Source organism: Aliidongia dinghuensis, assembly GCF_014643535.1.
Lineage (GTDB): Bacteria > Pseudomonadota > Alphaproteobacteria > ATCC43930 > CGMCC-115725 > Aliidongia > Aliidongia dinghuensis.
This window is the reverse complement of record NZ_BMJQ01000026.1, coordinates 1-57,671: the sequence shown is the minus strand read 5'-3', so window position 1 is coordinate 57,671 and position 57,671 is coordinate 1. Positions and strand designations below refer to the sequence as shown.

Sequence of the window (57,671 nt, the reverse complement as noted above, 5' to 3'; positions counted from 1 at the left end):
GCGCGCGATCGAGCTGCTGCCCGCGCTCGCCAAGACCAGCATCACGGCCGCTTGGGCCGGCTATATCGACAGCACGCCGGACGGCGTTCCCGGCATCGGGCCGATCGCGAAGATCCCGGGCCTCGTGCTGGCCGCCGGCTTTTCCGGTCATGGCTTCGGCATCGGCCCGGGCGCCGGCCACCTCGTCGCCGACCTGGTCTCCGGCGCCGAACCGCTTTTGGATCCGAAGCCCTATCGGCTGGAGCGCTTCGACGCCTCCGCCTGGGGCAAGGTCGCGGATTTCTGAGGTTTAACGCCGCGGTTTCTGGCTGAAGGACTCGAGGCGCAGACCGTGCCAGATGATGGCCGGCAGACGGAACCGACGGGGCGCATAGAGCGCGTCGATGAAGCGCTCGAACCGCTGCAGCTTGGTCTCTGTGTAAGGATACCAGTTCGCCTCGATCTTCTTGCCCGCCTGGTCGATCAGCACCGCCTTGCTGCGCGTGAAGCCCAGCAGCCCCTCGGGCCCGCGCAACTTGCCGAACCCGCTTTTCTTGGCGCCGCCGAATGGCAGCCCCGGATTGCCTTCGCTCATGTTGACGTTGTTGACCGACACGCCGCCGACCTCGAGCACGGCCGTGACGCGGAGTGCCCGTGACTTGTCGGCGGTGAACACGCTGGCGCACAGGCCGTAGCCCGTGTCGTTGGCCAGATGCACCGCCTCGGCCTCGTCGGCGAAGCGCATTACCGGCAGGACGGGCCCGAACGTCTCCTCGCGCCAGACCAGCATGTCGGGCGCGACCCGATCGAGGATGATGGGCCCGACGGTGAGCGAGCCCTTGTCCGGCACGCGACCGAAGCGCAGGCGGGCGCCAAGGCGCAGCGCTTCCTCGACATGCTCGATCACCTTGTCGCGTTGGAACGCGACCGTCATGCGGCCCACATCGACGTCGCCCACATCGGCGTCACCCGCATCGGCGTCACCCGCATCATCGGGCCGCACGACGATCCGGCCGGCCGCCGCCACCAGGTCGTCCAGGAACCGCTCATAGACCGGGGCTTCGACCAGCAGCCGCTCGACGCCGCTGCAGGACTGTCCCGCATTGGTGAAGGCACCCCAGAGCGCGCCGGCGATGGCACGGGGCGTCGCCGCGTCGGCAAAGACGATCATCGGATCCTTGCCGCCAAGCTCCAGCTCGACCGGGATCAGCTGGCGGGCCGCCTCAGCCATGATCTTGGCGCCGGTCGTGCCGCTGCCGGTGAAGAAGATCTTCGCCGGGCCGGCCGCGATCAACGCCTGGCCCACCACCCCGTCGCCGTACACGATATGGACGAGATCCTGCAGCACGGGAGAGCAGGCGAGCATCTCCTCGACCAGCCCTTCGCAAGCCGCATGTTCGGACGGCTTGTAGACGACGGCATTGCCGGTCACCACCGCCGCCGCGATCGCGGTGATGGCGTTGTGGAACGGGTAGTTCCACGGGCAGATGACCAGGACGACGCCCAGCGCCTCGTGCAGCAGCAGGGATTTCTTGCCGAGCAGCGTGATCGGCGTCTTGACCCGCTCCGGCGCCAGCAGCCGCGCGGCATGGCGTTCGAGCCAATTGATCCAGTCGACGGTGCCGATGATCTCGGCGATCAGCGCATCGGTCCGGCATTTGCCGACCTCGTGCATGACCCGGTCGACGATGGCGCCGCGGCGCGCCAGGATCACCGCCTTCAGCTTCGCCAATTCGGCGAGCCGCGCCTCGACGCTGAGACCCCGGTGCTTGGCGAAGCCATGCCGGGCCGCGGCGAAGGCATCCGCCACGGCATTCGTCGGCTGGCAAGAGGCGGGAGCAGTCATCGCGCGTCCGTGCTTGTCGGGCCGAGCAGCAGCCGGGTCGCGAGCGCGGTCAGCCGGCCGTAGGGTGCGGCGATCCGGTCCGACAGGTTGAGACGGCTGAGCGTCAAGACGGCACGTGCATGGGACAAGCGTACGAACCCCTCCCGGCCATGGTAGGCGCCGGTGCCGCTGTCGCCGACGCCGCCGAACGGCAGGTCCTCCTGGGCGACATGGAGCAGCGTGCCATTGACCGTGACGCCGCCGGACCGCGTTCGGTCGAGCACGCCTTCGATCGTCGCCGCGTCATAGGAAAAGCAATAGAGCGCCAGCGGCTTCGGCCGGTCGTTGATCCAGGCGATCGCTTGGCCCAAGTCACGATAGGGCACGATCGGCAGGATCGGCCCGAAGATCTCCTCGCGCATCGCCGCGCTGTCGTCCGGCGCGCCGATGAGCAGGGTCGGCGCCAGCTTGCGCTCGGCCGCGGCGGCTCCGTCGCCGTGCTGGATCACGCGGGCGCCGCCGGCGCGGGCTTCCTCGATCATCGCCGCCAGGCGCTGGTAGTGGCGGTCGCTGACGATCGCGCTGTAGTCGGGATTGCCGGCCAGCGTCGGATAAAGCGCCTCGGCCGCCGCAACGAAGGCGTCGGCGAAGCGCTCCACCAGATCGTCTGGAACCAGGACATAGTCGGGTGCCACGCAGGTCTGGCCGGCATTGAACAGCTTGCCGATCGCAATGGCCTTGGCCGCCTTGGCCATCGGATAGTCCCGGCACAGCACGACCGGCGATTTCCCGCCCAGTTCGAGCGTGACCGGCGTCAGGTTCGACGCGGCCGCGGCCATCACCTGGCGGCCGATGCGCGTCGATCCGGTGAACAGCACATGGTCGAAACCGAGGTCGCAGAACGCGGCGGCAACATCCGGCCCGCCGGTCACGACCGCGACCCGGTCTTCGGGAAAGATCTCGGCCAGCAGGCTCTGCAGCAGCGCCGCGGTGCGCGGCGTCAGCTCCGACGGCTTCAGCATGACCCGGTTGCCGGCCGCCAGCGCATCGACGAGTGGCCCGAGCGTCAGCAGCAGCGGATAGTTCCAGGGCGCCAGGATGCCGACCACGCCCAGCGGCTGATAGACCACCCGCGCCCCTGCCGGCTGAAACGCCACGCCGACGCGGCGGCGCTGCGGCCGCATCCAGCGCGCCAGATGGCGCCGCGCATGCTTGATGGCATTGGCGAGCGGCATCAGTTCGCCGAGCTCGGTCTCGGCCGCGGCGCGATTGCCGAAATCAGCCGAGACGGTCTCGACCAGGCGACGCCGATGGCGGGTGATCATCGCGAGGAGCGCCGAAAGCGCCTCGATCCGTTCCTGGTACGGCGGCGCGCCGTGGCGGCCGACCGCCGCGCGCTGCCGGGCAAAGATCCGTTCGGCCTCGCTCGAGGCGACAGCAACGGGAGCCTCAGACATGATCTCCTCTCCGCTCAGAGGCCGAACAAGCGGCGCAGATAGGGTGTGAGGAAGCGCCCTCGCGGGTCCATCCGCTCCCGCAGCGCCAGGAAATCATCCCAGCGCGGATAGAGCCGGGCCAGGTCGCGGCCCACGAGCGAATGGCACTTGCCCCAATGGGGCCGGCCGCCATGGTTGAGGCAGATCGCCTGGACGCCATCGAAATAGCGCTCGAACGGCATGCGCTCGAATTGGTGAACCGAGATATGGACGCTGTCTCGGCCATAGTTGGGGCTGAGCCACAGGTCGTCGCCGCGCACCCAGCGATATTCAAGCGGGAACATCAGCGGGAATTCGCGCCGCGCGATGAAGGCGCGGATCTCGCGGAGCGCGTCGGCGCCGCGCTCGGCCGGCATCGACCATTCCATCTCGTTGAACCGCACCTGGCGCACGGTCGAGAGCATGGAATAGCTCTCGTCGATCTGGCTGCCGCCCGAGATCAGCGCGGCGCAGAACCGGCTGATCGACGGGCAGAGCGCGGGAGCGGCACGCCCCAGACGGCAGAGCGCGCCGAACACGGCGTTCTCGAGCAGGGTCTCGGTCACGTAGCGCTGCCAGCCGACCTTGTCGGCCGGCTCGTCGGTGATCGACCAGCCCTTGGTCAGCACCGCGTCGGCATGGGGCAGCCAATAGAACTCGAACGAGCGGTGGGAACGGATGAGTTCATCGCTCCGGGCGAGACAGTCCTCGAGCGCCATCTTGCCGCGCACGAGCTTCAAGCGGAACGCGGGGACCAGATGCAGGCTGAGCTCGGTCAGGACGCCGAGCGCGCCCAAGCCGATGCGTCCGCCGGCGAAGAGTTCCGGATTCTCGTCGGGCGACGCCGTCACCTCTTCACCCTCGGCGGTCAGGAACTTGAGCGCCGCGATCTGGGTCGCGAGATTGCCGAGCGTGATGCCGGTGCCGTGGGTGCCGGTGCTGGTGGCGCCGGCGATCGACTGGACGTTGATGTCGCCCAGATTCTCCATGGCGAAGCCGGCCGCCGCGAGCGGCCCGCCGATCGCCCAGAGCCGTGTGCCGGCATGGACCCGGGCGATGCGCTTGTCGCGGTCGATGTCGATCACGCCCTGCAGCCGGTCGAGCGACAGGATAACGCCGTCGGTCGCGACCAGCGGGCTGAAGGAATGGCCGCCGCCCACGACACGGACCGAGCGGTTCTCGCGCGCGGCGTCCTTGAGGGTGCCGGCGAGCTCGGCCGCACTGCCGGGGGTCGCGACGCGCGTATCAGGGCACTCGACATATCCCGACCAGTTGCGCCACATCGCCAAGCCCCCCGGAAAGCTTCGGAATGTCAAAGTTTCGGAACGTGAGGTTTCAGAACGTCAGGTCAAAAGAAGCACTTGCCGTCGCCGCGATATGTTGCGACCCGGTCGACGACCCGGCCGTCCGCGATCAGCAGCAGCGTGTTGAACCGCTCGCACAGCTCGCCGGCTTTGGCATGGCGGAAGAACAGCGGATCGCCGATACCGAGCGAGGCGCCCGGCGGCAGCTTGACCGGCGTCTGCACCTCGCCGGCGCCCTCGTTGGCAATGAGCCGGCCGCCCTCGGGCAGCCATGGCCGGGGCAGCCGGTCGGCCCCCGCCGGTCCCGAAGCCGGGTAGCCGCCGCCCGAGCAGGTGACCATGCCGGCCCGGGGCAGGCGCGTGACCGGCAGCGCGAAGCCGGCGGCCGGCCGGCCGCGAAACGCGGCGTAATGGTCGAACAGCGTCGGCAGATAGAGGCCGGAACCGGCGGCGAGCTCGGTGACGCTCGGATCGGCGCGCGTGCTCTCGAAGCTGCCGGTGCCGCCGCCGTTGACGAAGCGCAGGCGGTGTCCGGCCGCCGCGAGGGCGGCGACCGTCGCCCGCCGGCGCTCGTTCACCTCGGCGATCGAGCGGCGCTTCAGGAACTTGATGAGGCGATTCTTCGGTCCCTGCCCTGGCACTTCGTCCATCAGGCCGGCGATCTGGCCTTCATAACCCATGAGCCCGTCGAGCCGGAGCGCCGGCCGGCGGGCGATCGCGGCCGCGAGCGCCAGCGCCGGTGCGGCGCTGTCGACCGGCGAGCGATAGACGCCGAAGCGGATGCCCGGGAAATCGGATGACATGTCGAGATCGATCGCGACCGGCATCACCACGCCGTGCGCCGCTGCGACCGTCGCGATCCGATCGAGCTGATCCTCGTGATCGACCATCAGGGTGATGTGCCGGCCAGTGGTGAGCTGCCCCGCGACGGCCGCGAGATCGGTCGGCTCGACCGAGGGATAGGCCACGACCAGATCGTCGAAGCCGAGCGAGGCGAGCCAGGCCGCCTCGGCCGGGGAATAGCACAACAGCCCCTTGAGGAACGGCCCGGCCGCGAGCAGCAGGCGGATGACCGCGACCGAGCGCACCGACTTGGTGACGAGCCTGACCGGCAGGCTGCCGGCGCGGACCCGCAAGATCTCGAGATTGGCGTGGAGCGCGTCCAGATCGACGAAGGCCGCGGGCAGCCGCTCACCCTCGAGCGCCTGGCGGTAGTAGTCATATTGAGCGGTCACGCGGCGGCTCCGCCCGGCCGATGCGCCTCCATGGTCGCGACCAGCATGAGCTTCAGCTTGGCGACGATCTGCTCGCGGAGCGGCGGCGCCACCGCGAGCGCCAGGCGTGCGGCACTGCCGGCGACCTCGGCGAACAGCAAAGCCAAGGCGAAGGCCTCGCCCGCATCGTGGAGCGGCAGCGTCATCATCATGGTCGGCGTGAGGAACTCGGCGGTGCGCCGCGTATCGGCCACATCGAGCTCGCGCAGCGTCGGCGCCGCTTGCGCACCGGCCCAGACCGCGGTCGCCGCCGGATGGTCGCGGTAATAGCTGTAATAGGCGTCGATCAGCCGATCGACCGCCTGCCTCGGCGTCGGCCGGCCGCCGGTTTCGGCCAGAAGGGCGGCGAGCTCGTCCTGCATCATCTGGCTGACCCGCTCCAGATTGCGCTTGGCGAGCTCGCGGATGATCGCGGTCTTGGACGGGAAATATTGATAGACCGAGCCGATCGGCACGTCCGCCCGCCGCGCCACTTCGCGCATCGCCAGATCCTCGGCCCCGGACTCGATGATCATCTCGAGCGCCACATCCAGGATCGTCTCGACCCGGCTCTTGCTGCGCTCCTGCCGGGGCCGGCGCCGGACTTCGGCGTCGCTCATTCTCTCGCTCCTGCTGAACCGCGTCGCTGGCGCGGGAGCCTATGAGAAGTCGGCCCCGCTCGCCACTGAAGATGAGCAATGATCTGATTCCAAACTCGCCAGATGCAAGCCCTTTGTCGTCCTCTTGCAAAAAATTAGCGATTTTTCGCAGATTTGCGCCACATTTTCCTTGCATCTCCCAATTGACATATGAGCGTTGATCATTTCACAATCTGATCAACAGTCACATTTTGGCGGAGGTGATGGTGTCGAGCCCGCATCCACATCCCGTGCCGTGCTGATGCGCCCCGCTCGCATGAGGCGGGCCGCGATACGCGACAGGACGATCCTCGTCCCGGCCGCCGGCGCGCAGCTCATCGCCACGACCGGCATGTATATCGTGCCGGTGCTGCTCGACGCGCTGCACGGCGCCGCGGGCCTGGCGGACAGTGCAGCAAGCCTGCTGGTGACGATCGAGCTCGCCGCCTCGGCGCTCACCACCCTCACCGTCTCGGCCTGGGCCCCCAGCCATTCGCTGCGGCGTGGCGCGCTGCTGGGCGGTCTCACCGCCATCGCCGGTGCAGCGCTCACGCTCGTCGCCCCCGCCCTGCCGCTACTCGCAGCGGCGCGGCTCCTCACCGGCATCGGCGGCGGCATCGTCATCGCCGAATCGGCGGCGGTGCTGGCGCGCGGCCTCGACAAGGAACGGCTGATCGCGGCGCTCACCATCATCTCGATCCTGAACGCGGCGCTGTGGCTCGCCGTGCTGCCTTACGCGATCGACCTCTTCGGCTATCGCGGCCCGTACGGCGCGCTGCTGCTGCTGGGCCTCGTCGGCACGGCGCTGCTCCGCCGTCTGCCGGCGCCGCCCGTCCGTCACAAGGCGGTGCGACGCCAGACCCGGGATGCCGACGTCGTCGCTCGGCATTGGCGCTGGCCGCTCGTCCTCGTCGCTGCGGCCATCTTCGTGACCCAGCTGGGCCAGGGCGCATTCTGGAGCTTCGAGGAGACGTTCGGCGCGCGCGCCGGCCTCGAAGACCATGCGATCGGCCTGCTGCTGTCACTCGTCACCCTGTTCCTGCTGGTCGGCGCCTTGGGCGCCGCCTGGGCGGGCGCCCGGTTCGGCCGGCTGTTGCCGATCCTGGCGCTGACCGGCGTCAACGCCGCGGCGATCCTGGTCGTGGCGACCGCCACCGCCCCGGCGCTGTTCATCGCCGCCAACCTGGTGCAGTCGGTCACCAACCTGTCGTCGGTGATCTATCAGCTGGGCCTGGCCGCGACGCTCGACCGGTCGGGCCGGCTCGTCGCCGCGTCGACCGGCCTCGTCACGCTCGGCAACGGCATCGGCCCGAGCCTCGCCGCAGCCCTCGCCGGCACGTTCGGCCCCGCCAGCATCGGCCTCAGCGTCCTCATCCTGACCGGCCTCGCCTGGGCCGGCTTCAGCCTGGCCGGCGCCGGCCGGCCGGCGACACCAACACCGGCCGCCGCCGGACCGGCATGACGACAAACCATCAAGAACAAGACCGGAGGCTTCCATGCGGGCTACGCCCCTCGACCTGATCCTCGCCCCCAGGCCCGCGGGCCGGCCCTTGCGCGCAAGTCTCGCCGCCTCAACCGCGCTTGCGGCGCTCTCCGCAGCCGCCCCGTCGCTCGCGGATCAGCAGGGCAACCAGATCGAAGAGATCACGGTGACGGCGCAGAAGCGGACGGAGAACGTCCAGGACGTGCCGATCTCGGTCAGCGCGCTCGACGGCTCGACCTTGAAAGAGCTGGGCGTGCGCTCGAGCGACGAGATCGCCCAGTTCATGTCGAACCTGCAGATCGCCATGCCGTCCGGCAAGGGCAACCAGCCGATCATCGCGATCCGCGGCATCGGCCTTAACGACTTCAATACCAACAATGCCGGGCCGAACGGCGTCTATGTCGACGAAGTCTACATGAGCTCGCCGTCGGCCCAGACGTTCCAGACGTTCGATCTCGACCGGGTCGAAGTGCTGAAAGGCCCGCAGGGCACGCTCTATGGCCGCAACACGACGGGCGGCGCCATCAACTATATCTCGGCCAAGCCGACCGACGATCCCTATGCCATGGTCCACGCGAGCTACGGCTCGTTCAACACCTGGGAGACCGACGGCGTCGTGAGCGGCCCGCTCACCGACCGGATCAAGGGCCGGCTCGCGTTCCAGCATGACCAGTCCGACGGCTACATGGAGAACCTGCTGAACGGCAAGACCGAGAACGGCGCCAACGACTATGCCGCGCGCGGCATCATCGACACCCGCCTGTCGGATGCCCTCTCGCTCGAATGGAACCTGCACATGGGCCGGGTCGACACGCGGCCGACCGAATATCGCCAGGTCGGCACGCTCGCGGCTCCGTTCACCCCATGCGCCAATGCCGCGATCCTGGCCGGGCAATGCACCGATCTCTACGGCTACAAGGCGCCGTCCGGCTTCTATCAGGGCAACTACAACCGCGACCAGAATCTGAGGGTCGACGATTACGGCTCGTCGCTGCGCGCCGACTATGCGCTCGCCAGCGTGACGCTGACCTCGATCACCGCCTTCGAATACACCAACAAGTACCATCCGGAGGATTCGGACGCCGAGCCCCTCGACCTGCTCGAGATCGACTATGGCGTGAAGTCCAAGACCTTCACCCAGGAATTCCGCGCGGCGGGCGGCGGCGAGACCTATCACTGGCTGGGCGGCGTCTATTACCTGAACGAGGACCTGAGCCAGAACCAGACGAGCCGCGCGCTCATCGACCTGGACCAGGTCTATTTCCCCGGCATCGGCAACGGCAACGCGCTGATCGGCACCGGCCTCAGCACCCAGCGCACCGCGGCCTATGCCGCCTACGGCCAGACCGACTTCCAGGTCATCGACCGCCTGAAGCTGACGCTCGGCGGGCGCTATACCTACGAGCACAAGTCATTCGACACGATCGGCCTGCTGTCGACCGAGACGAACGGCGCCTTCCCGCCGCAGACGCCGCTCTACAACGCGCATGAGAATCTGAGCAACAGCGACGCCAACTGGCGCGCTGCGCTCGACTACAAGCTCACCGACCAGGCCATGGTCTATGCCAGCGTCGCGACCGGCTTCAAGAGCGGCGGCTTCAACGGCGGCTTCCTCGACACGAACCCGGCTAACGACCTGCGCCAGCTGCAGCCGATCAAGCCCGAGACGGTTACGGCCTATGAGGTGGGATTCAAGACCGACCTGTTCGGGAAAAGGCTGCGCCTCAACGCCGCCGCCTTCTATGACGACTATTCCAACATGCAGGTGTTCAACTTGGTGCCGGCGCAGGCGGCGGGCGCGCTGCCGGTCCAGGTGCTGGACAATGCGCCGTCGGCCACGATCGAGGGCATCGAGCTCTCTGCCGAGGCGAAGCCGCTCAGCCATCTGACCACCAGCCTCAACCTCGGCTGGCTCCAGACCCAGATGGGCCATTTCATCTCAGGCCTCGGCACGAGCGATGTCGAGGATTTCACCGGCCATCGCCTGCCCTTGGCGCCCAAGTTCACGGCCGAGGGGCTCGCCGCCTATACGGTCGACATGCCGAACGACGATCTGGTCAAGGCGGAGACCACGGTCTCCTACCGCACCAAGCAGTTCTTCGACGTGCGCAACGACCCGCTCTTGACCCAGGCGGGCTATTGGCTGTTGAACGCGCGGGTTTCCTACATGACCAGCGACGGCCACTGGGAATTCGCCGCCTTCGGCAAGAACCTGACGGGCACGAAGTACCTGAACTACGCCGTCAACCTGTCGAGCCCGTTCGGCCTCCTGGAAGAGGTCGTGGGTCCGCCGCGCATGGGCGGCTTCGAGATCACTTATCGGTATTGACGCAACACCGATCCGAACGGCGGTCGCCATGGATTTCAACGGCAAGGTCGTGCTGATCGTTGGCGCCTCGTCCGGCATGGGGCGGGCCGTCGCATTGAAGCTCGCAGAGGCGGGCGCATTGCTCGTCGTTACGGCGCGACGACAGGAAAGGCTCGATGCGCTCGCAGAGGAAATCGCCAGTCAGGGCGGCTCCTGCCTGGCGCTCGCGGCCGACGCCGAAGACGCGAATGCGGCCGAAGCGGTTGTCACGCGGGCCGTCGAGCGGCATGGCCGGATCGATCTCGCCCTGCTCAACGCCGGTGGCGCGCCCGCTCTCCACATGCGCCGGATGGCCGCGCACGAGGTCACCGCCTACATGCGCTCGAACTACGACGTCACGGTGCACTACCTGTTCCCGGTCGTGCAGCAGATGATGCGGCAGGGCGGCGGGCTGGTCGCGCACACCAATTCGCTCGCGGGCTTTCTCGGCACCCCGCTGCAGGGACCCTATTCGGCCGCCAAGGGTGCGGCCCGTCTGCTGATCGATACCTGCCGGATCGAATTCGCCGGCGACGGCATCAAATTCTTGTCCCTCTATCCCGGCTTCGTCGCGACGGAGCACACGGCCGACGATGGGATGCCGGCGCCGCTCGAGATATCCGAAGCGCGCGCGGTCGAGCATATTCTCTACGCGCTACGCCGGGAACGGTCGGACTACATGTTTCCCTGGACGATGCGTTGGCTGGTCCGGCTCGGCCTCGTCCTGCCAAAGGGGCTGACGACCTGGCTATTGCGCCGGGAAATGCTCCGCACGGCAACTCCCTGAAGGTTCGGGCTGGCTTATCCGGAATTGCCGAAGCGGCGTCGAGCTATTTCAATATAAGACTTGTCGGATCCTTGCCCCGCTGATCGTCCTTTGGTCGATGTGGAACGAGAGGAAGCTGCCATGTCCTATGTCGATGGTTTCGTGGTTCCGGTGCCCAAGCAGAATATCGAGGCCTACAAGGCGATGTCGCGGAGAGCCAGCGAGGTCTGGATGGAGCACGGGGCGCTCGCCTTCGTTGAGTGCATCGGCGATGATGTCCCTTATGGCCAACTCACCTCCTTCCCGCGGGCGGTCCAGGCAACGGAGGACGAGGTCGTGGTCTTCTCCTGGATCACCTACCGGTCCCGCGCCGAGCGCGACGCGATCAACGCCAAGGTCATGGCCGATCCGCGCCTCAAGGACATGCAGACCGACATGCCGTTCGACGGCAAGCGGATGATCTACGGCGGTTTCGAGACTTTCCTCGAGCGGTAGGCGATCAGTAAGCCCAATCAGTACGCCCAATCAGTAGGCGGGGGGCGCGGTGAAGGCGTAGAGCTTGTCGTTGCCGGTACCGAGGAGGCGGCGATAGCCGGAGCCCCAGTAGACCATGCCGCCGGCGATCGACGGGCCGCAGATCACCGAGCCGCCGCTCGCGAACTTCCAGAGGATGTTGCCGCCGGCGGCGCCGATCGCCACCATGTCGCCCGACATGGAGCCGGCATAGACGACGCCGTTCGCGACGCTGAGCGCGCCCAGCGCGCCGGCATCGAGCGCGGGATTGAACGGATTCTTGCCGGTCGCCGGGATCTGCCAGAGGATCCGCCCGGTGGCCGCGTCGAGTGCCGCCCAGGATCCGGCACGCCATTCGACCGTGCCGGCCGGCAACAGGGCATAGGGTGTCGCGTTGCTGTCGTTGATCGCCGCATAGACCCTGGCACCGTCGCTCGCGGTGCCCCACATGATGCCGCCGGCGCCGCCGCCCGGCCCGACCTGGGTCGCCCAGAGCGTCTTGCCGGTATCGGGATCGAGCGCCCAATAGATGCCGCTCTTCTGCCCCGCACCGACGAGGTCGACCAGTTGCCCGCCGATCGTCGTCGTGAAGAGATTGGCGCCCGCGCCGAAATCGAAATCGGGCCCACGCGGGTTCGGGCAGGGAATGCCCCTGGGCGGGCTCGCGATGCAGGAATTGACGTAGGTGTCGGCGCCGATCATGCGCCGGCTCCATTTGACCTGGCCGGTGAAGAGGTCGAGCGCCACGATCGAATCGATATAGTCGTCGGGGGCCAGGCATGCGCTCTGCTGCTCGGGCGTCTTGGCCGCCTGCAGGCACGTCGTGACCGGCGCCGGCACCGTGTAGTTGTTGCCGGTCGTGGCATAGAGCGCGCCGCGCTTGACGTCGATCGCGAAGGTGCTGCTCCAGACCGCACCGCCGGTATAGCCCTCAGGGACGGTGCGGAAGCTCCAGACCACGCGCCCGGTCGCCACGTCGAGTGCGGCGATCGTGCCGCGGAAGGAGGGGACATAGCCCGTCCGCTGCTGGGCCAGCCCCTCCTCCTGCGAGGAAATGCCGACGTAGACTAGGTTGCCGAGCACGGTCGGCGAAGCGGTGACGAGCGCCGCCCGCAATGGCTCGACCAGGGTCCGCCAGACGAGCTGGCCGGTCGCCTTGTCGATCGCCAATATCGTGCCGGACGCCTCGTCGCCGACGATGATCGTGCGCTGGGCGATGGCAGGGCTGCTGCGGCTCAGCGAGTGCGTGTTGCCGGTATAGTCCGACAGCTTCCGTTCCCAGACGACGGTGCCCGTCGTGGCGTCGAGCCTGTAGAGCATGCCGCCCCAGTCGGGCACGTAGAGTGCCGCACCCTCGACGGTCGGCGTTGCGGAGACATCGCCCGCCGTCGTGAATACCCATTTCGGGGCGAGGCTTCCCGCGTTGCTTGGCCCGATCTGCCAGACCGTGGCGGAGCCGTGGGTATCCGCGAGATTGCCCCCGGCAGCGCGCCATTCGCCGTCGCCGGCGAGCCACGCCTGTGCCATCCCTGCAACTGGCGCCGCGACGGCGACCAAAGCCAGAAGTGCCACGATCGGACGATACAGGGCCATCTTCCGCTCCATCTAGAGCTGCGGCGCAACACTACCTCAGCGCGCGCAGTACAGCTTAGAGCATAAATGGGACAGCCCCGTGTCATCATGCGGCGGACCCGCGGCCCGTTCGGCGCACGCCGCGCCTCAAACCTCCTCGAAGACCGGTTCCGACCGCAATGCCGCCGCGGGCATGCCGATGTGGGCGCCCTGGGTGAAATCGATGCCCAGTTGCCGCACCTTCTCCTGGATCGCCGGGGAATGCACGAACTCGGCGACCGTCTGCATGTTTAGATCCCGGGCGAATTGCACGATGCCGCGCGTCACGATCCAGGCGTTCGCATCATTGTCTAGGTTGCGGATGAGGCTGCCGTCGATCTTGATCAGATCGGCGTTCAGCCGAAGGATATGTTCGAAATTCGAGTATCCGGCCCCGAAATCGTCGATGGCGATGGTGCAACCGAGCTGCTTCACGTCGTCGATGAACGCGCGGATCGCCGCGTAGTTCTGCACGCCCTCCGATTCCAGGATCTCGAACGTCACGCGATGGGCCAGGCTCGACCGCTTGAGCCGGCTCTTGATGAACTCGACCGTCTCCGCATCCGTCAGGTCTTCATAGGACACGTTCAGCGACAGGCCGTAGTCCTGCCCTTCGAACCGGGCGATGCTCTTGTCCACCATGATCCGCGTGAGCTCGCGATAGAGCCTGAGCTTCTTGGCGATCTGCAGGAATTCACCCGGCGGCACCGCCTGGCCGTTTTCGTCGAGCATGCGCACCAGGCACTCGAACTTCTCGATCCGGCCCGTGCGATTGTTCAGGATCGGCTGAAAGAACGGCACGATCCGATCTTCCTGCAGTGCCACCTTGAGGCGCTTCGCCCAAGTCAGGTTCAGCATGTAGCGTTCCCGGATCTTCATCTCGGAATCGTACTGCAGGTAATTTCTCTTGTGCGTGCGGGCCTGCTTGAGCGCGATGTTCGCCGAGGACAGCAGATTTTCGGCCGTGATGGCGGCCGGGTGCGCCTCGGGATCGATCACGGCTGCGCCCTGGGTCACGTTCAAGGTGACGGGCTGCCCTTCCCAGAGAATTTCCCGGGCAGCGATGAAGGCGCCGAGATCGCCCATCAGGCTGCGCACCGCCTGCGGCTCCAGCTCTTCCGGGATCAGCAGCGCGAACTCGTCGCCCGGCAATCGGTAGAGACCGGCCTCGACCTTGCCTCTCGTCATGTCGAGATCCGCGAAATCCCGCAGATAGCCGGCAACCGCCCGCAGGATCTCGTCGCCACAGGCGTGACCGTAGAAGTCGTTGATTTCCTTGAACGCGTCGACATTGACCACGATCAGGCTCGCTTGCCGCCGTCCTTCGAGGTCGCGCAGCAGCCGGGCTCGGCTGCCGAGGCCCGTCAACGGATCGAGGTACAGCGTCTCGAGCAGACCCATGATCTTGTTGACGCAATAGAGAATGATGCCGGACAGGATGACCAGCACCAGGGTGGTGCCGATTTCGATCTCGAGATTGCTTTGGCGCATCGGCTCCAGGACCGAATCGATTTCGTCCTGCGGCACGCCGATGCCGAAGATCATCCCGGCCCGGTTCTTCGAAAAGAAGACGGTATAGTCGCGCCCATCCGCCTGCATCTTCCTGGTCTCGAACGCCGGACGCAGTTCCCCGCCGGCGTGCTCGCTCAACGACAGGGCGGGGCTCGCGAAGCCGTCGAACGACAATTGGGCCAGCACAGCCTGGGTCGTGGGCGAATCGGCCGTGCGTGACAGGTTGGTGAGCTTGTGACTGCGGCCGTCGATCAGGAAGGCGAAGCTGCCCGGCGTCACGTCGACGTTGCTGACCAGCTCGATCAGGTCCTTGGCCTTGAGGTCCGAGGTCGCGAGCCCGACGATCTGCCCCGCCCCGTTGCGGATATAAGTGACCACACTCACCACGGCGGCCGGCGACAGCGCGTGGTTATAGACCGGCGTCCAATAGAAATCCTCCGGCCGCGGCTTGCCTCTGTCCCAGCCGGCGGGCAGCGCCGCCAGGTACCATTCCTGATGGGTGTAGTCGTAAGTCTTGTCGGCCCCGACATCCTTTACGGCAACGGACGACTTGTTCTGCCAATAGGCGTAGCTGCTCGGGGCTTCGGCATCGGAGCGGCCATCTGCCGGCCGACCATCCATTGGTCGATCGAACCAGATCCCGCCGCCGAGCGCCTCCGGGAAATCCCGTGCCTCCTTCCCGACCGCGGCCCGGATTTCAGCCCCGGCCTCAGGGCGCACGTCCTTGCCGACCGCAGCACCCAGCCGCGCCAGCGCGGCCGCGTTCTTCTCCATCAGCTTGAAGCGGGCGTCGATCCGGTCGAGGTTGGCATAGAACGTGTCCTTGATCTGGCGCAGGCGCAGTGCCGACATGGCGGACTGGGAATAGCGCAGGTCGAGGCTGGACATCACGCCGGTGCCGACGATGAACAGCCCGACCAGCACCAGCAGGATCAGCATGATGAGCGTCTTTTCGGAGCGCATCACCGGCCGTCGCCCCGCCACTGCGGCACCGGCCCTCACGATGCCCAACCGGCGCCGGAACGTCAGCAGCGCTCGCATCATCGCTTGTCTTCCATCGTTCGCCGGATCTGGTGCTGGGCCTGGTCGATCTGCTCGGATGTCAGCCGGGCTGCGGCCACATCGCGCGGCGCCGCCGCCGCCGCGTCGCCATTGAGGGCCGCCAGGCTGAACCACACATAGGCCTGGTAATCATCGGCCGGGATGCCCCGACCGCCCATGTAGAGTTCGCCCAGTTCCCGCTGGGCTTGGGCGAGGCCCTGGCCGGCGGCCTTGGTCAACCAGATCCGGGCCTGCTCCGCATCCGGCGCCACACCCGTGCCGGTCGCATAGATCTCGCCCAACGACAATTCCGCGCGGGCGAAGCCCTGGTCGGCCGCGAGCGCGTACCAGGCTCGCGCTTGGGCGTCGTCGCGCGCCGTCCCCTCGCCACGGGCAACCATCGAACCCGCGGCATATTGCGCTTCCGCAACGCCCTCTTGACCGGCCTTCTGGAAATAGCGCAGCGCCTCGGCATCGTCCCTGGCCGTGCCGGCGCCGCGATGCAGCAGATCGCCCAGTTGGTATTCGCCGTCGGGCAGGTTCTGAGCCGCGGCCCGCCGCGCCCAGACGAGCGCATCCGGATATTTCCGCAAGGCGCGGAAGCTCACGGCCATGCCGTCCTCAGCCTTGGCGTCGCCGAGTTCCGCCGGCTTGGCGCAGGCGTCGAGCGCCTCCTGATAATTCTCGATTCTGACAAGCAGATAGCAATTGTCGAGCAGTTGCCCGGCGATGGCGCCAGACGGCGCAATCGCAGCGGCGGGGCCCGGCGCATCCGCCGGAGGGGGTGCGGATTCCGGCGCCGGTGCGGCGGCGGCCGGCGTGTTGCGGACGGCCTTCGCGACCTGGCGCTGGAAAACCTCGACGACCGCGGGACAGGAGTGCCGATAGGCCGTCCTGAGGCGCGCCGCGTTCGCCGGCGTCTTCTCGCGGCCATCATAGAGCTTCGCGACGGCGGCGCAGCGCTTGTCCCGCTCCGTACGGACTTCAGCCACGGCGGAGGCTCGGCCGGCATCGTCGGCATATTGGTCGAGATAGGCGGTCAGCGGGTCGATGTTGTCTTGCGCGAGCAGTCCCTTGACCTCGCCGCTGTGATCTTCTTGAGCGGGCGCGACCGGTTGGGACGGAGTAGCACAGGCACCAAGCAGACTAACGAACGCAAAACAAACGGCCAATCGACGCATACAGGTCTCCAAGGTACGGACACACCAGAAACAGCCCGCGTACTCAAAAAAATCGCGATGCCCTCGCCCTTGTCGGCGTGGAATAGCCAAACGCCCGCGGCCGATCTTCACTGTTCGGCTGCGTGCGCGATTCAAGCGGACCCGCGGATTTTGCGCGCGGAAAGTGGCTTGTCGCTCTCGGAGAGTCAATTGTCTGCGGATTGGCGAATCGAATCTGGGGGGTGGAAAATCGCGAGCGCGCCCTTCGGCGCATGAGGTTGCCGCCCCCGGGCACCAAGGATCGCGGCCAGGCGAGCGACCACGGTCGATCGGCGCAGCCGCGCCATCGCCAGCTTTCCGCCTCGCTTGATTTTGCGCCGCTGTTGGCCGAGATCCATAAACGGGAACGGCGGCAATGGCCATGCAGCATTGCATGATTTCGAAAGCAGAACCGGCCGGGGCAAAGCCCCCCGCAGCAATGCATGGGACCAGCCGAACAAGTTCGTTTGCGGCACGAGGCGCCTGGAGCGACCATGCCGGGTCGATCGAGACACCGAAACGAACTGGGAGATCGCTCATGCCGAAAGCCGCTGAACTGCTGGTTGCCGCCCTCGAGAATGAAGGGGTCGATCGGATCTTCGGCATCCCGGGCGAGGAGAACCTCGATGTGGTCGAGGCCCTCCGCACATCTTCAATCGAGCTCGTTCTGACGCGGCACGAGCAGGCGGCCGCGTTCATGGCGGCCACCCATGGCCGGCTCACGGGCAAGCCCGGCGTGTGCCTGACCACGCTCGGGCCCGGCGCGCTCAACCTCACCACCGCCGCAGCCTACGCCCTGCTCGGCGCCATGCCGATGGTCATGATCACCGGCCAGAAGGGCATCCTGTCCTCACGGCAGGCACAGTTCCAGATCGTGGACGTCGTGGGCGTGATGAAGCCCCTGACCAAGCTGTCGCGCCAGATCGTCTCGCCGGCCATGGTCCCGACCCTCGTGCGCGAGGCGTTCCGCGTCGCCGAGGAGGAGCGGCCCGGGCCGGTTCTCCTCGAGCTGCCAGAGGATATCGCGGCAGCCGAGGCCGTCGACCCAGGGATGATCCCGCCCCATCCGGTCGAAATCCCGCTGGCGAGCGGCGCCGCCCTCGATCGCGCGGCCGAGCTCATCATGAAGGCCGAGCGCCCCTTGGTCATGCTCGGCGCCGCGGCGTCACGGCCGCGCTCCAGTTCCGACCTCGCTCAGTTCGTCGTGCGGTCGCGCATCCCGTATTTCACGACCCAGATGGGCAAGGGCACCGTGCCGGGCGGCACCGAGCTCTACATGGGCACGGCGGCGCTCTCCGAGCGCGACTATGTCCATGAGGCGATCGAGCGGGCCGACCTCATCATCACCATCGGCCACGATACGGTCGAGAAGCCGCCGTTCATCATGGGGGCAAAGGGCCCGCAGGTCATTCATATCGGCTACCAGCCGGCGAGCGTCGAGCAGGTCTATTTCCCGCAGACGGAGGTCATCGGCGACCTTGGGCCCTCGCTCCGGCTCCTCGCCGACCGGGTTGCCGGCAAGATTCCGAATGCCCAGGCGCTCCTGCCGCTCCGGGAAGGGATCCTGAGCCGGGTCGCCGCCCGCGCCACGGAGGCGCGCCTCACCCCGCAGCGGCTGGTCCATGACATCCGCCAGGTCATGCCGCCGGACGGCATCCTCGCCCTCGACAACGGCATGTACAAAATCTGGTTCGCGCGAAACTATCGCACCCAGGTCGCGAACACGCTCTTGCTCGACAATGCGCTCGCCACCATGGGCGCCGGCCTGCCGTCGGCGATCATGTCGGCGCTGCTCTATCCCGGCCGCCGCGTCATGGCGGTGTGCGGCGACGGCGGCTTCATGATGAACAGCCAGGAGCTGGAGACGGCCGTCAGGCTGAAGCTCAATCTGGTCGTCCTCATCATCGAGGACCAGGCGTACGGCATGATCCGCTGGAAGCAGGCGGTCGACCATTTCCCCGACTACGGCATGACTTTCAACAACCCCGATTTCGTGAAATACGCCGAGGCCTATGGCGCAAAGGGGACGAGAGTAAGCGCGGTCGAGGAACTGAGGCCGGCGCTCGAGGCGGCGTTTGCCGGCGGCGGCGTCCACCTCGTCGTCGTGCCGATCGACTACTCGGAAAACAAGCGGGTTCTCGTCGACGAGCTGCATCAGCGGCTGCCGGTGACCTAGGCCGTGACCTAGGAGAGCTCACATAGGAGATTGGCCATGTCAGAGATGATCGAGGTCGTGCAGGCCTACGACCGGGCGCTCATCAAGGCGATCCCGGCGGACGACGCCCAGGCGCTCGAAACCAAGCTCGCAACCGCCGCCCGCACGCTCAGCGCACGCGACGCGTGGCTGAAGCCGCATCAGCGCGGCGCCATTCTGCAGCGCGCAGCAAGCCTGCTCGAAGGGCGGGTCGAGGCGTTCGCCAAGCTCATCGCGCAGGAAGGCGGCAAGCCTTTGACCGACGCGCTCGTCGAGGCCCGACGCGCTGTCGATGGATTGCGCAACGCCGCAGATGAGCTGAGAAACTTCGCCGGCCGCGAGATTCCGATGGGCCTGACGCCGGCCAGCGACGGGCGCTGGGCCTTCACGACGAAAGAACCCATCGGCGTCGTCGCGGCGATATCGGCGTTCAACCATCCGCTCAACCTGATCATTCACCAGGTCGCACCGGCGATCGCCGTCGGCTGCCCGGTGATCGTCAAGCCGGCGGCGCCGACGCCGCTCTCATGTCTCGAGCTTGTGGCCCTGCTGCATGAAGCGGGCCTGCCCGAGGCGTGGTGCCAGACGCTCATCACTGAGGACAATGCACTCGCGGAACGGCTTGCGACGGATCCGCGGGTGGCGTTCCTGAGCTTCATCGGCTCCGCCCGCGTGGGCTGGCACCTGCGCAGCAAACTGGCACCGGGCACGCGCTGCGCGCTGGAGCACGGCGGGGCCGCCCCCGTGATCGTTGATCGGAGCGCCAACCTCGATGCGATCATCGAGCCGATCGTGAAGGGCGGCTACTACCACGCGGGACAGGTTTGCGTCTCGGTCCAGCGCATCTTCGTCCATGCGGCGATCAAGGTCGAGTTCGTCGAGCGTCTGTCGGCGCGGGTCGCGGCCTTGCGCGTCGGCGATCCCTTGCTGCCGGAGACGGAGGTCGGGCCGCTGATCCTGCCGCGCGAGACGGATCGCGTGGCGTCCTGGATCGAGGAAGCCGTGGGCCGTGGCACGCAATTGATCGGCGGAGGCCGCCTGTCCCGGACCACGCTCAAGCCGGCGATCCTGCTCGACCCGCCGGCGGACGCGAAGGTCTCCGAATTCGAGGTGTTCGGCCCGCTGACCTGCGTCTATGGGTTCGAGGAACTCGACCAGGCGATCGACATCGCCAACGCCCTGCCGGTCGCTTTCCAGGCGAGCGTCTTCTCGCGCGACATCGGCCCCGCGCTCCGCGCGGCCCAGCGGCTCGACGCGTCCGCGGTGATGATCAACGACCACACCGCGTTCCGCACCGACTGGATGCCGTTCGCCGGGCGCCGGCAATCCGGCTATGGCGTCGGCGGCATTCCGTGGACCATGAAAGAGATGGCCCACGAGAAGATGCTGGTCCTGAAGCACGACGGGTAAGCCGCCGCCTCAGGTCCTCGTAGCCCGAAACCAGGAGCCCACGCAGGAAGGAGCGGCGTCGGAACCTCAGCGACGCTTGAAGCAGGTCACACCGGTCGAGATCGTCTCTGCCCGGGCAGCACGGTCCTGCAGCGGGCTCAGCTGCGGCCGGTCATCCTGCTCGAAGGCGATGTGATTGGCGGCCAGCAGCGCCTTCGCGGCATCGGCGTCCGTCGCGATGACATGCTGGCCGTCGAGCCTGGTGGTGACGATGCCGATGACGAGACCGTTCGCGTTCAACACCGGCGCCCCGCTTGCCCCGTGGGTCGCGTCCGACACGAGCTCGATCTCGCCGTCCGGCTCGCCGCCGCCCCGCACCACCGCGTTGAACAGGCTGCCGCCGCGGGCGAGCACGGCCGGCAGCGTCTGGTAGCCGGCCGTGAAGACCAGGGTATCGCTCGTCGGATGCCCGGAACGCGCGAAGACCGCCGGCAGACCTTGTGTCGTCCCGATCTTCAGGATCGCAATGTCGTGGGCCGGCGACTGCGCCACGATCTCAGCCGCGAACGTCCGCCCTTCCTTGACGACGTAGAGCGCCGAGCACCCGTCCGCGGCATGGTTGGCGGTGAGCAGATGGCCGTGCGCGTCGACGAAGAAGCCTGTCCCGTTCAACTCAACGTCAGGTTCAGAGACGTGCGCTGCCGCGGCCAGAGGCTCGCCGTTCGGGCTTGGCGGCGAGCCTCTGGCACAGGCGGCGAGCGCTGCCGCGATGCCGGCGGTCATGATGACGCGTCGGCCCCGGCGCGGACCGCAAGCCTGCCGCCTCAGCAGTCTCTCCAATACGGTCAAAGTCATGCTGCTGGTCCGTCGCCGCGCTTCCTGAGCATTCCTACTGCAGAGTTCGGCGCGTCGGGCGCGCCCGGCGGGTTCCGTCGTCTCCTCGAGACCCCATCTGCTCGGGTCATAAGCCTATCGCGGCGCTCCTCACCAAACGGTTGACGACGGGTCCGCGACACGCCCGAGGGCGCCGTCCGGTTACCCCCGCGCCCCGACCTCCCCATCGCCGAGCACCCGGCCCAGCAGCCGTCGGATCGTCATGGCGAGGGGCTTCAGCGCGCGGATGGGGGCCGTGAGCTTCCAGGACGTGCTCTCGTAGATCGCGACGATGCGTCGCTCAGAATGGAAGATCTCGTTCCGGAGCTCGTACGCCTGCCTCTTGAGCTCCTGGGCCCGCGTCTCGGCCTCGGCGAGCTCGGCAGCGCAGGCTTCCAGGCGGCGTGCCGACTTGTGAAGCTCACTCCGCAGCTCTTGTGCCTGCGCCTCGGTCCCGGCGAGACGGCCTTCCAGGTCGCGGCGCGTTGCCTCCAGGCCGTGGCCCAACTCGACGGTCGCCGCCGTCAGGTAGCCGTCGAATATGTTCGGCGGCGCAGCAAAGCTCGCTTTCAGCTCGGATCGCTCGGCGGCGACGTAGTACCGGTTCAGCCCATCGAAATGGACCAGAGCATAGCCGGCCGCCAGCAGCAGGTCTTCCCACTGGTCAGCCGTGCTCACGGGGCTGTTCGGTTTCGTGGCCTCTACCAGCACGATCCAGGGGCGGAAGCGATCGAACGCGGCGCCCAGCAAGACCTGCCGCTCGAACCCCTCGACATCGACCTTGAGGAAGTGAATGTCGCCATCGACGAGCTCTTCGCAGATGCTCGCAAGCGTTCTCACTTCGATGTTTCGCCGGATCGCGGCGTGGCCGTCCTGCGTATGTTTGAGCGCAATGGTCTCGACCATGGTCGAGAGCCCCGTGTCGGGAACTTCGTAGAAAGTGGCGAAGCCGGGCTCCGCGCCGAGTGCCAGTTGCAGCGTGATATCGTACGGCCGGTCCCGGCATAGTTTTTCATAATGATCGGAGACCGGCTCGATGTTGATGCCGCGCCACCCGCGCTCGTAGAAGGCGCGCGTGACCGAGTCCTTGCAGGGATCCTGAGCGCCGACATCAATGTAGAAGCCGCTCGGCAGACGGTGCAACGCGCGCCAAAGCAGGACGTCCTCGCCATTCTGCGCGTAAGAAACGAAGCCGCCTGCCGGATAGACGGGCCCTGCGTCGTCCGCCGCGTGGACGGGCTCAGGCACCTGCCCCGGCTTCAGCTCAGGTTCTCTCATGATCCCTCTTTCCCGATAGGCTGGCGCCGCAGGAGGGCTCCCGCGGCGCCAGCCCGCGCCGACCGGCGGCAACGTTCGGATGATCGGGCTTACGCCGCGGGCGCGACCTGCTCGTCTTTCTGGGACGCCGTGCCGACCGACGCCTCCGGCGCGGCATTCTTGGCGGCCAACTCGCGCAGGTAGGCGAGCAGGTCATGGATCAGCCGATCCCAGAGCTCGAGCTTCGCCCGGAGATGCGCCGGCGAGACGCCGCCGAGCACGCTGACGTCCATATCGAGAATGAGATGGCCCTGCAGCAGGCGAAGGCGGGCGAAGCGCCGGGCATTGTTCCAGTCGTTGATCACGCCGAGCGCGAGCTCGCCCTGGACCTGTAGGCCAGCCATCAACGTCATGTCGGCATAGGCCGCCATGTCGCCGGCAAGGCGATTGTTGAGCCGCACGTCGAACGGCATGCCGCCGGTCGCCGAGCGCAGGACGGGCAGGTTCGGCTGATCGGCGACGACTTCGGCACGATAGCCGGCCTGATGCAGGAATTCGCGAAGTGCGTCGACGGTCAGGGAAGAGATGAGCGTGTCGGTCATGATCGATTCCAAATTGCGCATTCTGTCTGCTGGCAGACCCGGCCGTTAGGGCCGGGTCCATGAACGAGTTCGCCGGGATCGGCGGTAAACGGGCAGCGCCCGGGTATCAACGGATCGCAGGCTCCTTGGCGAGACTGGGCAGGAGCTTTGAAAGTGCCAGTTCGTTGATCGCCGGCTGGTCCTGCTCCACGAGCTTCGCCATGTAGGCCCGGCGATTCTCGAGCGCCCGCTGGGCCCGCATCTGCTGCGCAAGCTGGTCGTGGACCTCGCTCAACGTGCGGGTATGCGCGGGCTTGGTGTCGAGCAGCTTGACGAGATGCCAGCCATCGTCGAGCCGGACCGGTTCGGAGACGGCATCCTTGGCAAGCCCGGCAGCCGCTTTGCGGATTTCGGGCCTGAGCTGGGTCTCCAGCAGCCAGGCCAGTTCGCCGTGGTTCTTTGCCGTCTCCGCATCGTCGGAGTCGGACTGGGCCACGGCGCCGAAATCGGCGCCCTTCTGCTTGAGCTTCGCCTGGATCGCGTCGAGCTTCTTGCGTGCCTTGTCCTGGGCCGCCTTGTCGGCATCTTCGCTCACCGCGACGAAGATCTGCGCCACGTGGAACTGGCGCGGCACCAGGAATGCCGTCTTGTTGGCCTCGTAGGCGGCCGAGATTTCGGTTTCGCTCGGATAGCCTTCCGGCGGTTTCGAGACCGACTGCAAGTAGGTCTCGACGATCGCGCCCTCCCGGACCCGCTGAAGCTGAGCCGCCACGGCCGGCTCCTGATCCCATTTCTTGGCGAGCGCCTCGTTCAGGAGCGCGCGCTGGGCAAGAAGGAGGCGCACCGACTGGCTGAGCGTCGCCGGGTTGCGGGCGATCACCGCCTGCTCCCGGGGGTCGAGCGCTTCGAGATAGGCGCGGATATCGGCGGCCTTCACTTCGATATCACCGGCACGAGCGATGACATCGTTGTCGTCGGCTCGCGCGCCGGTAATGCTCGCCAGAGCCAGCAGCGAGGCCAGCATTCCTGTCCTCGCCTTCGCAAAGCGCCGCCCGGATAACATGATCCCAGATAACATGATCATGGTGTTGCCTTCTGATCGAGAAGCTTGTCCTGGTAGTCCTGGGCGATATTCTGCAACTCGACTCGTTTCGTTCCGATGAAGGGCTCGCTGGCGCCGAGCGCATCGCCGATATCGACACCGGCGTAGCGGTCAAGAATCTCGTTTCCGAGTTTGAACAGTGCCGTGTTCTTCGCCTCGCAGCTCTCTGCCCGCTTGCCCAGCCCGTCGACCTTGCCCGCGAGCTGGGCCCGCTCCGCCTCCTTCGCTCGGGCAACCGTGGCGGCCTCGTTGTAGGCCGCCTTCCACTTGTCCAAGGTCTCGCCCATCTTGCCGATCGCGTCGTTCTGAGCCGAGATCTTGCGGTTGAACTCGGCGACCGCCTGTTCGTAGGCGGCCTGGTCCTCGCCCTTATGGCTCGCGGGCTTAGCACCACTGCCTTCGGCAAGCTGCTTCGTCAGGCCGTCGACCTGCTGGCGAAGCGCTTCGTTCTGCTTGTCGCTCTCGGCCTGCTTGGCCTGGAGCGCGGCCTGCTGGTCCTCGAGCGAGCGAACCTGCGAGATCGCGCTGCGCAGGGCCTCGCGCAGGCGCGTCTCCGTATCGCCATCCGCCCGCGCTGGTGCCAGCGGCAGGATACCGGTGGCAAGCGCGCAGGCGGCGAAGATGACATGGGATCGACGCATGGTCAGAACCTCGCGTTGAGGTCGAGTTGGACAACGTCGGTCTTGAACGGCGAGCCGGAGATATTGTCGGCGCTGAGCCAGCGCAGGCGCGTCCAGACGTTCTTGGACAGCGCAAGGTTGCCGCCGACGATGTAGCCCTTGAGATTGGTGCCGCCGAGGCCGAAGTCCGAATCGGTGAAGGCGTCAGGCACCGCGTCCGACTCGAGATACTTGTAGCCGACGTTGACGTTCCAGTCCCAACGCTGCGCCATGGTCGGCGCCCCCGCGGACAGGTTGATGTAGTAGCCGGAATCGCCGCCCTCGAACGCGCCGAGCGACCCGTCCGTTGTTCCCGCCCGGTTGTTGATCGCCTTGCTGGCGATATCCGCCCGATTGAACGCAAGGTTCTTCACGAACTCGGCGTCGAACCAGAGATGGATCGGGTCGAAATGGCTGAAGTCGTACCGCCCGGTGACCGCAACATCCCGGAACGGCGTCGCCAGCCCGAAGTATTGCAGCTGATTGGTCGTGCCGAAATTGTTGTTCGAGGTCGCAACGATATTGCGCAGCGGGAAGTAGGTATTGCCGTTCTGGGCGAAGCTCGGCCGCGTATCGTCGGTGTCGCAGCTGTCGGCGGAGCTGTTGACGATGCAGGGGCTGGACGTCCGGCCTTCCAGGTTCTGGAAGTCGTAGTAGGCGGCGCCCAGCTTCACTTTGCTGTCGTGATCGATCTTCCAGTCGGCGCCGGCCTGCGCGGCGTAGAGCCACTTGTCGCGGCTCGGGGTTTTGGCCGGCTGGTTCGTGGCGAAATTGAAGTCGGTATTGAAGACCGGGAACGCGCCGACCGTGAAGAACGGCGTGACACCGTCCACGACTTCGTATTTGCCCGACACGGCAGCGCCGTCGAAGCTGAGATCGTCCGCCCAGAGCAGGTTGGTCGCAAAGAACGGATTGTCGAAGCGGCCGACCGTGACCGACAGCGCCTGCTGCTCGTCCTGCCAAGGTGCGTACGTGATGAAGGCGCGGTCGAGCCAAACGGCGTATTTGGCGAAGTCCCCGCCCTGCCCGCCGCCGGCATTGCCGAGCGTCTGGTTCTCGGACACGGGCGAATCATTCTCGCCGGAGGCGAGCCGGATACCGGCCGAGAAGCCGTCGCCGAGATCCGCATCCACCCCGAGCCTGGCGCGAATGCGGAAGCGGTTGCGTTCCTGGTCGACGTTGAGCTGCGGCGGGAAATTCTGGTTGGCCCGCGAGGTGTCGTACGGGCTGCCGGTATTGATGGCGTTGAAGTTCGGATGGCCGCCGGTATTGTCGTTGCCGCTCGGGAAGAAGTCGCCCTCGTAGCGGGCACGCATGTCGCCGTAGACATGCAGGCGGGACACCCAGTCCGGGAACGTGCCGGGCGCAGCCCAATGCTCGTCCTTGGCTTGCGCCATGACTTCCTGCTTGATCTCGTCGCGCAGCTGCTTCTTCACGATCTCAGGCACGTAGGTGACGTGAACCGCACCGTCGGCCGGCGGCGTGGTCGTCACCGCATTGCCGGCAACCGCCCCTGTGGCGGCACCAGCCGCCGCGACGGCCGCCGGTGCCGTGGGCGCAGCGCGCTTCGCCGGCGTGGCCTGCGCCCCGCCGGACGCTTCCTTGAGCAGCTCGTTCGCTTCGGCCCGGCTCAGGATCTTGCGCTTCACCAGAAGGTCGAGCAGCTTGGCATTGGCCAGGTCCGACCCCGCAGGCGCCGTCTGCGCCGCCGCGGGATTGGCCGCGAAGGCGAGAGGCATGACGGCGGTCGTGCACAGGAGAAGTGCCACGAGCGGTGTCGATCGGCGCCGGGCAATTTGCTTTCTATACGACATCGGTCCCCCGAAAAATTTGAGCTACGCTTGTAGCGATGCAGTTCCTCAGCTCGGCCGCCGCGCGGTCGCGCGCATGACGATCGGCATCGGCATATCCTTGGGCGGCGGCTCGCGGAGCTTCAGGCCCGGCAACACCTCGCGGCTGACCGTGTCGTCGAGCGCCGCGTCGCCGGACGAGGAGACGAGCTGAACCCGCTCGATCCGGCCGGTATCGTCCGCCCACACCCGCAACTCGATGCGCAGGCGGGCATTGCGCGTCTTCTTGTTCTCGCGCAGCGCATCCTCGATTTGGCTTTGGACCATCGAGGCGTACCAGCCCCAGCGGCTGCCGCCCCCGCCGCCATCCAGCAACCCGTTGCCGCCGGGATTGCCGGCAAGGTTGAAGGCGTCGCCGGGGCCATCCGCCTTGGCATCGAGCCCGAGCGGCCCGGTCGGCGGCGCCTCCGCTGCTTTGGGCGGGGCCTCCTTGGGCCTCTCGATGGGCTTTTCCGGTTTCGGCTCCGGCTCCTTGATGGTCGGCTGTTCGATCATCTTGGGCTGCGGAACTTCTTGCGGCGGTGGCGGCGGCGGCGGTGGTGGCGGCGGAACGACGTTGACGATCTGCAGCTCCTGCACCCGGCGCACCGGCGCGTCATCGCCGGTGCGCAGGAAGACGACGGCAAGGACGACGACCAGCAGGGCCGCCGTGCCCGCGCCGATCGCGGCGCCGTGCCGTCGAAGGAAGCCCTGTTGCTCGCGCTGGTCCACGGCGGGATCCCTCACTTCACGAGCGGTTTGGTCGCGAGGCCGACCTGGGTGATGCTGAGCCGGCCGAGCAGATCCAGCACGTCCATGACGCTCTGGTACTGGGTCTGGCCGTCCCCCTTGATGACGACCGGGAACTCGGGCGTCAGCGCCTTCTGCTGCGTCAAGCGCTGCTCCAGTTCCGGCAGGCTCACCGGCACCGTATCGAGGAAGATCTTCCCGTCATTGGTGATGGTGATCGCCTTCGTCGTCGGCTTGGCCAGGCTCGGCTGAGCACTCGCATGGGGCAGATTGACCTTCATCCCCTGGACCGACGCCGTGGTCATGATGATGAAGATCACGAGAAGGACGTACGCCAGATCCAACATCGGCGTGATGTTGATGTCGTCGTACGGCTTGCTGTCGGATTGGAGCTGCATGGGGGCTTACTCCGCCGCGATCGTTTGCTGGCCGGAGTGCCCGCGATAGAACTCGGCCATCTTCGTGACGAACTCGTCGACGAAGACCTGCATGTCGCTGGTCGAGTCCTTGATCCGGGAAATCAGGTAGTTGTAGCCGAAGAGCGCGGGGATCGCGACGGCAAGGCCGGCCACGGTTGCGACCAGGGCGGCCGCGATGCCGGGGGCGATGGCGTTGACGTTGACGTCGCCCGACTGTGCGATCGCAGCAAACGTGATCATCACGCCGACCACCGTGCCGAGCAGGCCCAGGAACGGTCCGCCCGAGATCGCGATCGTCAGGATGACCATCAACCGGTTGAGCTGCTGCGTCTCGCGCACCAGACCGGTGTCGAGGGCGGCCCGGATCGCCGCGATCGACGGACCGGACAGAACCTTTGCCTGCTGCTCCGCCTGGCCGGCGAAGCGGTGCCGGATCTCCCCGGCGCCGATATGATAGATCCGGTAGAGCGACGAGTGGCGCATCGAGCGCAGGTCGGCCTGGCTGATCAGCCCGCCCATCCGCGTGACGTCGTCGTTGTCCAGGATGGTCAAATCGGCGGCAACGTGCCGGAACCGGTCGAGGAACAGCGTATTGCCCTTGGCGACGCGGCTCACGTAGGCAGCCTTGTCCGCCATCACGATCCAGCTGATCACCGCCATGATCGCGAGGATGCCGATGACCACCCAGCCGTCGAGCGTGACGGACCTCAGGATCACCGCCAGATAGCCGCTGAGCCAGCTCGCGGTTTCCTCGTCCCCGCCGATGGTGAGGAACTTCGCCGACGCGTCGCCGCCCTGGCCGACGGCCGCGACCTTGATGTAGCCGACCGGGCGGGCGACCTTCGAGATCTCGAGTTCATCGAGCTCGCCGGCGAACCCGGCCGACGGCGCGGCTGGCGCCGGGGCTGCCGTTTGCGCATCCGCCGCCGGGGCCGTCGCCGCCGGGGCCGCCGCCGGAGCAGCTTGTGCCGCGGCAGCGTCCGCGCCCAGGAGAGCCGCGCTCGCCAGCGCCGGAAGCGGTGCGTTCAGCGTCGCATACGGCTTGCCGTCGAGATAGAGCGCGATCTGCGAGCCCGTGACGACGGCCAGATGGTGCCAAGTGCCGGCTGCGATCGGGCTGCCGGCACCCGTGCGCTGAGTCCCGCCGGCCGTCGAGACCTCGACGAAGGGCACGCCACCGTCGACGCCAATGCGCAGTGCATTGGCCCCGTCGCGCCGGCTGAACAGCGTGGCGTTCGCCTGGAGCGCCGTCTCGTTGAGCCAGGCCGACCATGTCTCGGCGGCACCGTCGGCCCAGGTGAGCGAGGCGGAGGCCGGCAGCGTCACGTTCGTCTGGCCGTCGAGGCGCAGCCCCGGGCCGATCAGCGAACCGTCGCTGGGCAGGCCGGCGCTCTGCGCATTGTTGCCCCAGGCCGAAAAATCATGGGCCGGGCTACCATGCTCGCCGAAGTGATAGACGAGCACCGTGTCCGCGTCGTAAGTGCCCTTGGTATCCTGGCCATCCGCGGCTTTCTTGTTGCCGTAGTAGAGCCACAGATCCGTCTTGGCGCCCGGCTTCAAGTCCGGAACGCTGACCCAGACAAAGGCCTCGCCCAGCAGCCCATCGTATTTTTCGATGTGGAACTTGAGCGGGGTCTTGTCGTCGCCGGCGACGATGCGAAGGTCGCTGCCGTCCTGGTTCGCCGCGTCGAACTTGAAGTTGCCGACATGCAGACGCAGCAGCACCGGCGTGGTGCCGATCGGATCGTTGATGCCGGCGCCGGTCGCGCTCGTGTCGATCGTTATCTTCTTGCGCAGCGACCAGTCGTCATTCCACCAGGCATAGGCCGCGCCCGGCCGGAGCGTGAGCCCGGCGCACAGGCCGAGCAGCATGACCAGAAGGAATCTTGAGGCCCAACGTTGCATTGCATATCCCCCACCGCAGATCGTTCGATCGCGTTAAAATTCGGTCCAGACACGGAAATCGAGGCGCGGATCGCCCGCGCGGGTCACCACTTGCGTACTCATCGGCACACCCAGATCGAGCGCGCCGTTCAGATGCCCGAGCAGCCGGATCCGGCTGCCGACGCCGAAGCTCGACAGGTCAAAAGTCGAGCGCTGCTGCGGCAGGGGCGCGTTGATCGACAGCGTCCCGCCTTCGGTGAAGACGTAGAACCGCCATTCGTCCACGGCAGGCCCGATCCAGGGGCTGAGCGACGGGCTGCGGAGCTCGAGCGAACCCAGCAGGCCGTTGTCGCCCAGCACTTCGGACTCGAGGTAGCCGCGCACCGTGTCGAGGCCGCCGCCGCTCATCTGTTCGCTGTTGACGAGCGGCTGGCTCGCGATCTGCCCCTGGACCTTGCCGAACAGCTGCAGGTCGCCCGGCAGATCCTGGGTGCGAGACAGGTCGCCCTTGAAGTAGATGAAGTCGCCGCCCGACTGGAAGCGCTTGGCGTCGAATTCCTCCGGGCTGCTGCCCAGCCCGCGCGTATGGAACGTGACCCCGGCGTTGAGCTGCGTCTGGGACGTATCGCCCTGCCAGGTCGCTGTATAAGTCGCGTTCAGCGGATAATAGGTGATCGGGCTCGCGAACTGGCCGCTGCCCTGACTGACGTTTTCGTCGAAACTCTTGTAGTCGAAGCCGACGCTGAGGCTATGGAAGAAGCCCTCTTCGCTCGGCAGCGTGATGACGGCGCGCGTCCCGATGACCGAGCCGCGCCCGGCGACGTTGGTGCTGCCCAGGGTCGAGACGTTGCTGTCGGAATGCAGCCCGTAGAGCAGGAAGCTCAACCACGGCACCTCCGGCAGGCGCGCCAGGTAGGAGCCGGAGAAGACCTGGGCATCCTTGGTGTTCTCCGGCGCAACCTGATAGCTGAAGCTCAGCGAATGGCCGAGCTGCCAGAGATTGTCGTAATGCACCGAGGCGTTGAGCCGGAGATCCGACGTGCCCTGGCTATAGCGGTTGTTGAGCTCGACGCTGCCGTGAAGCGGGAACGTATCCTCGACATTCAGGTCGACATCGACGGTCCCCGGCGTGGTACCGGCGCGCAGCGCCGGCGTGACCTTGCGGTCCGGCTGCTGGTTGAGCGCCACGATATCCTTGGAGACATCGTTGAAGTTCGGCACCGTGCCCTCGGCGAGCGACGGGGCCTCGGCCTTGATTTCATCGAGCGTGAAGTAGCGCGCGCCCTTGACGCGCAGCCGCCCCACCTTGCCCTCGACGACCTTCAGGGTGACGACGCCGTCCTTGACCTGCTGCGGCGGGATCTCGACCCCAACCGTCTGATAGCCCTTGACGTTGTAGGCCTTCTCGAGCGCGGCCCGGGCATGCTCGACATCGTCGGTCGTACGATTGGGACCGAGGAACGGATAGACCGCCTCCTCGATCTCGATTTCAGGCAGCAGATGAGCGCCCTCGACACGATATTCGTTGATGTCGATGGGCTGCGGCGCCGGCGCGGCCTCGGCGGACGGCTGCGGCGTCGTTGCGTTGTCCGCGGCCTGCGGCGGCGCATCCGCCGCCTCAGCGGCGGACAACGAGCCGGCGATCAGCAGCAGAGCGACGCCCCAGCCGCAGCGTGCGGTGGAATCAATGAACGTTCGGGCCACAGAACCCCCTCGATTTAGCCTAGCACGTCGATAAGTTCGCTTATCATCGTTCGCCGGATGGCCTGACAGATCCGCGCACGGACGCCACTTGATGCACGGCATGCCGTGCCTCGTTCGGCTGGCAGCGGTGACTGGGATCGGCGTGCCGGTTGTAGCTGCGGCCGATGACGGGCTGATGGCAGGTTCGGCCGAGCGATCCTGGCTCGAAAGCCCGCCCGAGAGCCCGTCCAAGAGCCCGCCGGCCGAACCTGCGCTCCCCCCAGCACTTGCACGATGTCCTGAAGTATCCATCACCCTCTCACCCCTGCTTCTGAGACAAGAGCCGGTGAGTGGAAGCGAAAAATAAGTTGGCTATTCTTGTGAAGTTTTTGCGACAGCTCACGAACCCTGCACTTCGCGGCAGGCCCCTTCTGCGTCGCCTGCCAAGCTGCTTGATCCGGGATCACGACTGCGCGGCCAGGAAGATGATCGCGACGGCAAGACCGAGAACGGCCCAGCTGCCCAAGGCATAGGCGATCAAGGTCGGGAGCTTCTCGAGCCCCCTCAGGGCCGGACGACCCTGGTGGCAGGGGCTGACCGTTTCTGGCGACCGCCGTCCCTGATCGAACCACGCGCGCACCGACACCAGCTGCCTCATCGACCTTCTCCCAAGGCACCGACAAGCGGCGGACAAATTCGTGGGCATCGAGCACCGGTTCACCGGCGTCGCGGATCCGCTTCCGGGCTGGCGCACTCGAGACAGCCGTTGGCACACGAAGATCGATGGACTGCGGCACGGACACGGCGCCGCCCACCCGAGCGGCAGGCGGCAAGCCAGCGTCAGCAGAACTGCGCGCAAGACGTTGTGAAATACCCATCGGCCCCCTCACCCCTGCTCCTGAGACAAGAGCCGCGGGGCGGGCGCGAAAAATGAACCGGCAATCTTGCGTGAAGTTTTTGCGTCAGCTCACGAGCACGATGCCGCCGGGCAGGATGGTGACTGTGACACCCAGCTGCCGAAGCTGGTCGATGATGCCGGCGACGCGGTCGACGTGAAACACGCCGTTGACGAGGCGCCCGCCGAGCTCGGATCCCGTCAGCACGATCTTGCCCGGCCGGTAGCGATTGACTTCCTCGATGACGAGATTGAGCGGCGTATCGTGGAAAACGAGCAGCCCGTCGCGCCACGCGGCGGCGACCGTCGGATCCACGGCGATGACAGACCCGAATTCCCGCTCGGTATACGTGACCTGCTGCCAGGCCGCCAACGAGACGATCTGGCCGCGGTGCTCAACTTGCACGGCGCCATCAACGCAGGTGACGCACGCACCGTCATCGTTGCGGCGCACGGTGAAACTGGCGCGAGTGGCGCTGGTGCGGCCGTTCCCCGCCGCCAGCACCACGCGCTGCGATGCGGCAGCGTCGGCCGTGACGGCGGCCTCGCCGGTGATCAATTCAACGACACGCTCATGCGCAGCCGGCCGCACGGCGACGCTCGTCTGCGTATTGAGCTGGAGGGCGATCCCCTGGGCGAGCGCGATCCGTCGCTGCTCGCCGACGCCGGTCCGATAATCCGCGGTGAGCTCAGCCAGCGATGGCCATAGGCCGAGCGGCGGGCGGGCCACCATGTAACCCGCGACCGAAGCGGCGATTGCTCCCTTGATGAGCGCCCGGCGCCCGATGACGGCCTTCGCGCGCTGACGCAGAGGCATCGGCACAACGACCGCCGAACGGACGTCGTCGTCCGGCTGCGTATCGAGTTCCAGGACGGCCTGCCGAAGCGTGCGCCGAAGCGCCACGGCCTCCGCGAGTGCCTCCGCATGCGCAGGGCTCTGCGCGCGCCACTGCTGGAGCGCGTCGGCATCCCGCGCCGTCGCGGCACCCGACGTCAGCCGGATGACCCACTCCAGGGCCTCGCCCTGCAGCGGGTTGGGCGCGCCAACGATTTCGTCGGGGTTTGTCATGGCCCGAACGCTTCTTGCGGCGCTGTGATCACGGGCAACGCATCCTTCCGCCCCAGTGGTCAGCTCTATCCATGAGACAATCCAGGCACCCCAACCGCGAAATCACTTTTTTCGTGAGCGTCCGAGACGTTGTGCACAATGCTCGAGCGCATGCTTGAGCTCGATCTGCACAGTCCGGACGGTGACGCCGTGATGTTCCGCGATCTGCTGATGCGGCAATTCTTCCCGCCATGCGGCCAGGAAGATCTCGCGCCGCCGCGCCGGCAGTTCCGCCACGGCGCGCTTCAGCGCTTCGATTTCGGAACGCGCTTCTGCCACTTGGGCGGGATCGGGCGCGTCATCTGCGACATTCAGCAGCGTCTCCACTTCCGACACGGAAAGATGCCGGTTTTCGGCCAGGCGCCGATTGGTCGCGATATTGAGCGCGGTGCGATAAAGATAAGCGCGCGGGCTGCGCACCGGACCGATGCTCGCCCGCTCCAGCCGCAAATAGGTCTCCTGCAGCGCTTCGCCAGCCAGGTCAGACGAACCGAGCCGGCGGGTCAATAGCCGCTTGAGATCTTCGTAGCCAACCAGAAACAGCTGGCGCAGGGTAGCCTGGCTTGTTTCAGCCATCCGGTCGACTCGTGCTGGATTATGCCCAGACCGCGAGAGGCGCGCACAGCAGAGACGCCCAGGGCCTGCGGGATGTTCGCCAGGGTGGATGCTGGCGACCGATGCAGCTTATACGCGACGAAAGTGACAGATACGTGACCGGATGACATCGCCCCGAAATCGGGGGTCCTGAAATCAGGGTGCGGAGAATTCCACGGGCAGCACGACCGTGAAGCGGTCCGGCAGGTCGCGCGGAATGGGTGGCAGGGGCTGTGCGCGCCGGACCATGGCCATTGCTTCCTGGTCCAGGATCTCGTGCCCCGAACTCGTTCGGATCCAGACCCCGATGACGTCGCCTCCCCGGCTCAAGGTGAAGATCACCTGAACCGCGCCCTGCAGCCGCTCCGCGCGGGCCGCATCGGGATATTCGTGATACCGCTCGATATGGGCCTGCAATACGCGCTGAAAATCGACCGCTGCGTTGCTCGTGATCGGGCTGCCGGAAAGGGCGGCCGGCGGAGCCGCGACATCGACGGCGGCGACACGGGCGAGGCGCTCGGTCGGGGCCGGACGCGGCACCGGCGGTCTCTCGACAACTGGCTTGATCGCCGGCTCAATCGGGACGGTCGGGCGCGGCAGCGGGTTCGCGGCAGGCGTATCGGCGGCGACGGTCCGTGGTGTCGGCGTCGGCGGGCCGATCTGGACAAGCTGGACCTGCACCGCCGCATCGGGACCGTGGGCGACCGGCCCGAATTCCGCATGGCGCAGCCAATAGATCCCGACCGCGAGCAGGATCGACATCGAGAAGGCAATCGCCACGAGATGAGTGACCTGGAGGCCGCGCGGTATCTGGCCGAGCGCCCAGGACGGTTCCGGCCGCTCCTTGCCGGTCATCGGGGATGGGCCAGGATTGCGACACTGACCGGCTGGGGCATGCCGGCCGGCGGCGCCTTGCTGATGGCGAGGCCGTGCAATGCGCCGGTGATCGCCGCATCGCGCTCCCTGTCGCCGGTCGAGCGGGAAATCTCCGCGCGCATCACGGATCCCGACGGGTCGACCCAGAGCTTGAGCGCGATATCGTAGCGGCCCGAGCGGGTCTTCGTACCGGCATAAAGTGCCCGTTGCACGGCCTCTTCGACGAGGCCGGCATAGGAACGGAAGTCGGGCCGGCTACCGAGTGCCGCCCCGTCTTCGACATGAATCGTATCAAGAAAAAGCGTGGCACCGCTCGTCGGTGGTGGCGCCTCGTGAACCTCCTCCGGCGCGATGAGCGCCAGCACGATGTCGTGCGACGCCGTGTAGCGCACGCCGAGATTGGTCCCCTGAAGCAGGGCGCGCAGGGCCGCCTCGGGCGTGAGCACCCCCTCCGCCTTGCCGGAACGCCGGCCGGCGGCGAGCTTGCTGTCGTAGAGCACCTGCACGCCGGTCTCGAGGCAATAGGCGTCGAGCGCCGCGGCGAGCGGCTGGGACGGGATGCTGAATTTCCTCGGCTCGGCCTGGCCGGCATCCGCGCGCTCCGATGGGAGAGATCCGGCACCGACGAGCAGGAACAGACCACAGAGTACTGCCCGCCCGAGCCGCCGGATCTCCGGCCCATTGCCATGCGCGCCTTCAACCGTCCCGAGCCGCTTCATGAGCCGGCTAATGGATCGGTGACGCGTAGATCGGCGTCGGCGGACGCTGCGGCACGACCGACTTGCCGAAATTCGTGCCGTATTGCTGGCTCACCGCCGTCTCGTTGAACGTGCCGACCCGCACGGACGGGGACTGGGCATCGAGCGGGGCACCGATCGGCGGGGGCTGGACCCGATCGACCTTGCGCTTGAGCTCTTGGTTGAGACAGTTCAAGCCCGGCGCCTTTTCTCCGCCGATCTCGACCTCGACGCAGGTCTCACTGCCGGATGACGTGGTGGGACCGAGGCTGACCGAGCCGTTCGAAGCCTCTTGGGCTTGCGCCGGTACCACGGTCGAAGGCGAGAACAACAGGGACAGGGTAAAAGCCGTTGCCACGAGACACTTCATGATGCGGCCTCCTGAATTTTGACGAGAGGGTCTTGGGTCAAGATCCGCATATGGTAACGGGTCGGCCAGCAGAAAGACCTAGCTCTGCATGCTGAGCGAAAGCCTGAGATGGAGCGGCTGCAGCATATCGGGCGGCGGCGCCTCGCCGATCGGCGCATGAAGCAGGATGGTGCGGAGGTCGTCATCGGCCTGGCTGTCGCCGAGCGCCGGGAACGTCACCTTCTCGACCCGGCCGTCCTTGCCGATCCAGGCCTTGACGATCAGGCTGTCCGGCACGGTCTTCGTGTCGAGCACCCGGTTCTCGAGGAAAACATGGAAGCGGTGAGCGACCTCGTCATCGCCGCCGAGCCCCTGCTGGAAGCGGTATTGCACCAGCTGCGCAAAGCGGTTCCAGGACGGCGGCACGGCCGTCGCCGGACGGTAGTCGAGGTCCTTCGCGGCGGCCGGTAGCGAAGGTTGCCCGATGCCGAGCATGGCGGAAAAAGAGGCGGCGCCGAGCGCGATCGAACGCACGAGGCGCTTGGGAAACGAGGTCATGGGCACCGCAAAACGTCCGGATCAAGGTCTGCCGAAGCTTGGAGGCCGGGATCATACTCGGCCTTTCGTGACACGCGTGTGTCGGTGGCCGGTTTACCCGTCCCGTCGCCTTGTCGCGGCGCTAGTTATTGCAGACCGTGGCGTTCTCGCCGCTGCCGCCCGGCTGGCCGGACGCCCCATAGGTGCAGATGTCGTAGGGTAGCCCCGTCCGGCTGCTGGGGCTGCGGTACTGGAACGGCCGGCCCCAGGGATCGGCCGGTGCCTGGGCCTCCTTGAGATAAGGCCCGTGCCAATTGTCGACGCCGGACGGCTGGGTCACCAGCGCCTGAAGCCCCTGGTCCGACGTCGGATAGGCGCCGACGTCGAGCCGGTAGAACTCGAGCACGTCGTTCAGCTGCCCGATCGACTGCTGGGCGATCTTCTGCTTGGCATTGCCGAACAGCGTCATGACGCGCGGCGCCACGAGCGCCGCCAAGAGGCCCAGGATGGCGATGACGACGAGCAGTTCGAGCAAGGTGAAGCCGCGCTCGCGGCGGCGCTTCCGCATCTCAGGTGCGGGCGAAGTCTCGGCAATGACGGCAGACATGAGAGAAAGCTTCCCGATTCCGGAAACATGCTCGACCGCCGAACGGACCGGGATCGTTGCACGATCCCGGTCTTGAGCCCGGCGAGTCCGCAGGCTTACGGCGTATAGTGCGTGACGAACGTGCCCCAGTTCACGTTCTTGTCGCGCGGGTAAGCGGTCGCATCCGGGATAAATTCGCTGGCGAGCCACAGCGAACCGTTCGTCGGATCGACCGCGACGCTGCTGTAGTTGCCCCACAGCGCGACGTTGCCGTATGGCGCATAACCGCTGAAGCCGTCTTCCGTCGCGGTACCAGCACCCGACACCTGGACCGCACCGACAGCCCCGGTGCCGTCGAGCGGCGCGAAACCGGCGCTCGGGAAATTGTTCGGGCCGGTCAAGGTGAAGCCGATCGCGCCCTTGCCGTTGGCGTTCATCGCGATCGACGGGTTGAGCAGGCTGGCACCGGAGGATGGCGCCGCCAGATAGCCCTGCTGGGTGATACGGGATTGCGCCACGGTGCTGGCACCGGGCGTGATGGCGAAATAGGCGATGCCGCTCTCGAGATCATAGTTCTGGTCGAACACCGACGTAGCGACGGTTGCCCACAGCTTGCCCTGGCTGAGAACGACCGGGGACGTGACGATGTCGAGGCCGCTGTCGAGGGCGGGTGCGGCGGTCGCGCCGACCGACTTGCCGTAGGGGCCGACCTGGTTGGGCTGCTGGCCCGGCACCGGGAGGGCATAGGGCAGGCTCGACACGTCCGCGTGGGTAATCTGCAGCGCCGGGCTGGCACTGTTCAGCGACTGGGTGTTGAGCAGCGCCAGGACGCGGACCTGGGCCGCGATGGCACCGCGCGTCTCGACAAAATACTCGGTCCCGCCATTGGCGCTCACGGCCGTGGCATGCGGGGCGGTGACACTCGGCGCCACCGTATAGTCTTGCGGCAGCAGGATCTCGACGACCGGCGGCACGGTGGCCGGGCCGGCCGCAAGCGCGGCCTTGGAGAGCGCGTAGATCGCAGCGCCCGCATAGCTGCCCTTGGCGATCGAGAAGATGTTCCCGCTGAAATAGAGACCGTTCGCATCGGCGCCGATCTGCACGAAATCGGCGTAATAGGGAGCAGCGGTGCCGGTGACGGCCTGGCTCGTATCGATGCTGTAGCTGTTGAATGGCAGCGACGGATCGCTGGCCCCGACGACCGCGAAATAGATCTTGCTCGACTTCGTCCCGTCGGCATTGGCAACGATGCCGGTTTCCGAGACGATGAAGGCGTCCAGATCGGCGTCGTAGATCACGCGCGGATTGGACAGGGTCACGGTGGCAATATCGACGCCGAACAGGTAGGCGATCGACAGCGGCCCGCCCGTCAGCGAATTGCCGGACCCGTCGGCCGCGCTGAACGCACCGTTCGTCACCTGGAAGATCGCGTTCGTACCAACCGCGATGCCGGGATTGGCCGGCTCTTCGTCAGGCCCGCCGGTGACACCCTGCTGCTGGGCGCCGGTGATGCCGACTGCGCCGGCAAAGGCCAGGGCGGCGGCAGCGCTCGCCTGGCTCCTGACGGTCGGCGCGCCCGCGCCGGCTGCCGTCCGGCTGAGCGTCGAATAGCCGAGCGTGCTGGGGGCGGCATGGCGCGGAACGGCGCGCACGCTGGGCGCCGCAGCCGTGCCATCGGCCAGCTTCGCCACGCGGGCGAGCGGCCGCTGCTGCTGTGCCCGCAGGATGTCCACGACATTGCCATGGCCGATCGCCGTCACGGCGCCGGGCAGCACGACCGTCTGGTCCTCACCGGCAGCGAAGCCGGTGTTGGCACCGGCGAGCCCGACGGCGAGCACCAAACCCGCGGCGAGGCGCCGGCGGGATCCCTTGGGGAGATGGGAGCCTGTTTGCTTCATGATGCAGTTCCTCTGTTCGGCGCCGAACGCGCCGGATGGCTTTGCGGCATGCCCCAGCGGGACACGCCCCGTACGCCAAGAGCGCACGGGGCGAGCCTTCCGCATGGATGGACGGTGTTTCAGCTAGGCACTGGGATCAGGCGCCGGTCTTGCCGACGCAGCTGCCCGAGCCGCCGGCCGAGATCGCCGTGCCCGAACCGGTGGTCAGCAAGGTGTTGAGGTTGCTGGCGAAGGCGAGCGGCACCGGCGAGAAGCCGTTGGCGCGGAGGATGTTCGTCAGCTGCGTGCGATTGGTCGAGCCGAAGTACCAGGAGAAGAAGCTCGTGACGTCGCTCGCGGTCGAGGCCGAGGCGTAGCAGGTATAGGCCTCGACGAAGGTGAAGCCGGCGACCGGATAGGCCGTCGAGCCGCTCGGATTGGTCGAGCCGGCCGGCTGGCCCCAATCGGTCGCGGTATCGTCGGTGGCGGCCGGCGCCGTGCTGCTGGCGAGCGCCGCGCCAGTCGCGGCGATCGAAACCGGCTGGTAGTTGCCCGAGCTGTTCTGCAGGTTGGCCGTGACCGGGCCCGACGGATCGCCGCCGGCGAGCACGGTCGTGCCCGAGAGCACCTGCTTCACGAAGTCGGGGCTGACGTAGGCGAGCGTCGAGGCATTCGCCTTGACCGCCGCCTCGATGCCGCCGCTGCCCGACGCTTCGCTGTAGCCGCTCGGGTTGCCGGCCCGGAGCTGCGCGAACAGCGGGTTGGTGTTGGCGACACCGCCGACGTCGCCGCCGGTGCCGGGCGTGCCGGTATAAGAATAGGGCGTGCTGCTGCACACCGCCGCCAGATGGGCCGAGAAGATGGCCGAAGTGCCGCTGCCGTCCGCACGGACGACCACCTTGATCGGCGTCGAGGTCGAGACCAGCGCCACGCCGTTGTTGTCGGCCGTCAGCGAGGCGTCGTTCCAGTTGGTGATGGCGCCGGTGAAGATGCCGCACAGGCTCTTGGCCGACAGGCGCAGCGGCGCGCTGCCGCCGGTCGGGGTCGTGACGTTCGAGGCGTAGGTCAGGCCGCTGGCCGGCGGGTTGAACGGAATGGCGATGCCGGTCACGAACATCGGGACCTGCTTGGCATTGCCGAACTTGGCCTGGTCGTTGGTGTTGTAGGTCGAGTATTCCGTCGAGGTCAGCTGCGCGTCGCTGCCCGCGAAATTCAGCTTGGAATAGGGATAGTTCGGGAAATCGGTCGAGGTGTAGGGCACCGTGTTGCTGGCGGCCGGGGTGCCGAGCTTCGTCGGATCATCGGCCAGATAGGCGCTCTTGCCGGCGCCGCTGCCGACCGGGGCATAGAGGAATTCCTGCGTCGTGGAGCCCGGACCGGTCGTGGTGCAGGTCGTGGGCACGCCGACGACCGGCTTGCCGTAGCAGTCGAACACCTGGCGATAGACCTTCGCGGCCAGCGTGCCGCCGCCGCCGTAGATCGGGTCGAGCGCGAGCGCCGAACCCGGGGCCGCGATCACCGCGGCCATCATGGTCGTGGAAAGCAGATAGGTCTTGAACATGCTGAACTCCCTTGAGAGGTGATTTTTCTCGACGGGCAAGGATTTGCCTCGACGCAAGGCGCACGCCACCCTCTGCGGAACACTGTTATTCCGCAATTAAACAGAACAGGCACGACGAAACCCGACAGCCTCTCGAATTATCATTCAAGAGACCGCACAATCTCAGCACAACAATCCATTTATTGTCTACGATATTAACGAATTGACTATAGTATGACTAATTGGTCACTTTGATGACTCTTCCATAATTTTTCACACGTCTAAGTTTTATTAAACTTACCTGCAGAATCTTCTTGATTTATCAAAATCTCACCACAACCTAAAAGTGTTTCTATCTGGCGCCATTCTTGCCGGCGCGAGCGGTCGGCCGCGCCGTCACCGGAAGCGCCGGCGTGACCTCGCTTCACGAGGCCACGCCGGAACCTTGGCATCATCGGTCAGCCGAACGGCCTTCGATCAGGCGCCGGGATCAGGCACCGGGATCAGGCGCCGGTCTTGCCGACGCAGCTGCCCGAGCCGCCGGCCGAGATCGCCGTGCCCGAACCGGTCGTCAGCAACGTGTCGAGGTTGCTGGCGAAGGCGAGCGGCACCGGCGAGAAGCCGTTGGCGCCGAGGATCTTCGTCAGCTGCGAGCGATTGGTCGAGCCGAAGTACCAGGAGAAGAAGCTCTTGGCGTCGCTCGCGGTCGAGGCCGAGGCGTAGCAGGTATAGGCATCGACGAAGGTGAAGCCGGCGACCGGATAGGCCGTCGAGCCGCTCGGATTGGTCGAGCCGGCCGGCTGGCCCCAATCGGTCGCGGTATCGTCGGTCGAGGCCGGCGCCGTGCTGCTGGCGAGCGCCGCACCGGTCGCGGCGATCGAAACCGGCTGGTAATTGCCCGAGCTGTTCTGCAGGTTGGCCGTGACCGGGCCCGACGGATCGCCGCCGGCGAGCACAGTCGTGCCCGAGGTCACCTGCTTCACGTAGTCGGGGCTGACGTAGGCGAGCGTCGAGGCATTCGCCTTGACCGCCGCCTCGATGCCGCCGCTGCCCGACGCTTCGCTGTAGCCGCTCGGGTTGCCGGCCCGCAGCTGGGCGAACAGCGGGTTGGTGTTGGCGACACCGCCGACGTCGCCGCCGGTGCCGGGCGTGCCGGTATAAGAATAGGGCGTGCTGCTGCACACCGCCGCCAGATGGGCCGTAAAGATGGCCGAGGTGCCGCTGCCGTCCGCGCGGACGACCACCTTGATCGGCGTCGAGGTCGAGACCAGCGCCACGCCGTTGTTGTCGGCCGTCAGCGAGGCGTCGTTCCAGTTGATGATGTGGCCGGTGAAGATGCCGCACAGGCTCTTGGCCGACAGGCGCAGCGGCGCGCTGCCGCCGGTCGGGGTCGTGACGTTCGAGGCATAGTGCAGGCCGCTGGCCGGCGGGTTGAACGGAATGGCGATGCCGGTCACGAACATCGGGACCTGCTTGGCATGGCCGAACTTGGCCTGGTCGTTGGTGTTGTAGGTCGAGTATTCCGTCGAGGTCAGCTGCGCGTCGCTGCCCGCGAAGTTCAGCTTGGGATAGGGATAGGCCGGGAAATCTTTCGAGGTGTAGGGCACCGTGTTGCTGGAGGCCGGGGTGCCGAGCTTCGTCGGATCGTCAGCCAGGTAGGCGGTCTTGCCGGCGCCGCTGCCGACCGGGGCGTAGAGGAATTCCTGCGTCGTGGAACCCGGACCCCTCGTGGTGCAGGTCGTGGGCACGCCGACGACCGGCTTGCCGTAGCAGTCGAACACCTGGCGATAGACCTTCGCGGCCAGCGTGCCGCCGCCGCCGTAGATCGGGTCGAGCGCGAGCGCCGAACCCGGCGCCGCGATCACCGCGGCCATCATGGTGGTAGAAAGCAGATAGGTCTTGAGCATGCTGAACTCCCTTGAGAGGTGAATTTTTCGCGACGGGCAAAAGATTTGCCTCGACGCAAGGAGCACGTCAGCCTCTGCAGAATATCGAGTTCCGCATCAAAAAATAAGCGCAACAAACCCCACAGTCTCTCAAATGATTATCCAAGAGACCGCGCAATCTCGGAACAACAATCCAGAGATTGTTTACGAGATCAGCGTATTAACCATAGTATGATTAATCAGTCACTTTGATGACTCTTTCATAGTTTTTCACACGATTCGGTTTTATTGAAACTCCTCACGGAATTTTCTTGATTTATCGAAACGGCATTCCTGCCACGAAGCGGCACCATTTACTGGTTTCGATCTGGCGTCATTCTTGCCGACGCGAGCCGTCGGCTGCGGCAGCACACGCCCGGACAGCAAGCGGTCGACGCTCAATCCGGTCCTCTGGCGCCTTCGCCGGATGATGATTGCGCGCCGGATCTGCGCCGTTGATCGGCCAGCGCCTGAACCCGGTCGCGCATCTGATCGCGGCTGAGTTCGCCGACGCCGACGACCTGGACGGCATCGCGCGGGTCCGGCGCCGTCGGGCGAGCATCGCTCGACTGGCGGCGCCGGTCGGCCGGCGCCGGGTTCTTATCCTGGGGGCTGGCACCGCCATAGCCGATCACCTCGACCGTGATGATCGAGGGCAGCTCGGTGTTGACGGCCGGCTGGCGCGTGCGCTGCGCGGTCTCTTCGGCCGCCGCGACGGCCGCGCCGGCCGTGTTCGAGGCGGCGGCCAAGAGCCCGGTGTTCGGCGCCACCGTCGTCGGCAGGCCGACGGTGGTGCCGGCCGCCTGGATGTTGTCGGCATTCAGCACCTGGAGCGCCAGCACGGTCACGTTGCCCGACGCGTGGATGCCGGCGTCGCCGGCATCGACATCGCCGTGGGGCGCCAGGAGGTAGATGTTGCCGCGCGGGCTGCCCGGCACGGTCACGAGCGTGCCGATGCCCGATCCCGTGACCGTGCCCGACGGGTTGATGCTGGCGACCAACCCGCCGTCATAGAGCACGGTCAGGGGCGGGTTGAAGCTGGCGGTCTTCTTGCCGCGGCCCGCATCGATATTGCCGTTGGCCGAATAGATCGTCTCGTCGCCGCCCTGCTCGGTGAAGACGCGGCTGTTGTTGACCGTGAAATTGCCGTCGAGGAAGACGTTGATCGACCCGCCGCGCGCGGTGAAGATGCCCTGGTAATTGGGCGGCAAGGTCGGATCGAGCGTCAGGCTGCCGAGCAGCGCGTTGCCGCCGGGACCCAGAATATTGATCGAGCTGCCGAATTCGGTCCGCACGACGGAATTCAGCATGCGCAGGTTGCCCGTCGTCTGACGCTGCGGCGCGGCGGCGCTCTGATCGGTGTAGCCGTCGGCGGGCGGGAACAGCGTGTCGATCGCGGCGAAGGCGCGGGCAGGATTGCTGATGACCGCGCTGTTCGGGTCGGGCGCGATCGAGCGTAGTTCGGCGAAGAAGACCTGCTCGATCAGCGGCAATTGATCGGCCGGCGACAGGGCGAGGAATGCGGTATAGGCCTCGGCCGGCGTCAGATCGGTCGAGCCCGCCGTCCCTCCCTCGGCGGCGAGTTCCGCGGCACGCGTGTCCATATAGGCGACGAGCGCGGCAGCGGCGTACCCGCCCGGCTGGCCCACACCCAGCGCCGGATCGAGATAGCGGTTGGCGAAAGCCGTCTGGTCGAGGCCCGGGCCGACGCCATAGAGCAGGTTGATCTGGGCGCTCGCCTTCGGCAGCCAGGGATTGATCAGGTTGCCGACTGCCTGGACGCCCTCGGGCCCGGACGAGGAGCTTGGCGACAGGTTGATCGAGCGCCCGGCGATCAGGTCGAACTGGCCCGGCCCGCCGATGGTGAAACTGGTCGCAGCCGCGCCTGCGATACTAGGAGTGCTGAACGAGAAGAGCTGATAGAGCGCGCCCGGCGTGTAGCTGATGTCCTGGCCGGCGCGGATCAGCGTGGTATCGAGCGGGCTGACATTCTGGCCGCTGTAGGTCAGGCCGTAGATGCTCCGGCCCGCCCAGATGACGGCCGCCTTGGGCAGGATCAGGCTGTTTACTTTATTAGAGGGATTGAAGGCTTCGCCTAGACCGTTGAGGTTGGCTATCTGCACCGGATCGTTCGGGTTGCCCGCGCCGACGGCGATATCGCCGTTGAGTGCCACGATATAGGCCGGTGTCGTGTCGCCGGCATGGAGCGGCACCGGCCCGTCATGGAGCAGGTAATTGTTCGCCCCATCGACGGGGGCGGTCGGGTAGGTGCCGTCCCCCACCCCCTGGGTCAGCAGGTTGGCGAAATGATAGAGCTGGGGTTGGACCTCATCGAAAAGAGCCCGCGAGGAGGGATGCAGCGGGGTGCCGAGCAGATCCGGGTTGATATCGAGCATCTGGACCGTGCCCTCGAACTGCACCGCGTCCGAGGCCAAGAGATCGAGCGTGCCGGTCGGCGAGGGCGCCAGAGTCCAGTTGCCGGTGAGCTGGATCGTGCCGCGCGGGCTCACGAGATCGACGGTTGGCGGGGCATAGGACCCGAACTCACTCGTCAAATCGCCGGCAGCCGTGACCATGGTCAGCTGATCGTTGAGGCCATAGAGCGACATCTGCGTTAGAGCGCCAACGTTAGGGAGAGCCCCGCCCCCAATCCCATTTATACCCTGCGCCGCCTGGAAGACCTGGGCAATGTCGATGCCGTTGCGTGCCGTCACCAGCGCCGAGGCGTCGCCGAGGCCGATGGCCAAGCCGGTGGCCGCTAGGCCGCTGGCCTGGATCCCTTGGGGCGTCGCGGTGCTGGTCACGGCGTCGCCCGCCGAGATCCGGGCGAGCCCGTTGTCGACGTAGGCCACGCCGCCGGCGATGTTGCCGCCGGCCGCCACGGTAAGATTGCCGCTGCCATAGCGGGTCATCACCGTCGGAGCGCCGGCGCTGAGGCCGCCGGTCACGCGAAACGGCGAGACGACATAGAGGAACGCGTCATTGACGTTCCCGCCGGCGCTCAAGGAAATGCTGCCGCCGCCGATCGCCGCGATACCGGCGCCCGTGGCCGGCGCGACGGGGCCGCCGAAAGTGTAGAGGTTCCCGGCATTGCCGAGCGCCGCGAAATCGACGAATTCCGCGGACTGACTGGTTGCGGAGCCGAAGCTGCTGGGGTCCGAACCGAAGAGGCCGTCGACGGACGGATTGCTGGTCGAGGAGCCGTCGAAGCCCAGCCAGGGGACATTGTTGGCGGTGTTGGCGGCGTAGCTCGACCAGGCCAGATAATAGCCGGTCAGGCCCGGAGCGGTCTGCACGACCCCCGGCTGGTTGAAGTCGCCCCGCGCCTTGATGGTGATGTCGCCGCTGCCGGTCGGAATGGCGAGCGTCGGATCACTGCCGGCGCCGAATAGCCCGTAGGTGCTGATAGCGTTATACTCCGATCCGTTCGAAAATCCGGCCGGATTGGGCGTATTGACGCCCGCCGTATAGACCTCGGCATAGACGTTCAGCAGCGAGATGGAGCCACCGGCCGCCAGATCGATCGATCCTGTGCCGGTCCGGATCAGCACGCTCGGGTTGCCGAAACTGAGCGACAGGGCATTCGTGTCGCCGATCAGCAGATTGCCCTGGCCGGCCGCGGCAGTGGCCGTCGGGTTGGCGCTCGCCACGGCGGCGCCGCTCGTGAAGCGGTAGGACCAGGAGAGCGGCAACGGGCCGCTGCCGCTCCAGGTCATCAGCGGCGCCCCGGCATCGGTCGCGAGCCCACTGCCGGGGTCCGGCTGGAAGCCGTCGCTGAAGGTCGCGTCGAGCGTGATGTCGCCGACCGCCCGGACCGTCAGCCAGCCGGGCTCGTTGTGGGCGGCGCCAAAGCGCAGGGCCGAGAAGTCGATGGCGAGCGGCGTGGGCGCCCCTGCAATCGGATCGACTTGGTTGAGGTCCTGGAAGGTGATCCCGCCGTTGTTCGCGTTCTTATCGAAATTGTCGAGCTCGAGGCCCGGCTGGACATGCAGGACGCCGAGTGCCGCGAGCTGCGGATAGAGGGCGGCGACCTGCGCCTCGATCCCCGTGGTATCGGTATCCGACATGAAGCCGCCGATGATGCCCGGATTGTTCGGGTCGCCCGGCACGCCCGCCCATGTCGACTGATTGATGACCGCGCCGTTGATCTGCGAGACGTCGACCGTCTTGAACGGCTCGAAAATGACCGCCGTCGGCCCGACCAGGGTCGATTGCAGGATGTTCGACCCGAAGCTTGCGAACGGCGCGCGGAAATGGATCGTGCCGCCGCCCGAGAGCCCGTAGATGCCGGCCCCGCCCGTCACGTCGATCATCGAGCCGGCCTCGAGATCGAGCTGGCCGCTGCCGCTCGTGCCGATCTCGACCAGCCCGGCATGGGCCGTGGCGTTGGACGCGCGGGCGAGCAGTTGGGCCGTGCTGGTCAGGGTAACCCCATCGGCGCCGTAGAGGGCGATATGGCCGCCCCGCGTCCCGGAACTGTCGATCGTGCCGGACACCGTGACCCGGCCGCCCTCTGCATCGAGATCGACCTCTTGGGCGGTCATGCCGACGGAGAGCGCGAGATCGCCGCTGCCGCTCGTCACCGCGATCCGGTTCTTGAAGCCGGCGGTGGCCACCAGGCGCGCGACATCGTCGAGCGCCACCGTGCCCTGGCTGTTGAGCGTGAAGGCGCTGCTGCCGGCACCGGCGTTGCCGCCAGCGGCCGTCACAGTCCCGGCGAGCGAGAGCGTGCTGGCGGCACTGCCGAGCGTGACCGACAGGCTGCCGCCGTCGCCGCGTCCGACGCCGGCCAGGTCGATCAGCCCGCCGCCGGCGAGCGTGATGTTGCCCTGGTCGGCCGCAAGGGTCACGGCGCCCGCCCCGACATCGACGACGGTCGCGACGAAATTCTGCTCGTAGCCGCCGGCCAGGATCTTCGCCGTCGAGCCGAGTGTGAGGTCGCCGGTGCGGGCGCGCAGGTTGACCGCGCCGGCGCGGGCGAAAATCGTGCCCTCGATATCGATCGAGCCGGCATCGACGTCGAGACGCCCGCCGAGCTGGTCCGTGCCGGTCGCGCCGGCGCCCGCCAGGCCGACAAGCTTGAACTGGCCTGAGGTCGCGATCGACTGCTTCGAGGCATTGGCCAGGACCAGCTGCGGCGTCGAGAGCAGCAGGTCGGCGGTCGTGGTGAGCGAACCGGTCGGCACGGTCTGGAGGCCGCCCTTGGTCGTTCCGCCCGTCCCGACCAGGATCTCGGTCCCGGCCGTGAGTGCGACGCTGCCGAACCCGTTTATCACCTTGTCGGTGCCGCCGATCCCGATCTGGTTCGCGTTGACCGCGAGCGCGACGCTGCCCGCCGTCGGCGCGACCGAGGGCGAGGCGCCCAGATCGTTGGTGAAGGTGACGGTGTTGCCGCTGATCTGCACCGTGCCGGCCGCCGCCGGATCGGCGGCCAGCACGGGTGTGTCGAACGTGAAGGCGCCGCTGCCGTTGCCGATCGAGAGGCCCTGGTAGAAGGTGATGGCCTGGGTGCCGCGCAGGATGACCACCTTCGCCTGGGCCAATTGCGCCAAGGTCGCGGGGCCGATATCCGTGCCGGTCACCCCGGCGGGCGCGCCGATATTGATATGGCTGGCCCCCAGATCGATGGCGGTTGCGCCGATCTCGGCCGAATTGTCGATCGTCGCGTCGCCCGCGGCACTCATGAGCAGCGAGGCGCCGCCGTCCAGGACCGCGCCCGCCCCGATGGCGATCAGGTCCTGGGTCGGCGCGGCGGCTTGGCGCGTGACGGTGACGAGACCGGCATTGGACAGGCGGAGGAAGGACGTCGTGCCGGCGACGATCGGGGTCGTGACGGCGGAGGCCGTACCGAGCGCCTCGACCACGCTGCCGGGCGCGATGGTGAGCTGACCGGCCGTCCCGCCCACGGTTCCCGTCACCAGGATCAGCTCCGGATTGGTCAGCGGGTCGGCCGCGGTCGTATCGACCAGCATGCTGGTCGCGGTCGCGGTCAGCTGCTCGCCCGCCGTGGTCGAGGTGCGCGTGCCGCCCAGCAGCAGGCTGTCGACATTGAGATCCCTGAGATCGGCAGGATCGAGCACGAGATAGCCGGCCTGCGGTGCGACGCCGGCTGAGGCCACCTCGATCTGGGCACCGGTGATGTCCGCCTCGCCGCCGCGGCCGCCGGCCCCAGCCTGGAACAGGTTCGTGCCCTGGAGCACGAGGCCGGTCGTGGCACCGAGCGTCAGATGCCCGGCATCGACCGGCAGGCGCGGCGCGACGATATTCGCCGTCGCGGCCAAATTCGCGAAGTAGCTGTTTCCGGACGTGCTGTTGATCTGCGAGTATTGCCGCCAGGCCGTTCCCGACATGATGCTGTAGGCTTGCGTGCGCGACGACTGGATCGCCGTTCCCGCGATGCCGGTGGTCGCCGCCACGGTATAGCCGCCGTCCGGCATCCGCACCGCCGTCCCGGCCGAAAAATCGGTGGTGCCGCTGCGCAGCTCGACCCGGAACGCGCCGGCCAGGTTCGCGTAATCGCCCGGATAAAGCGTGTAGGTGCCGGCCGGCAGACCGGGGATGTTGCCGAGCGTCGTGATCGTCTGGCCGTGCGTGGCCTCGGCCTTGCCGCCGGTAAGATCGAGATCGACCGGCGCCACATTGGGCTGAGCGCCGGGCAGGATGGCATAAACCGTCGCGTTGGCATTGCCAGTCAGGCTCGTCCGCAGCACGTTCTGCGATCCGCCGAGGCCGGGGACGAATTCCGGCGCGACCACGTCGCCGCCGCCCGACAGATCGAGCGTCGCCCCCGCCGCCTCGGTGATGCGGGTGCCGTTGATGTAGACCTGCTGCTCGGGCAGGCTGGTGATCGGCACCGAGGCATTGCCGCCGCTGGGCGCGATCCCGCCGTTGCTGCCGTAGTAATACCAGTCGGTCTGGGCGACCGTATGGCCGTAGGGCACCACCCCCCCGTCGAGCGAGGTCGAGGTGACGCTGTCGGGCAGCAGGTCGATCTTATTGGCGGCGACATCCGTTCCGAGAGTGCTCACATAGGCGGCGGCCGGCCCGAGAATGATCGTGCCGAGCGGGGCGCGCAGCACGCCGCCCTGCTCGATCGTGGCCGCATCCAGCACCAGCGTGCCCCCCGCCGACAGCGGCACCGGCGCCGCAGCGCCGGTGCGGGCGACCGTGATCGTCCCGGTGGCGCCGGTCGACCGGACGAGACCGGTGACGCCGGTCGCTGGGTAGATCTGCGCCGCCGCCAGGGTGACATCGCCGCCGACGATCAGGCCGGCGAGGTTGGTCGTTCCCTGCGGCACGAAGCGGATGTCGCCCGTGCTGGCCAGATCGACAGTCGTGAAACCCTGCGTCGCGGTGAAGCCGGCGAGATCGATGGTTCCTGCCGCGATGTTGAGCGTGACGGCGGATGGCGCTGCGAGAGCGCTTGCCGAATTGAGTCCACTCACGCCGGCGATGGAGAGATAGGGTGCGCTGAGCGTCACGGCGCCGTTGAGCGTCCCGGCCGGAATGGCCGCGGCCGGATCGACGGTGCCGCTCGGCAGCCAGGCGATGTTGGCCGCCTGGATGTCGAGCTCGCGGCCGAGCGCGAGCGTCGGCGAGCCGCTGAAAGCGACCGTCCCGGACCCGGCGAGGTTCGTGGCCGTCAGTGTCACCCAGTCCACGCCGCCGCCGACCAGCGTCTGAGCCGGCAGCACGAAGCCGGTTGAAACTGTCGCCGGCATCTGCCCCGGCTGCGCATCGGCCGGCAGCACGGAGCCACCGTCGGTGACGATGACCGCGGCCGAGCTCACGGTAACATGGCCGCCGGCATTGGTCGGCGTGCCGCCGGCCGCCGCGATCGTGCCCTCGAACGCGCCGTAGCCGGCATTGGCGTCGGCAGTATCATTGAGGCCGGTGGTTTCCAGCGACGAGGCCGCGGCGATCGTCACCGCGCCGGCGTCGCTGCCGACCGTCGTCGCCGCATACCGGCCACCGCCCAATCCGGTGGTCGTCCCCGATAGAAGATCGACGATCCCCGTCCCGCCCGAGACATTCACGGTGACGCCGGCCGGCACCTCGAGCGCGGTCGCGCTGAACGTGACGGTGCCGCCCGGCTGCACCGTGCCGGCCTGGATCTGTCGGCCCTGCACGACGACGGACCCCACGGGATCGGCGACGAAAGCACCGGACACGTCGATCACGCTGCCCGGGCGGACGAACAGTGTCGCCTCCGGCGACAGCTCGATAGCGGCCGCTTGGTCGGACAGCCGCACCACAAGATGCTGCTCCGACAGGCTGACCGCGCCGCCCGGTGCCACGATCCGGCCGCCGAAGGTCAATTGGCCGACGGCCGAAAGCGAGATCGCGGCGCCGGGATCGGCCAGGATCTGCACGCCGTCGGCCACCAGCGCCCGATCGAGCGCCACGCTGCCAGTGGCGGACGTCTCGCCGATATCGAACGCGGTCCAGCCGAGACCGGCCAGCGAGAAATTGACCGGGCGCCGCTGATCCCCGGTGCGCTGCCCCAGAGTCGCCGCGGCGGCGATGCTGCTGGCGCTCGCGGCATTCGCGTTCGGGATCAGTTGCTTCTGGGTGAGGTCGATGACCGAGCCGCTGTCGACGGTCGCGGTGAAATCGCCCGTCAGGCTGTAGCTGCCGAAGCCGGCGTTCTCGAGAAAGCCGATCGGCACGGTGATGTCGCCGCCGGTGCCGCCCAACGTTCCCGTGCCGACCCGGATCGACGGCGCTGTGAGCGTGAAGCTGCCACCGCCCTGAAAGCCCGCATCCCGAATGGTTGCGCCGATGGCGATGCTGTCGTCGAGAAAACCCCGGCGCTGCGGCGCCGGCAGGCCGGCCGTGTCGGGCGTGGACGGCAGCTGGCCCGGCGAGCCCTGCTGCGTGCCATGCAACACGATCGACAGGTTGCCGCCCCGCCCGAGCGGCACGCCGGTCGAATCGACGCTGAGCGTGCCGTTCGTCGCGACATGCCCGCCGCCGGTGAGATCGATCAGGCTGCCCTGGGCCAGCGTCACGCTGGCCACATCGGGGACGAAGTCGGCGTTGGGGTTTTGCAAATTCGCCGGCTGATCGGCGATCGACACCGTGCCGCCGTTGACATCGCTGGTCCCGAGCGCATTCGTGGCACCCGCGTCGTTGACCCAGAGGCCGCTCACGTCCAGGACCGCGCCGGCGTCGAGCGTGAAGCCGACCCGGGGCGGCTGCGCGGTCGGGGTGAGACCCGCAAAGTAGTTCGGCGCGTCCGGCGCGAGACTGATGGCGATCGAGCCGCTATGGGCAGTAATCGTGCCGCCGATCGCGACGATCTGGGCGCTCAAGGACAGCTTGCCGCCGTTCGGCAAGGCGAGTGCAGCGTCCGGCGCGACGGTGATGTTGTCGGCCGCGACCAGGTTGAGCGTCGCCAGGCCCGATGCATTGAGCGCATCGCTCGAGAGCGTGACATGATCGAACTGGCTGGTCGCCAAGGCGTCGCCCGGCGCGAATGCCGCCGGCAACACCTCGGGCGCGGTCTTCGCGATGGTAAGATCCAGGGTCGGCCAGAACCGCTCGTCCGGTGGCGTCGTCGGGGCGGCGGACGGCGACAGGTTGAACGTGCCGCCCTGCGGCTCGCTGCTGGAATAAGGGCCGACGCCGGCGTGCTGGAAGACGCCGACCGTGACGCCGGCCAGGATCGTGCCTTCGACGATCGATGGGCCGGTGACGGTCAAGGCCCCCGCATTGGCGCCCTGATCATAGGCCGCCTGATAGAGGCCCGGACCGCCGTTGATCAGTGCGCTGACATAGGTCTCGCTGACGCCCCAGTGCGCATGATCGACCGTCATGCGCCCGGCAAAGCCGACGATCGGGACGCTGAGATTGGCTGTACCGATATCGTAGATGTGGCCGTCGGCACCGAGCACCCGCGTCGTCGCCAGATTGCCCGCCTGATAGTGCACATAGCCGCCGGAAATGTTGAGGACGGACCCGCTCGAGACGACCGCAGCGCCGTTGAGCTGGATCGAGCCGCCCGGCTGCAGCAATTCGCCGACCGTCCGGCCGTAGGCGTCGACATAGCCGTTGGCATTCAGGAGCGGCGAGCCTTCCCACGTCGAGCCGTCGGCGCGCGTGCCGTGCAACCGGCGATCGAGCACGACGGGCTGGCGATAGAGGAAGGAATTGCGCTGGAGCGGGTCGTCGGCAAGTTCATTCAGTCCGACGCGCGACACCGTGATCAGGTTGCTGGACATCGGTAGCTCGACATCCATCAGGCCCGAGACGTCGAGCGTCGCCCCCGCCTCGATGACCAACCCGGCCGTCACCGTCGCGGGCCGCTGATAGGTCGAGCTGGTGTTGGTCGTATTGTCGGCGATCGGGTCGCCGGCGCTCAGCGTGAGGCTCGCCGACGGCGCCTTGACGAGCGCGCCGCCGTCGATCGTGATCTGGCCAGGGGTCTTGAAAGCCTGGAGCGTGCCGGTGCCGATGACGAGGCTGGCCGGCGTCGTCTGCACGCTGCCATCCTCGGCCTTCATCGTGATGACCGAATTGCGGAACTGTGCCGAGGAGGTCGCATCCGACGGGAGCGTCTTGAGCGTGCCGTCGGCCTGGACCGTCGTGTCGGCCAGGATTTCGACCGTGGCGTTGGCCCCCAGCGTGATCGCGCCGGCGTCGGCCACGGGGAAGTAATAGACAAAGCCGTCCCCGCCAACCAGGCTTTGGTAGGACCAGCTGGGTGTCGCCAGAATGTCGATCGACCCGTTCTGATTGACGGAAGTGGTCAAGGACAGGACGCCGTCGACCGACACGGCTTGGCCGACGAGCGTGATGTTGCCGCGATCCGCACTGATCACGCCCGATGACGTCACCCGACCGGCCCAGGCGAACGGATCGCCCGCGGCAAGGACGACCATGTCGTTGTGGGCGACGGAGATGCCGCTCAGCGTCAAGTTCGGCGAATTATTGCCGAACAGGAATTTATCCGCCGGGAGATCGTCCAGCCCGGTGCGCACGATCGACCCGCGCAGATTGGGATCGTAGCGCGACGGGTCCACACCGTTCTGCGTCAGCAGCGCCTGACTGTTGGAATCGAGCGTGAAATGCCGGGCGGCCACCAGGATCGCCTGCCCGTCCGGCACGAGGATCGATCCTTGGTTCGTCACGTTCGGCCCGGCCAGCACGACGCTTCCCAAGGATTCGTTGCTGCTGCTCAGCGCCGGCGTCGCGATGACCGCGCCCGGCGCCACCGTCACGTCGCCTTCCATGGCGTCCGACAGCAGAGTGAAAGTCGGCGTCAGCGCCGCGGTCCCCGGAGCCGATTGCGCGACCTTGACGCCGTCGATCCCGGATGCGGACCGATCGATGAGATACTGGGCGCTGAAGGTCAGTTCGCTGTTGTTGGCATTGTTGAAATAGGCGTTCCGCTCGCCGAGGTTGCTGGTCGGCAGGCCGATATCGAGCGACGAGGCGATAAGCGCGTGAACGTTAACCTGGGCGCTGCCGCCGAAGATGATGCCGTTCTGGTTGATGACGTAGACTTGCCCGGGCGCATTGATCTTGCCGAGGATCTGCGACGGTGCGGCCTGGACCCGCGCGCCGGTGACGGGATCGGGCGGGCCGGCAAGCACGCGGTTGAGCACGGTCCACTGGCTGTTGCCCTGCTGGTCGAAATCGAGCGTCGTGTTTTTGCCGATGTTGAAGCTCTGCCACGTCAGAAGGGCCTTGGGCGCCGTCTGCCGGACGGTGACGTCGACCGTCCCGTTCGGGGCGGTCACCTGGGTCGGCAGTTGCGCGTTCTGCCAGACGATGCCCTGCGCCTGCAGTGCTGCATCGGTCGTGGCGCCGGGATAGGGGACGAGGCCGCCTGGCGTAAGACCGTCCGGCACGGTCGCCGACGCGCTCAGCGCCAGATTCCGCGCGGCACTCTGGGCCGCCTGCACCGCCTGCAGCGCCTGGGTGGCGCGCGACAGCGCGTTCATGGACTGCTGTGCCATCGCGGTTGCGCTGGCGTTGGCCGCCGCCGCGTCGATGGCAGCGGCGGTCGCCGGTGCGGCCGGGCCGGCCGAAAGAATGTTCCGGGCGCGGGCAGGCGTTTGGGTGCCGAGGAGCGTCATTCCGCTTACCCCGGCCATGAGCACGGCGCGGAGGAGTTCGCTGCGGCGAAACACGGCAACTGGCATCAACGTCTCTCTCGGCTCGACAGCGGCAGGGAGAACCAAAGGATTCGCCCCATCCTAGAGGTTGTGACCTCTATAGATACCTGTCGGCCTCAGAGACCGAAAAATTAGTTAGCGACCTTTCCAAGATTTCGCGAGAGGTCACTCATGTTTCAGAAATATTTCACGAAGATGAATTTATCTCGTCAGCTTAAAAGAACGATGCCGCCCGGAAGCTCCGTGACATTTACATTGAATATTTGATGAAGCTGGGCCGGAACGGCATCGACGTTTGAAATCCGGAATCTTGCGCTGAAGAGCCGGGCGCCAACCTCCGTGTTCAGCAAGATGATCTTGCCGGGGCGATATCGGTTTACCTCTTCGATGGCCTGGGCGACCGGCACGGCATGGAAAATCAAAACGCCGCTTTGCCAGGCATCGACGATCTGCGGATCGATGGCCACCACGTCGCTCGTCTTTCCGCGGCCATAGCGGACCTGCTGACGCGCGGACAGCACCACGACCTTCGACGCATATTCGACCCGCGCCTCGCCGAAGAGGCAGCTGACGGTGACGCGCTCCCCGTCGTAGCGCATGTTGAACTTGCCCTGGGTTGCGAAGACGCGGCCATCGGCCGCGAACATGCCGACCGGCGACGCATTCCGCGGACCGGCGGTGACGCTCGCTTCGCCGGACAACAGTTCGAGGGCGCGGACGCCGTCGATGCGCGGCCCTTCGGACAAGCAGGTTCGCGTATTCATATCCACCGAAACGTCGTCAGCGAGCTCAAGGCGGCGCTGCTCGCCGGTCGCTGTCCGGTAGTCCGCCAGCAAATCCGAGACCGATGGCCAAAGGTCGAGCGGCGGCCTGATGCAGACATAGGCGATACTGGCGGCGCCGGCCGCGAGCAGGCCGCCGAAGACGGCCCGTCTCGACCAGGCCCCGCGAGCGGGCCGTGCCGAACCGGTGGAGGAGGCGATCAGCGCGCTGCGCGCCGCGAGCGCCGCATCGGTCTGCCCCATCGCCTTCCACATCCTCGCCGCCTGGGCAAAAGCCTCGGCATGGGCGGGACTGAGGCCGCACCATCGCTTGAGCCGCTCGAGGTCGGCAGCATTGCCCTTTCCCAAAGCGAAGTGGGCGACCCATTCAAGGGCTTCGCTGAGGAGAGGCTCCGGATGCGCGGCGGCGCCGTCACCCATCTGCCCCTCGCCCGATCCATGTCGCCGCTACCCGACTCATCTGCAAGTCCTTATCTTTCGTGGCGTCAGAGAGATTCTTTTCGAGCCTTCGGACCGAATCTCTGCACGACTTCTCGTCCGAGGTGGAGCGCGCAATGGGCCAGGGCGTGCTTCAACTCGATCTCGACGGTCCGTTGCGAGACGCCGATTTTCTTGGCGATCAGGCGCAACGGAATGCCTTCGACGCGGGAGGCCAGCAGGATTTCGCGTCGTCGAGGCGTCAGGCTGTTCAGGGCGTCGCCCAGCGCCTTGACCTCGAAATGCGCTTCGGCCGCACGGGCAGGGTCCGGCAAATCGTCTGCGACGCCAAGCGCCTCGGTCGCTTCTGTCAATGAGACGTGGCGGCTTTCCGTTTTGAGCCGTCGCCAGGCGAGGTTCAATGCCATGCGCATCAGATAGAGCTTGGGATTACGGACCGGCCCAGCCGGGTCGGCCCGCTCCAACCGCAGATAGGTCTCGTGCAGGACGTCCTCGGCCAATTCCGCCGAGCCAAGTCGGCCGATCAGCCAGCGACGCAGTTCCGCATAGGCAAGAACCAGCGTTTGCCGAAGCCCGCGGTCAAGCGGCGCCCCAAGAGAATTTTCCTGCGAAGCGCCGACGTCCTTGCCGTCCGGCATCGTCACGGTCCCTCGGGGGCAGGATAGGGTGGAGGATTGCAGCGCGTGCGCTCGCCCGGCGCGCGCGAAAATATCACGATGGTTATCGGCTGCGGCATTGCAGGCGGCGGCTGTCCCGTCCAGACGTCCTCGAGCCCGCGAACGATATCGCCCGCCCGGCTGCGGTCCGCCATCTCGCTCGCGAGCTCGACCTGCCGGACCCTTCCATCGGGACCGACCCATAACCGGACGAGCACGTCCTCCGGCGTCGATTGCGCCGCTCGGTTTCGGCACAACGCAGCGCCGACGCTGGCTTGCAGCGCGGTGAAATACGGCGCGTAGGGTGCAAGCGTGGCTGGGGCGGGAGCCGGACGCGGCATTGGAGCGTCCGGCTGCGCGACCCGGACGGTGAAACTGGTGACGTCGGTCCGGAGGGCGACCAGCCCCGTTCCATCAAGCAACGCCCGCAAGGCGGCCTCAGGCGACAACAGCCCCGTGACGCCGCTCGAGCGACGCCCGCGCGACAGGGCGCCGTCGTAAAAGACCTCCATGCCGGTAACGGCACTATAGGCATCGAGCGCAAGGGCAAGCGACTGAGGGGGGATATCGAACTGCCGGCGATCCTCGCGGGTTGCGACGTCGGCCTTTCCAGAAAGCGCGTCCGCAGCCAGGGCGCCCGATACGCCGGCTTCGATCCAGAGAGCGATGGGAACGGCGGCCAGGAAGATCGTGGCGCCATTGAGCCATTCGCCGATCACGGCGCCCGATAGGCCGATCGAACATGGCGCAGTCGCACGCTTCAAGATCCCGATTTCTCGCCGGAATGCACCGCACACATGACGCCTCGACTGAGCCACGCGAAAACAGATCAACCAATTCAATCTACGACAGATTGTATTCAGGGATCATGACACCCACCCGCCCGATCCAGCGGACCCTCCATGACCGTTGCACCCTGCCGAGCCCATCGCCGGCACATGATCGCGCCGATACCGCCCCTGTACCTTTCATCGCGTCGATTGGTTGGTCGTAACGATAGACTGATCGGTACGGGCCGGCCTGCCGGGAGTTACCCTTCGCCCCCTGTGCCTCGAGTACCTTGGGGGGGACATGTGCCCCGGC

40 protein-coding genes (1 of these 40 running past the window's edge) are annotated in these 57,671 nt (G+C 66.9%); 7 read left to right on the top strand and 33 right to left on the bottom strand.

Features of this window, described 5'->3' with window-relative positions:
- Positions 1–286, top strand: the end of a protein-coding gene (locus IEY58_RS31565) for an NAD(P)/FAD-dependent oxidoreductase (protein WP_189052168.1). It extends 1,040 nt beyond the left edge of the window; 286 of the gene's 1,326 nt are visible here — the last part of the coding sequence; the start codon falls outside the window, past its left edge; it ends in the stop codon at positions 284–286.
- 3 nt (positions 287–289) lie between these two features.
- Here IEY58_RS31565 and IEY58_RS31560 read toward each other — a convergent pair whose 3' ends face one another.
- From IEY58_RS31560 to IEY58_RS31540, 5 genes are all read right to left on the bottom strand, one after another.
- Positions 290–1,825: an aldehyde dehydrogenase family protein gene (locus IEY58_RS31560; RefSeq protein WP_189052167.1), complete on the bottom strand. Its 1,536-nt coding sequence runs from the start codon at positions 1,823–1,825 to the stop codon at positions 290–292.
- Positions 1,822–3,261: a coniferyl aldehyde dehydrogenase gene (locus IEY58_RS31555; RefSeq protein ID WP_189052166.1), complete on the bottom strand. Its 1,440-nt coding sequence runs from the start codon at positions 3,259–3,261 to the stop codon at positions 1,822–1,824. Before IEY58_RS31555 ends, IEY58_RS31560 begins: the two co-directional genes overlap by 4 nt.
- A 14-nt stretch (positions 3,262–3,275) precedes the next feature.
- A complete protein-coding gene (locus tag IEY58_RS31550) occupies positions 3,276–4,562 on the bottom strand; it encodes a D-arabinono-1,4-lactone oxidase (protein WP_189052165.1) in 1,287 nt (428 codons plus the stop codon).
- Between the two features lie 65 nt (positions 4,563–4,627).
- Positions 4,628–5,818 (bottom strand): amino acid deaminase/aldolase, encoded by a 1,191-nt coding sequence (locus tag IEY58_RS31545; RefSeq protein WP_189052164.1) that lies wholly within the window; start codon positions 5,816–5,818, stop codon positions 4,628–4,630.
- Positions 5,815–6,456 carry a TetR/AcrR family transcriptional regulator gene (locus IEY58_RS31540; protein ID WP_189052163.1) on the bottom strand — a complete coding sequence of 214 codons (642 nt, stop codon included), beginning with the start codon at positions 6,454–6,456 and terminating at the stop codon, positions 5,815–5,817. Before IEY58_RS31540 ends, IEY58_RS31545 begins: the two co-directional genes overlap by 4 nt.
- 295 nt (positions 6,457–6,751) lie before the next feature.
- On the opposite strand from IEY58_RS31540, the gene IEY58_RS31535 reads away from it, so the two are divergent.
- The 4 genes from IEY58_RS31535 (at position 6,752) to IEY58_RS31520 (ending at position 11,565) form a co-directional block, all read left to right on the top strand.
- On the top strand, positions 6,752–7,936 hold the full coding sequence (locus tag IEY58_RS31535; protein ID WP_189052162.1) for an MFS transporter: 1,185 nt from the start codon (positions 6,752–6,754) through the stop codon (positions 7,934–7,936).
- Between the two features lie 34 nt (positions 7,937–7,970).
- The gene (locus tag IEY58_RS31530; RefSeq protein WP_189052161.1) at positions 7,971–10,286 is read left to right on the top strand and encodes a TonB-dependent receptor; all 2,316 of its coding nucleotides are present in this window, start codon (positions 7,971–7,973) and stop codon (positions 10,284–10,286) included.
- Between the two features lie 28 nt (positions 10,287–10,314).
- On the top strand, positions 10,315–11,091 hold the full coding sequence (locus IEY58_RS31525) for an SDR family NAD(P)-dependent oxidoreductase (protein WP_189052160.1): 777 nt from the start codon (positions 10,315–10,317) through the stop codon (positions 11,089–11,091).
- A 120-nt stretch (positions 11,092–11,211) separates the two neighbouring features.
- Entirely contained in the window at positions 11,212–11,565 is a 354-nt protein-coding gene (locus IEY58_RS31520) for a DUF1428 domain-containing protein (protein ID WP_189052159.1), read from the top strand.
- Between the two features lie 30 nt (positions 11,566–11,595).
- Here IEY58_RS31520 and IEY58_RS31515 read toward each other — a convergent pair whose 3' ends face one another.
- The 3 genes from IEY58_RS31515 to IEY58_RS31505 form a co-directional block, all read right to left on the bottom strand.
- Positions 11,596–13,176 (bottom strand): outer membrane protein assembly factor BamB family protein, encoded by a 1,581-nt coding sequence (locus IEY58_RS31515; protein WP_229744106.1) that lies wholly within the window; start codon positions 13,174–13,176, stop codon positions 11,596–11,598.
- A 126-nt stretch (positions 13,177–13,302) separates the two neighbouring features.
- Positions 13,303–15,750, bottom strand: coding sequence for an EAL domain-containing protein (locus tag IEY58_RS31510; RefSeq protein ID WP_189052157.1), 2,448 nt, complete (start codon positions 15,748–15,750; stop codon positions 13,303–13,305).
- Complete coding sequence (locus IEY58_RS31505; protein WP_189052156.1) at positions 15,747–16,928, bottom strand: tetratricopeptide repeat protein; 1,182 nt, start codon at positions 16,926–16,928, stop codon at positions 15,747–15,749. Before IEY58_RS31505 ends, IEY58_RS31510 begins: the two co-directional genes overlap by 4 nt.
- Before the next feature lie 556 nt (positions 16,929–17,484).
- Here IEY58_RS31505 and IEY58_RS31500 point away from each other — a divergent pair.
- Both IEY58_RS31500 and IEY58_RS31495 read left to right on the top strand, forming a co-directional pair.
- Complete coding sequence (locus tag IEY58_RS31500; RefSeq protein WP_189052155.1) at positions 17,485–19,122, top strand: acetolactate synthase large subunit; 1,638 nt, start codon at positions 17,485–17,487, stop codon at positions 19,120–19,122.
- 36 nt (positions 19,123–19,158) lie between these two features.
- On the top strand, positions 19,159–20,550 hold the full coding sequence (locus tag IEY58_RS31495; protein WP_189052154.1) for an aldehyde dehydrogenase family protein: 1,392 nt from the start codon (positions 19,159–19,161) through the stop codon (positions 20,548–20,550).
- 66 nt (positions 20,551–20,616) lie between these two features.
- Here the strand turns inward: IEY58_RS31495 and IEY58_RS31490 are convergent, their stop codons facing one another.
- From IEY58_RS31490 to IEY58_RS31370, 25 genes are all read right to left on the bottom strand, one after another.
- Positions 20,617–21,312: a S1 family peptidase gene (locus IEY58_RS31490; RefSeq protein ID WP_189052153.1), complete on the bottom strand. Its 696-nt coding sequence runs from the start codon at positions 21,310–21,312 to the stop codon at positions 20,617–20,619.
- Between the two features lie 252 nt (positions 21,313–21,564).
- Positions 21,565–22,650: an FkbM family methyltransferase gene (locus IEY58_RS31485; protein ID WP_189052152.1), complete on the bottom strand. Its 1,086-nt coding sequence runs from the start codon at positions 22,648–22,650 to the stop codon at positions 21,565–21,567.
- Between the two features lie 119 nt (positions 22,651–22,769).
- Positions 22,770–23,261, bottom strand: coding sequence for a YbjN domain-containing protein (locus IEY58_RS31480; RefSeq protein WP_189052151.1), 492 nt, complete (start codon positions 23,259–23,261; stop codon positions 22,770–22,772).
- A 106-nt stretch (positions 23,262–23,367) separates the two neighbouring features.
- On the bottom strand, positions 23,368–24,264 hold the full coding sequence (locus IEY58_RS31475; RefSeq protein ID WP_229744105.1) for a peptidylprolyl isomerase: 897 nt from the start codon (positions 24,262–24,264) through the stop codon (positions 23,368–23,370).
- Between the two features lie 56 nt (positions 24,265–24,320).
- The gene (locus IEY58_RS31470) at positions 24,321–24,983 is read right to left on the bottom strand and encodes a hypothetical protein (RefSeq protein ID WP_229744104.1); all 663 of its coding nucleotides are present in this window, start codon (positions 24,981–24,983) and stop codon (positions 24,321–24,323) included.
- A gap of 2 nt (positions 24,984–24,985) precedes the next feature.
- On the bottom strand, positions 24,986–26,770 hold the full coding sequence (locus IEY58_RS31465; RefSeq protein WP_229744103.1) for a putative porin: 1,785 nt from the start codon (positions 26,768–26,770) through the stop codon (positions 24,986–24,988).
- A gap of 90 nt (positions 26,771–26,860) precedes the next feature.
- Positions 26,861–27,562 carry a TonB C-terminal domain-containing protein gene (locus IEY58_RS31460; protein ID WP_229744102.1) on the bottom strand — a complete coding sequence of 234 codons (702 nt, stop codon included), beginning with the start codon at positions 27,560–27,562 and terminating at the stop codon, positions 26,861–26,863.
- 11 nt (positions 27,563–27,573) lie between these two features.
- Complete coding sequence (locus IEY58_RS31455) at positions 27,574–27,978, bottom strand: ExbD/TolR family protein (RefSeq protein WP_189052147.1); 405 nt, start codon at positions 27,976–27,978, stop codon at positions 27,574–27,576.
- Positions 27,979–27,984: 6 nt separating this feature from the next.
- The gene (locus IEY58_RS31450) at positions 27,985–29,904 is read right to left on the bottom strand and encodes a DUF2341 domain-containing protein (RefSeq protein WP_189052146.1); all 1,920 of its coding nucleotides are present in this window, start codon (positions 29,902–29,904) and stop codon (positions 27,985–27,987) included.
- Between the two features lie 33 nt (positions 29,905–29,937).
- Entirely contained in the window at positions 29,938–31,587 is a 1,650-nt protein-coding gene (locus IEY58_RS31445; protein ID WP_229744101.1) for a ShlB/FhaC/HecB family hemolysin secretion/activation protein, read from the bottom strand.
- 442 nt (positions 31,588–32,029) lie between these two features.
- Positions 32,030–32,224: a hypothetical protein gene (locus tag IEY58_RS31440; protein ID WP_189052144.1), complete on the bottom strand. Its 195-nt coding sequence runs from the start codon at positions 32,222–32,224 to the stop codon at positions 32,030–32,032.
- A gap of 304 nt (positions 32,225–32,528) precedes the next feature.
- Positions 32,529–33,530, bottom strand: coding sequence for a FecR family protein (locus IEY58_RS31435; protein WP_189052143.1), 1,002 nt, complete (start codon positions 33,528–33,530; stop codon positions 32,529–32,531).
- 102 nt (positions 33,531–33,632) lie between these two features.
- Positions 33,633–34,145: an RNA polymerase sigma factor gene (locus IEY58_RS31430; protein ID WP_189052142.1), complete on the bottom strand. Its 513-nt coding sequence runs from the start codon at positions 34,143–34,145 to the stop codon at positions 33,633–33,635.
- A 174-nt stretch (positions 34,146–34,319) separates the two neighbouring features.
- Positions 34,320–35,018 carry an energy transducer TonB family protein gene (locus IEY58_RS31425; protein ID WP_189052141.1) on the bottom strand — a complete coding sequence of 233 codons (699 nt, stop codon included), beginning with the start codon at positions 35,016–35,018 and terminating at the stop codon, positions 34,320–34,322.
- Positions 35,015–35,758 (bottom strand): TonB C-terminal domain-containing protein, encoded by a 744-nt coding sequence (locus IEY58_RS31420; RefSeq protein WP_189052140.1) that lies wholly within the window; start codon positions 35,756–35,758, stop codon positions 35,015–35,017. The genes IEY58_RS31425 and IEY58_RS31420 overlap by 4 nt, the downstream gene beginning before the upstream one ends.
- Positions 35,759–35,765: 7 nt before the next feature.
- Positions 35,766–36,146 carry a hypothetical protein gene (locus tag IEY58_RS34510; protein ID WP_229744100.1) on the bottom strand — a complete coding sequence of 127 codons (381 nt, stop codon included), beginning with the start codon at positions 36,144–36,146 and terminating at the stop codon, positions 35,766–35,768.
- Between the two features lie 78 nt (positions 36,147–36,224).
- Positions 36,225–36,683: a hypothetical protein gene (locus IEY58_RS31410; RefSeq protein ID WP_189052139.1), complete on the bottom strand. Its 459-nt coding sequence runs from the start codon at positions 36,681–36,683 to the stop codon at positions 36,225–36,227.
- A 121-nt stretch (positions 36,684–36,804) separates the two neighbouring features.
- Positions 36,805–37,269: a type II secretion system major pseudopilin GspG gene (gspG, locus tag IEY58_RS31405; RefSeq protein ID WP_229744099.1), complete on the bottom strand. Its 465-nt coding sequence runs from the start codon at positions 37,267–37,269 to the stop codon at positions 36,805–36,807.
- A gap of 95 nt (positions 37,270–37,364) precedes the next feature.
- Positions 37,365–39,146, bottom strand: a complete 1,782-nt coding sequence (locus IEY58_RS31400) for a hypothetical protein (RefSeq protein ID WP_189052138.1) — start codon at positions 39,144–39,146, stop codon at positions 37,365–37,367.
- A 136-nt stretch (positions 39,147–39,282) separates the two neighbouring features.
- Positions 39,283–40,686 (bottom strand): substrate-binding domain-containing protein, encoded by a 1,404-nt coding sequence (locus IEY58_RS31395; RefSeq protein ID WP_189052137.1) that lies wholly within the window; start codon positions 40,684–40,686, stop codon positions 39,283–39,285.
- 482 nt (positions 40,687–41,168) lie between these two features.
- Positions 41,169–42,572 (bottom strand): substrate-binding domain-containing protein, encoded by a 1,404-nt coding sequence (locus IEY58_RS31390; protein WP_189052136.1) that lies wholly within the window; start codon positions 42,570–42,572, stop codon positions 41,169–41,171.
- A 416-nt stretch (positions 42,573–42,988) separates the two neighbouring features.
- Complete coding sequence (locus tag IEY58_RS31385) at positions 42,989–54,673, bottom strand: filamentous haemagglutinin family protein (RefSeq protein WP_189052135.1); 11,685 nt, start codon at positions 54,671–54,673, stop codon at positions 42,989–42,991.
- 248 nt (positions 54,674–54,921) lie between these two features.
- Positions 54,922–55,914 (bottom strand): FecR family protein, encoded by a 993-nt coding sequence (locus IEY58_RS31380; protein ID WP_189052134.1) that lies wholly within the window; start codon positions 55,912–55,914, stop codon positions 54,922–54,924.
- A gap of 65 nt (positions 55,915–55,979) precedes the next feature.
- Positions 55,980–56,570, bottom strand: coding sequence for an RNA polymerase sigma factor (locus IEY58_RS31375; protein ID WP_189052133.1), 591 nt, complete (start codon positions 56,568–56,570; stop codon positions 55,980–55,982).
- Positions 56,571–56,572: 2 nt separating this feature from the next.
- Positions 56,573–57,307 carry an STN domain-containing protein gene (locus IEY58_RS31370; protein WP_189052132.1) on the bottom strand — a complete coding sequence of 245 codons (735 nt, stop codon included), beginning with the start codon at positions 57,305–57,307 and terminating at the stop codon, positions 56,573–56,575.
- Positions 57,308–57,671: the final 364 nt, after the last annotated feature.

Coding starts and splice junctions, on each gene's coding strand:
- IEY58_RS31475 (WP_229744105.1), bottom strand. CDS start 24,264: ATGCTGGCCTCGCTGCTGGCTCTGGCGAGCATTACCGGCGCGCGAGCC.
- IEY58_RS31560 (WP_189052167.1), bottom strand. CDS start 1,825: ATGACTGCTCCCGCCTCTTGCCAGCCGACGAATGCCGTGGCGGATGCC.
- IEY58_RS31550 (WP_189052165.1), bottom strand. CDS start 4,562: ATGTGGCGCAACTGGTCGGGATATGTCGAGTGCCCTGATACGCGCGTC.
- IEY58_RS31495 (WP_189052154.1), top strand. CDS start 19,159: ATGTCAGAGATGATCGAGGTCGTGCAGGCCTACGACCGGGCGCTCATC.
- IEY58_RS31400 (WP_189052138.1), bottom strand. CDS start 39,146: ATGAAGCAAACAGGCTCCCATCTCCCCAAGGGATCCCGCCGGCGCCTC.
- IEY58_RS31410 (WP_189052139.1), bottom strand. CDS start 36,683: ATGACCTCGTTTCCCAAGCGCCTCGTGCGTTCGATCGCGCTCGGCGCC.
- IEY58_RS31540 (WP_189052163.1), bottom strand. CDS start 6,456: ATGAGCGACGCCGAAGTCCGGCGCCGGCCCCGGCAGGAGCGCAGCAAG.
- IEY58_RS31555 (WP_189052166.1), bottom strand. CDS start 3,261: ATGTCTGAGGCTCCCGTTGCTGTCGCCTCGAGCGAGGCCGAACGGATC.
- IEY58_RS31525 (WP_189052160.1), top strand. CDS start 10,315: ATGGATTTCAACGGCAAGGTCGTGCTGATCGTTGGCGCCTCGTCCGGC.
- IEY58_RS34510 (WP_229744100.1), bottom strand. CDS start 36,146: ATGAAGTGTCTCGTGGCAACGGCTTTTACCCTGTCCCTGTTGTTCTCG.
- IEY58_RS31455 (WP_189052147.1), bottom strand. CDS start 27,978: ATGCAGCTCCAATCCGACAGCAAGCCGTACGACGACATCAACATCACG.
- IEY58_RS31380 (WP_189052134.1), bottom strand. CDS start 55,914: ATGGGTGACGGCGCCGCCGCGCATCCGGAGCCTCTCCTCAGCGAAGCC.
- IEY58_RS31480 (WP_189052151.1), bottom strand. CDS start 23,261: ATGACCGACACGCTCATCTCTTCCCTGACCGTCGACGCACTTCGCGAA.
- IEY58_RS31515 (WP_229744106.1), bottom strand. CDS start 13,176: ATGGCCCTGTATCGTCCGATCGTGGCACTTCTGGCTTTGGTCGCCGTC.
- IEY58_RS31500 (WP_189052155.1), top strand. CDS start 17,485: ATGCCGAAAGCCGCTGAACTGCTGGTTGCCGCCCTCGAGAATGAAGGG.
- IEY58_RS31385 (WP_189052135.1), bottom strand. CDS start 54,673: ATGACGCTCCTCGGCACCCAAACGCCTGCCCGCGCCCGGAACATTCTT.
- IEY58_RS31420 (WP_189052140.1), bottom strand. CDS start 35,758: ATGAAGCGGCTCGGGACGGTTGAAGGCGCGCATGGCAATGGGCCGGAG.
- IEY58_RS31375 (WP_189052133.1), bottom strand. CDS start 56,570: ATGCCGGACGGCAAGGACGTCGGCGCTTCGCAGGAAAATTCTCTTGGG.
- IEY58_RS31425 (WP_189052141.1), bottom strand. CDS start 35,018: ATGACCGGCAAGGAGCGGCCGGAACCGTCCTGGGCGCTCGGCCAGATA.
- IEY58_RS31470 (WP_229744104.1), bottom strand. CDS start 24,983: ATGCGTCGATCCCATGTCATCTTCGCCGCCTGCGCGCTTGCCACCGGT.
- IEY58_RS31435 (WP_189052143.1), bottom strand. CDS start 33,530: ATGACAAACCCCGACGAAATCGTTGGCGCGCCCAACCCGCTGCAGGGC.
- IEY58_RS31440 (WP_189052144.1), bottom strand. CDS start 32,224: ATGAGGCAGCTGGTGTCGGTGCGCGCGTGGTTCGATCAGGGACGGCGG.
- IEY58_RS31510 (WP_189052157.1), bottom strand. CDS start 15,750: ATGATGCGAGCGCTGCTGACGTTCCGGCGCCGGTTGGGCATCGTGAGG.
- IEY58_RS31535 (WP_189052162.1), top strand. CDS start 6,752: ATGAGGCGGGCCGCGATACGCGACAGGACGATCCTCGTCCCGGCCGCC.
- IEY58_RS31520 (WP_189052159.1), top strand. CDS start 11,212: ATGTCCTATGTCGATGGTTTCGTGGTTCCGGTGCCCAAGCAGAATATC.
- gspG (WP_229744099.1), bottom strand. CDS start 37,269: ATGTCTGCCGTCATTGCCGAGACTTCGCCCGCACCTGAGATGCGGAAG.
- IEY58_RS31450 (WP_189052146.1), bottom strand. CDS start 29,904: ATGCAACGTTGGGCCTCAAGATTCCTTCTGGTCATGCTGCTCGGCCTG.
- IEY58_RS31430 (WP_189052142.1), bottom strand. CDS start 34,145: ATGGCTGAAACAAGCCAGGCTACCCTGCGCCAGCTGTTTCTGGTTGGC.
- IEY58_RS31490 (WP_189052153.1), bottom strand. CDS start 21,312: ATGACCGCCGGCATCGCGGCAGCGCTCGCCGCCTGTGCCAGAGGCTCG.
- IEY58_RS31505 (WP_189052156.1), bottom strand. CDS start 16,928: ATGCGTCGATTGGCCGTTTGTTTTGCGTTCGTTAGTCTGCTTGGTGCC.
- IEY58_RS31530 (WP_189052161.1), top strand. CDS start 7,971: ATGCGGGCTACGCCCCTCGACCTGATCCTCGCCCCCAGGCCCGCGGGC.
- IEY58_RS31390 (WP_189052136.1), bottom strand. CDS start 42,572: ATGCTCAAGACCTATCTGCTTTCTACCACCATGATGGCCGCGGTGATC.
- IEY58_RS31395 (WP_189052137.1), bottom strand. CDS start 40,686: ATGTTCAAGACCTATCTGCTTTCCACGACCATGATGGCCGCGGTGATC.